56 protein-coding genes, 1 pseudogene and 1 riboswitch (2 of these 58 only partly in view) are annotated in these 56350 nt (G+C 67.7%); of the genes and pseudogenes, 26 read left to right on the top strand and 31 right to left on the bottom strand.

Annotation, left to right across the window (positions count from 1 at the left end):
• Together C8271_RS05240 and C8271_RS05245 are read right to left on the bottom strand one after the other, a co-directional pair.
• On the bottom strand, positions 1-411 hold the beginning of the coding sequence (locus tag C8271_RS05240; protein WP_106506419.1) for an ABC transporter ATP-binding protein. 1422 nt of this gene lie to the left of the window's left edge; only the first 411 of its 1833 coding nucleotides appear in the window; the start codon lies at positions 409-411; its stop codon lies off the left edge, out of view.
• Positions 408-2219 carry an ABC transporter transmembrane domain-containing protein gene (locus C8271_RS05245; RefSeq protein WP_245920916.1) on the bottom strand — a complete coding sequence of 604 codons (1812 nt, stop codon included), beginning with the start codon at positions 2217-2219 and terminating at the stop codon, positions 408-410. Before C8271_RS05245 ends, C8271_RS05240 begins: the two co-directional genes overlap by 4 nt.
• Positions 2220-2464: 245 nt before the next feature.
• Here C8271_RS05245 and C8271_RS05250 point away from each other — a divergent pair, with 245 nt between their 5' ends.
• From C8271_RS05250 to C8271_RS05265, 4 genes are all read left to right on the top strand, one after another.
• Positions 2465-3082: a mycothiol-dependent nitroreductase Rv2466c family protein gene (locus C8271_RS05250; RefSeq protein ID WP_106506420.1), complete on the top strand. Its 618-nt coding sequence runs from the start codon at positions 2465-2467 to the stop codon at positions 3080-3082.
• A 65-nt stretch (positions 3083-3147) separates the two neighbouring features.
• Positions 3148-3621 (top strand): ribose-5-phosphate isomerase, encoded by a 474-nt coding sequence (locus C8271_RS05255; protein ID WP_106506421.1) that lies wholly within the window; start codon positions 3148-3150, stop codon positions 3619-3621.
• Entirely contained in the window at positions 3621-4718 is a 1098-nt protein-coding gene (locus tag C8271_RS05260) for an Fpg/Nei family DNA glycosylase (RefSeq protein WP_106506422.1), read from the top strand. Before C8271_RS05255 ends, C8271_RS05260 begins: the two co-directional genes overlap by 1 nt.
• Before the next feature lie 96 nt (positions 4719-4814).
• On the top strand, positions 4815-5348 hold the full coding sequence (locus C8271_RS05265) for a GNAT family N-acetyltransferase (protein WP_245920918.1): 534 nt from the start codon (positions 4815-4817) through the stop codon (positions 5346-5348).
• A gap of 13 nt (positions 5349-5361) precedes the next feature.
• Here the strand turns inward: C8271_RS05265 and C8271_RS05270 are convergent, their stop codons facing one another.
• The 6 genes from C8271_RS05270 to C8271_RS05295 all read right to left on the bottom strand — a co-directional run bounded on the left by C8271_RS05270 (position 5362) and on the right by C8271_RS05295 (position 12487).
• Entirely contained in the window at positions 5362-5793 is a 432-nt protein-coding gene (locus tag C8271_RS05270; protein ID WP_106506423.1) for an ankyrin repeat domain-containing protein, read from the bottom strand.
• 26 nt (positions 5794-5819) lie between these two features.
• Positions 5820-8117: an ATP-binding cassette domain-containing protein gene (locus tag C8271_RS05275; RefSeq protein WP_245920919.1), complete on the bottom strand. Its 2298-nt coding sequence runs from the start codon at positions 8115-8117 to the stop codon at positions 5820-5822.
• A gap of 4 nt (positions 8118-8121) precedes the next feature.
• Entirely contained in the window at positions 8122-8739 is a 618-nt protein-coding gene (locus C8271_RS05280) for an ECF transporter S component (protein ID WP_106506425.1), read from the bottom strand.
• A 41-nt stretch (positions 8740-8780) separates the two neighbouring features.
• A riboswitch (TPP riboswitch) is annotated at positions 8781-8888 on the bottom strand.
• Positions 8889-9083: 195 nt separating this feature from the next.
• Positions 9084-9593, bottom strand: coding sequence for a hypothetical protein (locus C8271_RS05285; protein WP_245920921.1), 510 nt, complete (start codon positions 9591-9593; stop codon positions 9084-9086).
• Positions 9594-9655: 62 nt separating this feature from the next.
• Entirely contained in the window at positions 9656-11674 is a 2019-nt protein-coding gene (locus C8271_RS05290; RefSeq protein WP_106506427.1) for a M13 family metallopeptidase, read from the bottom strand.
• 27 nt (positions 11675-11701) lie between these two features.
• The gene (locus C8271_RS05295; protein WP_106506428.1) at positions 11702-12487 is read right to left on the bottom strand and encodes a hypothetical protein; all 786 of its coding nucleotides are present in this window, start codon (positions 12485-12487) and stop codon (positions 11702-11704) included.
• 177 nt (positions 12488-12664) lie between these two features.
• Between C8271_RS05295 and C8271_RS05300 the strand changes: the two genes are divergently transcribed.
• Entirely contained in the window at positions 12665-13702 is a 1038-nt protein-coding gene (locus tag C8271_RS05300; RefSeq protein ID WP_106506429.1) for an ADP-ribosylglycohydrolase family protein, read from the top strand.
• The gene (locus C8271_RS05305; protein ID WP_106506430.1) at positions 13702-14433 is read left to right on the top strand and encodes an endonuclease/exonuclease/phosphatase family protein; all 732 of its coding nucleotides are present in this window, start codon (positions 13702-13704) and stop codon (positions 14431-14433) included. The genes C8271_RS05300 and C8271_RS05305 overlap by 1 nt, the downstream gene beginning before the upstream one ends.
• 126 nt (positions 14434-14559) lie before the next feature.
• On the opposite strand, the gene C8271_RS05310 is transcribed toward C8271_RS05305, so the two are convergent.
• The gene (locus tag C8271_RS05310; RefSeq protein WP_106506431.1) at positions 14560-14877 is read right to left on the bottom strand and encodes a hypothetical protein; all 318 of its coding nucleotides are present in this window, start codon (positions 14875-14877) and stop codon (positions 14560-14562) included.
• 253 nt (positions 14878-15130) lie between these two features.
• Here C8271_RS05310 and C8271_RS05315 point away from each other — a divergent pair, with 253 nt between their 5' ends.
• Positions 15131-16075, top strand: coding sequence for an isoaspartyl peptidase/L-asparaginase family protein (locus C8271_RS05315; protein WP_106506432.1), 945 nt, complete (start codon positions 15131-15133; stop codon positions 16073-16075).
• Between the two features lie 3 nt (positions 16076-16078).
• Here the strand turns inward: C8271_RS05315 and C8271_RS05320 are convergent, their stop codons facing one another.
• From C8271_RS05320 to C8271_RS05355, 8 genes and pseudogenes are all read right to left on the bottom strand, one after another.
• Positions 16079-18094, bottom strand: coding sequence for a TRAP transporter permease (locus C8271_RS05320; protein ID WP_170957809.1), 2016 nt, complete (start codon positions 18092-18094; stop codon positions 16079-16081).
• A 1-nt stretch (position 18095) separates the two neighbouring features.
• Positions 18096-19085, bottom strand: coding sequence for a TAXI family TRAP transporter solute-binding subunit (locus C8271_RS05325; RefSeq protein WP_106506433.1), 990 nt, complete (start codon positions 19083-19085; stop codon positions 18096-18098).
• Between the two features lie 231 nt (positions 19086-19316).
• Entirely contained in the window at positions 19317-20216 is a 900-nt protein-coding gene (locus C8271_RS05330) for a TrmH family RNA methyltransferase (protein ID WP_106506434.1), read from the bottom strand.
• A 60-nt stretch (positions 20217-20276) separates the two neighbouring features.
• Positions 20277-20972 (bottom strand): TetR/AcrR family transcriptional regulator, encoded by a 696-nt coding sequence (locus C8271_RS05335; protein ID WP_106506435.1) that lies wholly within the window; start codon positions 20970-20972, stop codon positions 20277-20279.
• Positions 20969-21775 (bottom strand): ABC transporter permease, encoded by an 807-nt coding sequence (locus C8271_RS05340; RefSeq protein WP_106506436.1) that lies wholly within the window; start codon positions 21773-21775, stop codon positions 20969-20971. Before C8271_RS05340 ends, C8271_RS05335 begins: the two co-directional genes overlap by 4 nt.
• Complete coding sequence (locus tag C8271_RS05345) at positions 21772-22509, bottom strand: ABC transporter ATP-binding protein (RefSeq protein ID WP_106506437.1); 738 nt, start codon at positions 22507-22509, stop codon at positions 21772-21774. Before C8271_RS05345 ends, C8271_RS05340 begins: the two co-directional genes overlap by 4 nt.
• Before the next feature lie 81 nt (positions 22510-22590).
• Positions 22591-22890, bottom strand: a complete 300-nt coding sequence (locus C8271_RS05350) for a hypothetical protein (RefSeq protein ID WP_106506438.1) — start codon at positions 22888-22890, stop codon at positions 22591-22593.
• A 19-nt stretch (positions 22891-22909) separates the two neighbouring features.
• A pseudogene (locus C8271_RS05355) lies at positions 22910-23254 on the bottom strand (DUF2200 domain-containing protein).
• A 3-nt stretch (positions 23255-23257) separates the two neighbouring features.
• Here C8271_RS05355 and C8271_RS05360 point away from each other — a divergent pair.
• The gene (locus C8271_RS05360) at positions 23258-24025 is read left to right on the top strand and encodes a class I SAM-dependent methyltransferase (RefSeq protein ID WP_245920924.1); all 768 of its coding nucleotides are present in this window, start codon (positions 23258-23260) and stop codon (positions 24023-24025) included.
• Positions 24026-24086: 61 nt separating this feature from the next.
• On the opposite strand, the gene C8271_RS05365 is transcribed toward C8271_RS05360, so the two are convergent.
• The gene (locus tag C8271_RS05365; RefSeq protein ID WP_106506439.1) at positions 24087-25775 is read right to left on the bottom strand and encodes a DUF4091 domain-containing protein; all 1689 of its coding nucleotides are present in this window, start codon (positions 25773-25775) and stop codon (positions 24087-24089) included.
• Entirely contained in the window at positions 25772-26818 is a 1047-nt protein-coding gene (locus tag C8271_RS05370; protein WP_106506440.1) for a phosphotransferase enzyme family protein, read from the bottom strand. The genes C8271_RS05365 and C8271_RS05370 overlap by 4 nt, the downstream gene beginning before the upstream one ends.
• Positions 26819-27006: 188 nt before the next feature.
• On the opposite strand from C8271_RS05370, the gene C8271_RS05375 reads away from it, so the two are divergent.
• Together C8271_RS05375 and C8271_RS05380 are read left to right on the top strand one after the other, a co-directional pair.
• Positions 27007-27564 (top strand): hypothetical protein, encoded by a 558-nt coding sequence (locus C8271_RS05375; RefSeq protein ID WP_106506441.1) that lies wholly within the window; start codon positions 27007-27009, stop codon positions 27562-27564.
• 29 nt (positions 27565-27593) lie between these two features.
• A complete protein-coding gene (locus tag C8271_RS05380; RefSeq protein WP_245920925.1) occupies positions 27594-28268 on the top strand; it encodes a class I SAM-dependent methyltransferase in 675 nt (224 codons plus the stop codon).
• Here the strand turns inward: C8271_RS05380 and C8271_RS05385 are convergent.
• Entirely contained in the window at positions 28198-28869 is a 672-nt protein-coding gene (locus C8271_RS05385) for a class I SAM-dependent methyltransferase (RefSeq protein WP_106506442.1), read from the bottom strand. The genes C8271_RS05380 and C8271_RS05385 overlap by 71 nt on opposite strands.
• A gap of 117 nt (positions 28870-28986) precedes the next feature.
• Here C8271_RS05385 and C8271_RS05390 point away from each other — a divergent pair, with 117 nt between their 5' ends.
• Positions 28987-29550: a DMT family transporter gene (locus tag C8271_RS05390; protein ID WP_245920927.1), complete on the top strand. Its 564-nt coding sequence runs from the start codon at positions 28987-28989 to the stop codon at positions 29548-29550.
• Positions 29551-29559: 9 nt separating this feature from the next.
• Here C8271_RS05390 and C8271_RS05395 read toward each other — a convergent pair whose 3' ends face one another.
• Positions 29560-30042 (bottom strand): P-loop nucleotide/nucleoside kinase family protein, encoded by a 483-nt coding sequence (locus C8271_RS05395; protein WP_170957810.1) that lies wholly within the window; start codon positions 30040-30042, stop codon positions 29560-29562.
• Positions 30043-30185: 143 nt separating this feature from the next.
• On the opposite strand from C8271_RS05395, the gene C8271_RS05400 reads away from it, so the two are divergent.
• The 10 genes from C8271_RS05400 to C8271_RS05445 all read left to right on the top strand — a co-directional run bounded on the left by C8271_RS05400 (position 30186) and on the right by C8271_RS05445 (position 38812).
• Complete coding sequence (locus C8271_RS05400) at positions 30186-30824, top strand: OsmC family protein (protein WP_106506444.1); 639 nt, start codon at positions 30186-30188, stop codon at positions 30822-30824.
• Positions 30824-32473, top strand: coding sequence for a sodium:solute symporter family protein (locus C8271_RS05405; RefSeq protein WP_106506445.1), 1650 nt, complete (start codon positions 30824-30826; stop codon positions 32471-32473). Before C8271_RS05400 ends, C8271_RS05405 begins: the two co-directional genes overlap by 1 nt.
• 149 nt (positions 32474-32622) lie before the next feature.
• Positions 32623-32826 (top strand): hypothetical protein, encoded by a 204-nt coding sequence (locus tag C8271_RS05410; protein ID WP_106506446.1) that lies wholly within the window; start codon positions 32623-32625, stop codon positions 32824-32826.
• A 266-nt stretch (positions 32827-33092) separates the two neighbouring features.
• Positions 33093-33557 carry a hypothetical protein gene (locus tag C8271_RS05415; protein WP_106506447.1) on the top strand — a complete coding sequence of 155 codons (465 nt, stop codon included), beginning with the start codon at positions 33093-33095 and terminating at the stop codon, positions 33555-33557.
• Between the two features lie 16 nt (positions 33558-33573).
• The gene (locus C8271_RS05420; protein ID WP_138774529.1) at positions 33574-33921 is read left to right on the top strand and encodes a hypothetical protein; all 348 of its coding nucleotides are present in this window, start codon (positions 33574-33576) and stop codon (positions 33919-33921) included.
• On the top strand, positions 33918-34292 hold the full coding sequence (locus C8271_RS05425; protein ID WP_106506449.1) for a hypothetical protein: 375 nt from the start codon (positions 33918-33920) through the stop codon (positions 34290-34292). Before C8271_RS05420 ends, C8271_RS05425 begins: the two co-directional genes overlap by 4 nt.
• 238 nt (positions 34293-34530) lie before the next feature.
• A complete protein-coding gene (gene dnaK / locus C8271_RS05430; RefSeq protein WP_106506450.1) occupies positions 34531-36402 on the top strand; it encodes a molecular chaperone DnaK in 1872 nt (623 codons plus the stop codon).
• Positions 36402-37112, top strand: coding sequence for a nucleotide exchange factor GrpE (locus C8271_RS05435; protein WP_106506451.1), 711 nt, complete (start codon positions 36402-36404; stop codon positions 37110-37112). The genes dnaK and C8271_RS05435 overlap by 1 nt, the downstream gene beginning before the upstream one ends.
• A 98-nt stretch (positions 37113-37210) precedes the next feature.
• Entirely contained in the window at positions 37211-38242 is a 1032-nt protein-coding gene (locus C8271_RS05440) for a DnaJ C-terminal domain-containing protein (protein ID WP_106506452.1), read from the top strand.
• Between the two features lie 129 nt (positions 38243-38371).
• A complete protein-coding gene (locus C8271_RS05445; protein WP_106506453.1) occupies positions 38372-38812 on the top strand; it encodes a heat shock protein transcriptional repressor HspR in 441 nt (146 codons plus the stop codon).
• Here C8271_RS05445 and C8271_RS05450 read toward each other — a convergent pair.
• From C8271_RS05450 to C8271_RS05465, 4 genes are all read right to left on the bottom strand, one after another.
• Positions 38727-40001, bottom strand: coding sequence for a glycosyltransferase family 4 protein (locus tag C8271_RS05450; protein ID WP_106506454.1), 1275 nt, complete (start codon positions 39999-40001; stop codon positions 38727-38729). The genes C8271_RS05445 and C8271_RS05450 overlap by 86 nt on opposite strands.
• A 32-nt stretch (positions 40002-40033) precedes the next feature.
• Entirely contained in the window at positions 40034-40834 is an 801-nt protein-coding gene (locus C8271_RS05455; protein WP_245920930.1) for a TVP38/TMEM64 family protein, read from the bottom strand.
• Entirely contained in the window at positions 40831-42144 is a 1314-nt protein-coding gene (locus C8271_RS05460; RefSeq protein ID WP_245920932.1) for a glycosyltransferase, read from the bottom strand. Before C8271_RS05460 ends, C8271_RS05455 begins: the two co-directional genes overlap by 4 nt.
• A 190-nt stretch (positions 42145-42334) precedes the next feature.
• Entirely contained in the window at positions 42335-42811 is a 477-nt protein-coding gene (locus C8271_RS05465; RefSeq protein ID WP_106506455.1) for a YbhB/YbcL family Raf kinase inhibitor-like protein, read from the bottom strand.
• Between the two features lie 83 nt (positions 42812-42894).
• Here C8271_RS05465 and C8271_RS05470 point away from each other — a divergent pair, with 83 nt between their 5' ends.
• Both C8271_RS05470 and cuyB read left to right on the top strand, forming a co-directional pair.
• Positions 42895-44208 (top strand): carboxylate--amine ligase, encoded by a 1314-nt coding sequence (locus tag C8271_RS05470; RefSeq protein ID WP_106506456.1) that lies wholly within the window; start codon positions 42895-42897, stop codon positions 44206-44208.
• A complete protein-coding gene (cuyB, locus tag C8271_RS05475) occupies positions 44205-44963 on the top strand; it encodes a cysteate racemase (protein ID WP_245920934.1) in 759 nt (252 codons plus the stop codon). The genes C8271_RS05470 and cuyB overlap by 4 nt, the downstream gene beginning before the upstream one ends.
• 12 nt (positions 44964-44975) lie before the next feature.
• On the opposite strand, the gene C8271_RS05480 is transcribed toward cuyB, so the two are convergent.
• From C8271_RS05480 to C8271_RS05505, 6 genes are all read right to left on the bottom strand, one after another.
• The gene (locus tag C8271_RS05480) at positions 44976-46232 is read right to left on the bottom strand and encodes a carboxylate--amine ligase (RefSeq protein WP_106506457.1); all 1257 of its coding nucleotides are present in this window, start codon (positions 46230-46232) and stop codon (positions 44976-44978) included.
• 33 nt (positions 46233-46265) lie between these two features.
• Complete coding sequence (locus C8271_RS05485) at positions 46266-47969, bottom strand: glycoside hydrolase family 13 protein (protein ID WP_106506458.1); 1704 nt, start codon at positions 47967-47969, stop codon at positions 46266-46268.
• Between the two features lie 54 nt (positions 47970-48023).
• Positions 48024-50036, bottom strand: coding sequence for a glycoside hydrolase family 13 protein (locus C8271_RS05490; protein ID WP_245920936.1), 2013 nt, complete (start codon positions 50034-50036; stop codon positions 48024-48026).
• A 99-nt stretch (positions 50037-50135) separates the two neighbouring features.
• Positions 50136-50990: a sugar ABC transporter permease gene (locus C8271_RS05495; protein WP_425428204.1), complete on the bottom strand. Its 855-nt coding sequence runs from the start codon at positions 50988-50990 to the stop codon at positions 50136-50138.
• Between the two features lie 88 nt (positions 50991-51078).
• The gene (locus C8271_RS05500; RefSeq protein WP_106506460.1) at positions 51079-52659 is read right to left on the bottom strand and encodes an ABC transporter permease subunit; all 1581 of its coding nucleotides are present in this window, start codon (positions 52657-52659) and stop codon (positions 51079-51081) included.
• Positions 52660-52760: 101 nt separating this feature from the next.
• Complete coding sequence (locus C8271_RS05505) at positions 52761-54053, bottom strand: sugar ABC transporter substrate-binding protein (protein WP_106506461.1); 1293 nt, start codon at positions 54051-54053, stop codon at positions 52761-52763.
• Positions 54054-54167: 114 nt separating this feature from the next.
• On the opposite strand from C8271_RS05505, the gene C8271_RS05510 reads away from it, so the two are divergent.
• The 3 genes from C8271_RS05510 to C8271_RS05520 all read left to right on the top strand — a co-directional run.
• Positions 54168-55256, top strand: a complete 1089-nt coding sequence (locus C8271_RS05510) for a LacI family DNA-binding transcriptional regulator (RefSeq protein ID WP_106506462.1) — start codon at positions 54168-54170, stop codon at positions 55254-55256.
• 170 nt (positions 55257-55426) lie between these two features.
• A complete protein-coding gene (locus C8271_RS05515) occupies positions 55427-55990 on the top strand; it encodes a PadR family transcriptional regulator (RefSeq protein ID WP_106506463.1) in 564 nt (187 codons plus the stop codon).
• Positions 55987-56350, top strand: the 5' portion of a protein-coding gene (locus tag C8271_RS05520) for an ABC transporter ATP-binding protein (RefSeq protein WP_106506464.1). The gene runs 347 nt beyond the window's last position; the window shows 364 of its 711 coding nt (coding positions 1-364); its start codon is at positions 55987-55989; its stop codon lies beyond the right edge, outside the window. Before C8271_RS05515 ends, C8271_RS05520 begins: the two co-directional genes overlap by 4 nt.

A 56350-nucleotide genomic window follows, 5' to 3' on the forward strand; every position in this document is an offset into this window, starting at 1 on the left:
CAGGGCGCGGTCGATCACCTCTTCGCGCATCTGTGCGAGGATCCGCTGTCCGAGCGCGGAGACCAGTGACCAGCCGAGCGCGGCCAGCACAGCCTGGGCTGCACCGAGCCCCACGATCTTCCCGCCGAGCAGCCAGATCTCGGTGCTGCCCGCGCCGGAGTCAACGAGATCAACGGCTGCACCGATCAGGCGCGGCATGATCGCTCCAGCGATCGCCCCGGAGATCGTGACAGCCAGGGTGAGCGCGGTCATCGCCCAGAAGCGACGCAGGCGCCCGAGCACGAAGCGGATCGCCTCACCCAGGGTGGCGATCGGCAGCAGCTGGGCGTGCTCAGCGAGCTGCCGTTGCGCGGTCGCGTCCTCGTCCAGGATCTCCTCGAGGGAGCGATCCCAGTCCAGTTGCTGTGTCATCGCTGCACCATCTCCCGGTAGTCCGTGCGCTCCATCAGATCGGTGTGGGATCCGGACGCTTCCACAGCGCCGTCCTTCACGAACACCACGGCATCGGCGTGATGCAGCAGGGCGGGGGAACGGGTGAGGATGAGCGTTGCCCTGTCCTCCTGCCGCCTGGCCGCTGTGAGTGCCTCGGCGATGTGCTGCTCGGTGACGGCATCGACGGCCGTCGTCGGGTCCTGAAGCACGAGCACCGGGGCGTCGGCTGCGACAGCGCGTGCCAGAGCGATCCGTTGGCGCTGTCCGCCCGACAGGTTCGCGCCGCGATCCAGGATGCGGGTGTCATAGCCGTCGGCGAGGATGCCCAGCAGGTCCTGGGCGCCCGCCGCGTGCAGGGCTGCATCCGCCCAGCTGTCGTCCGAGCCGTCGGTGGGCACGTCATCGCTGACGCGGGTGGCGAGCTGATCGCGCAGCGTTCCGTCGAAGAGATCCACCACATGAGGCTCCACGAGCAGATCCGCGCGCAGCTGGGTTCGGTTCTCTGGTGAGATGGGGCGGTCTCCTAGGAGGGCGCCTGCGTCGGTGCGGCCGCTGACGGCGTCGATCACGGAGTCGGCGTCGCGCACATCAGCGCAGGCGAGGGCCACCACGGTGCCATCGGCCACGGTCACATCGAGCCCGTGCAGCGTGCCTGACTCCAGGCGCGGCAGGTGAAGGCCACCGGCTGCGGGCCGACGGGACGTGCGCGCGCCAGCGCCGTCGCCACGATCGTCGCGCTGCGTGGTCAGGTGGCGCACGGATAGGTCTGGCTCATCGATGGTGCGTCCCATATCCGCCAGCAGGTTCCGTACGCGACGCGCGGAGGTGGACATCGACGCCCACCACACGGGAGCGCCGGACAGGCCCTGCAGCATGCCCATCACGTTGCGGGCCACCCCCACCACCGCGATCAGCACACCGATCGACAGCGCGCCCTCGATCGTGCGCAGGCTCGCCAGCACCACCACGGCGGCGAGCATGATCGCGGTGACCATCGTGGTCAGCCCGGAGGACAGACCGGAGAAACGGGCGTTGACCAGGGCGGCGTTGAGCGCGATCCGGGAACGGCGGCGGTACATGGCACGGGCACGGGACTGCACGCCAAGGCCCTGCAGCACACGCAGTCCGTGTACGAGATCAGTGGCCGTGGCGGCAGCTTCTGCCGCCTCAGACTGTTGCTCGTCATAACGCCGTGACAGGGTCGGGGTGATCACGCGGATCACGAGCACCATCACCACGATGCCCAGCAGCATGGCGAGCCCCAGCCACGCATCCAGCACGGTCAGCCAGATTGTGGCGCCCAGCACCGCGATAATCGACGGCACCACCCACGGGAGCATGTCCAGCAGGTCGGAGGCCTTATCGGCATCGGACGTCGAGATCGACAGCACCTCACCAGCGGGGCGATCGATCGCGCGGGAGCGGGGATCCAGCACAGCGCCCGTGACGGCCACCCGCAGCCGGTGGCGCTCGAACAGCACACCCTGCTGCGAGGCGATGAATGTGCGGATCCAGATCCACATCAGCACCAGGCGCATGAGCACGAGACCGAGCACGCCCAGGACGGTGACGGTGAAGCTCCCCGGCACGATGCCGCGGTCGATGATCAGACCCAGAGCGACGGGTACGAGCATGTCGCCGCCCTCGGTGAGCACGGACAGTGGCAGCACCCAGGAGAGCATCCTGCGGTTGTTGCGCACCATGGAGCGCATGACGCCGGGGCGGGGTTCGGGCGCGGGTGCGTTCAGTTTCTCCGCGCGGCGGGGGAAGGGTGAGAACAGGGGCACCGCTCCATCCAATCGGTCAGTGACCGGGCACGGCAACGCATTTTTTAGGAGTTACGCGTCGCGCGCGTCACGTCGCGCAGGATGACGGTTTCCGGTGCCTGGCCGTGTGCGGCGTGGCGGGCTCGAGAGGTGCTGCATGCCGGGGCCGAAGCCGGCCCGTACGGCTCGGTGCGCATGCAGCCTGCGCCGTCGGCGCAACGGTGCCACAATGGAGCAGATGTCCCCGAGAGATCAGGAGTGACCTGGTGAGCGAGCGCACCGTCGAGCTGTTCGTCGACCCCACCTGTCCCTTCGCCTGGATAACCAGCCGCTGGCTGCTCCACGCAGCCGCCGTACGGGAGATCACCCCGCGCTTCTCTCTGATGTCGCTGGCTGTGTTGAACGAGGGCCGCGACCTGGATCCCGGCTACCGTGCGCACATCGACGATGCGTGGGGCTGTGCCCGTGTGGGGGTGCGCGTTGCCGAGGATCACGGTCCCGACGCCTTCTCTGACTGGTACACCGCCTGGGGCGAGCGCTACCACGTCGGCGAGAACCATGACCGCCGCGCAGTCGCCCACGAGGCTCTTGAGGCCGTCGGCCTGCCGCTCGAGCTCATGGAGCATTACGACCCCGTGCCCGCAGACGAGACCGATACCCAGCTGCGGGCCGCGCACGAACGCGCCATCTCCCTGGTGGGCGACGATGTGGGCACCCCGGTGATCTCCTTCGGCACCGGCACCGCATACTTCGGGCCTGTCATCTCCCCGGCACCCAAGGGCGAGGACGCCGGTCGACTCCTCGACGGCCTGCTGGCGATGTCCAGCGTGGAGGGCTTCTACGAGCTCAAGCGTTCCCGCACCGGCGGCATCGACTTCTCCTGATCACCCAGACCCCTCGTGGGCGACGCCAGCGTCGCCCACGACTGAGCGGAAAGAACGGCACACGCATGCGCATCCATATCGGCACGGACCACGCTGGCTTCGAGGTGAAGAATCGTCTTGTCGACGTCCTCACCGCCCAGGGCCATGAGGTCACCGACCACGGTGCCCACACCTTCGACGCGCACGACGACTACCCGCCGTTCTGCACGTCCGTGGGGGAAGCCGTGGTGACGCAGCCGGACTCGCTCGGCATCGTGATCGGCGGCTCCGGCAACGGCGAACAGATCGCGGTGAATAAGGTCCGCGGAGTGCGCGCGGCGCTCGTCTGGAATGAGGAGACCGCGTGTCTGGCTCGCGAGCACAACGATGCGAACGTGATCGCCATTGGCGCCCGGCAGCATTCCGAGGAGGAGCTGGAGACGCTGGTGACGGTGTTCCTCAGCACGCCGTTCAGCGGCGAGGTGCGCCATCAGCGGCGTATCGACCTGATCGCCGAGTACGAGAGCACCGGCACATACTCGGGTTCCGACGCCGACTGATGCCCGAGGGCCACACCGTTCACCGGCTGGCTCAGGCTTTCCGCAGCGGGTTCGCTGGCCAGCGCGTGCGCACCTCGAGTCCGCAGGGCCGTTTCACGGATGCGGCGCTGCTGGACGGCGAGGTGCTGCGCGCCGTTGAGGCCGCCGGCAAACACCTGCTGCTGGAGTTCGCTCCCGACGCTGACGTGCCGATCACATCGCCCCTTGTGCGATGGGTGCATGTGCACCTGGGGCTGTACGGTTCGTGGACCTTCGAGGGGGATCCCGGCTTCGCCCTCGGTCATGCGATCGGTGCGCCGCGCGTACGAGTCGGTGAGCGTGAGCAGGCGCAGACCGACGCTGACGCAGCCGGCAGCACGGGGTCTGAAAGGCGGGACACGGCCGACGGGGCGGTCACCGGGCGTGCTGCCTGGCGTGAGCGTGCACCACGCGACACGGTGCGGCTACGTATCCGCGGCGAGCACGGCATCGCGGACCTCACCGGGCCCACCGCCTGCGAGGTGCTGGACGCCAACGGCCGCCGTGCTCTGCTGGACCGGCTCGGCCCCGACCCTCTGCGTGAGGATGCTGACCCTGCGCGTTTCGTGGAGCGGGTGCGCCGCTCCCGCACCGCCATCGGCACCCTGCTCATGAACCAGCAGGTGATCGCCGGGGTGGGAAACATTTATCGAGCTGAGGCGCTGTTCCGTGCACGATTGGACCCGTGGGTGCCGGGCACCGACCTGAGCCGCGGCATGCTCGAGGGCATCTGGGAGGACCTCAGCGTGCTCATGGCGTACGGCGCCCGCACCGGGCGGATCGTGACCTGCCAGGTGGAACATCGCGACGTGGAGGCCCGCATCGTCGAGCGGTCCCGTGGCACTCGCCAGAACGGGGACGAGGACCCGAACGTCGTGCCGCGCGAGAAGTCGTTCTACGTGTACCACCGCCAGACCCTGCCCTGCCGGGTGTGCGGCACGACGGTGCGTAGCACCGATATGGCGGGCCGCACGGTGTTCTGGTGTCCGCGCTGCCAGACGGTGCGGTCACGTCGCGCTGGGTGGAGCCGCGAGAATCCGGCCGCCGACTGGGCGCTCCCGTCGGAGTCGAGCCCGTAGTACCGTGCGGGCAGCTGCAGCCGAGCCGCACGGGCTGCCTTGCGTTATCTCGATCGTCCCTGTGTCTCTCGTTCGTCCCCATGATCGGAGCCTCCTGTGCACGAGACGGTGATCCACCCCGAGACGTCCGCCCCGGACGCGGACACGGGCGCTGTGCTGCGGCGCGCACACCTGCGGGACATCGACCCGTGCACCGTGTATCTGCTGGCGAAGCTGCGTCAGGACGTGTTCACGCTCGAACAGGGCGCCACGGACCCTGACCTGGACGGCCGTGAGTTCGAGGACACCACCACACTGCTGTGGATCGAACGGCCCACCGACTTCGCGGCAAGTATTGGGCTTCAGTGCGAACCGGTGGCGCTGGTGCGTGTGATGCGCCAGGAAGACGGCTCCATGCGGATCGGACGCCTCGCGGTGCGCAAGGAGTACCGGCGCGACGGATACGGCGGCCGCATCATGCGCGCCGCCCTCGACGTCACCCATGAGGTCGCGCCCGAGCAGGACGTGAACATCGACGCCCAGGCCTACCTGGAGACGTGGTACGAGTCGATGGGGTACGAGACTGTGGGCGAGCTCTTTCTCGAAGCGGGTATCGAGCACGTGCCGATGCGGTTCCGTCACCCACGCTGACCGCAGCGCGGGCTCAGTCCACGGGGCCCGTCGGCTCCGGGAAACGGGCGGCGATCGCCTGGTGCTGGAAGAACACCGCCGACTCTCGCGCCGATGGCGTGCCCAGATCCGGGTCAGCCCCCGCGTCCAGCAGTTCCTCGACCACATCATTGAACCCCTTGAACACGGCACCCGCCAAGGGGGTTTGGCCGCGGTCATTCATGAGGTCCACGTCGGCGCCGCGTCGCGCGAGTTCCCGCACGAGCTGTGCGTGCCCGTGGTACGCGGCGAGCATGAGCATCGAGTTCCCGTCGGCGGAGCGCATATCCACCGGGGCACCCTGGTCCACCAGCGGCAGAAGACGGGCAGCGTCCCCGGTGCGGGCCATGTCCAGCATCGAATGGGCGAGCTCCACCACCGCGTCCTGAAGCTGATCAGCGGGTAGATCGACATCCTCGGCATCCATGCGTTCAGCCTACGGGGCAGGGCCGCTCACAGCACCAGCATCTGGGCGGTGAGCGGCCACACGAGCAGCAGCACGCCGATCAGGATGCCCACCACGTCGGCCGCCCGGAACGGGGCTGGCAGCGCCCAGGTGCGCTGATGGGCAGTGGCAAATCCGCGGGAGTCCAGGGCGAGCGCCTGCTGCTGAGCGCCGCGCAGACTCTGCACGAGCAGGGCAAGGGTGGCGGAGGCGAGCAGGCGCACCGAGCGCCCACTCCCCAGGCCGCGCAGCCGACGGGTCTGCACAATCACCTGCCATTGCTGGTCGAGCTGGCTGGCACGGACCAGTCCCGCCACCGACGCCACGACAGGTCGCGCTGGTGCGCGCAGCCGCTGCCCCAGGGCATCGCCAAGCGCTGTGGGGTCGAGAGCTCCCAGCGTGAGCACGCCGGGGGCGACGAACACCGTGATCCGTGAGGCTTCCTTGAGGCCCACGAGCCACGCGGCACCGGAGAGCGAGGCTTCAGCCCCCAGCAGCGCGGTGGTCCACGCGAGGCTCGCCGCGGATAGCAGCACGGGGGTGAGCCTCAGTAGAGCACCGCCAAGGCTGCGCACGGTCAGCGGTGCGAGCAGCAGTATCGGCACCAGGGCGAGCACACCGCCCTGCCAGGTCTGCACCGCGAAGGACCCGGCTGCGCCCAGAATCCCGATCAGGCACAGGGTGAGCGGATTCAGACGATCCGCGGGGATCACGGGGCGGTGCACCACTGGCACTACCTGGCGCCGGGGCTCCTGCGTGGGGGAGGGGAACCCGTTGCGCGGTGCTGAGAAAAGCGCGGGAGCCATGCCCTCGGATTCGGCATCGCCCAACGTGATGACATGGTTCGCCAGCGGTACAAGGCGCGGGTCGTGGGAGGCGACGACCACCGCCGTGCCCTGTGCCCGCGCCTGCTCCACCAGGGTGAGGACCGCGGCGCAGCGCTGCGCGTCCAGCCCGACCGTCGGCTCGTCGAGCACCAGCAGCCGCGGGGCAGAGGCCAGGGCCGCCCCGATCGCCAGGCGCCGCTGTTCACCGCCGGAGAGCGTGTAGGGGTTCGCGGCGGCAAGACCATCCAGCCCCGTCGCATGCAACAGCTCGTTGGCGCGCTGCTCATCGTCAGCCCACCGTGAGGCCAGCAGCTCCTCCCGGACTGTCGGCGCGACGAAGGAGTGCTCAGGATTCTGCGGCACGAACGCGAGCTGCGCAGGATCCGGGCGCTGAATCTCTCCGCTGAGCGGGGCATCGAGGCCGAGCAGTACACGCAGCAGACTCGTCTTCCCACTGCCGCTCGGTCCGGTGAGCACGTGCATCTGCCCGGGCTGGAGGGCGAGGCTGAGGCCCGTCAGGAGCACGCGCGCCTGAGGGTCGCGGCCACGGCGTCGCCGACGCCGGGTGCCGACGCTCAGATCGGTGGCCGTCAGCACGGGCGGCACGGCCGCGCCCGGGGACGCATCGCGGGGGCTGTCCGTGGGCGTCTGTGTCAGGCCAGTCTGCCCGGCGTGAGCGTCAGTCTGATCCGTCGGCTCCGACGGGTCCGCCGGGTGGTCCTGTTCGCTGGCTGCCGGTGGTGGGGCCGACGACGGCTGGGCGGTGAGCGAGGCGGGGCGTGGTAACGCATCCGGTGCGGCGTCCTGCAGGATGCGGCCCTGCTCACCCAGCACAATGACCCGATCCACGTGGTCCCACCAGGCGGCCGCATCATGATCAGCCACCACCATCGTGCGCGTGCGGGCTGCATCACGCACGGCTGCTCGCACCCGCTGCGCCGCGGCGGCATCGAGCATGCTGCATGGCTCATCCAGCAGCAACACTCCCGGATGTAGAGCGAGCGCACCGGCGAGGGCGATGCGCTGCTGCTGCCCGCCGCTGGCCTGCAGGGGGTCGCGGTCAGTGTCGAGATCGACGGCGGCATCGCGCAGCGCAGTGGCGACCCGGGCATGGATCTCAGCGCGATCCACCTGTGCGTTTTCCGGGCCGAAGGCGGTATCGCGCCCCACATTCGCGCCGACGAGCGCGTCGGCGGGATTCTGCAGCAACAGCGCCCGCTCACCTGGCCGGGACGGGGCCGGCATGCTGCCGGTGAGGTCTCCCGCCGTCGGGTCGAGCAGCCCAGCCAAGGCTTGCAGCAGGGTCGACTTGCCGCTTCCGCTCGCGCCGGTGAGCAGCACATGCTGCCCGGCGGGGATCTCCAGGCTCACGGCGTCCAGCGTCGGCTCCCGGCGCGAGAGAGGCCGCCACGTGAGTTCGCGCAGGCTCAGCGCCGTGGCCCAGCTGAGCGGAGCCACGGGGGAGCGATCGTCGCTCACCGGATCACACCCGGTTCCGCTCAGCCCTCTCACGCCCGGCGGGCAGGGCATCCAGCGCACCGGTTGCCGCGAGGGCACGTGTAGCAGCGTGACCCAGCACGCCGCACAGCACGGCACCGGACAGCAGGAAGAAGGCGAGCATCGCCAGGGAATACGGCCAGCTCATCTCCATGTAGTACGCGGCCTTCTCCCAGCCCCACTCCAGCAGCGCGGCGAGCACACCGCCGAGCATCGCCACCGGCAGGGTGAAGCGGCGGTAGCGGGTCAGCAGGAACGCGAGCTCCACGCCGCCGCCCTGCATGAGGCCGGAGATCGCGGTGCCCCAGCCCCACGGGCTGCCCAGCAGCATCGACAGCACGGCGGCGATCATCTCCGCGAGCAGCGCAGCGCCCGGACGGCGCACGATCAGTCCGGCCAGCACAGCGGGCAGGAACCAGATACCAGCCAGAATGCCCTCGGCCGGTTTGAAGGCGGCCGTCAGCGGGTCGATGAGGGTGTACAGCTGGCCGTAGCCCAGGAATGCGACACCGAAGGCAACGCCGATTCCGACGGTCACCAGCAGGTCGACGGTGCGGAACCCGGTGCGTGCTGCGTCGGTGTCATGGGTGGTGGTGGATGTCATCGTGCTCTCCTTCCAGAACTCGGAAGGGGCGCGCAGAACTCTGCGCGGGAATCCCGACTCCCTACGCCGGTATGAACCGGATCAGGTTCGAGGGTCAGCGCCGGTCGGCACACTCTCAGCACCCCGTTGGTGCTCCCCTGTCATGGATGACCGCACCAGTGTACGTGCACGTCGTGGCGATTTCGGTGATTCCGTGCACTGGTGATGTGTGATCTGGGCACGGCCCGGCGCCACGGCGCGTCATGAGCGGCTGGATGCGGTCGCGATGGCGGCTGCACAGCAGCGACCCGGCTGCTGCACAGCAACTCCACGGTTGCTGCGTGCCGGCGCGTCGCCGTGGTGCATCACCGTCGGGCGCGGATCGCCTGATCCACCGCGGCAGCAGTTGCCTGCGGATCCTCGGGCGAGAGCAGATAGTTCACGCCCTTCCGGCCGATGATCTCCACCATGGTGCCGGCCTTCGTGGCGAGTATCCGGTATCGCTCCTGCGGTTGATCCGAGGTGCGGATGCGGCCCGTGCCCACCGCCGTGAGGTCGTCCGCCTGCGGGGTGAACACCAATCCGCGTCGCCAGCCGACGCCGCCCACGGTGGTGCCCAACTGTGAGGCGGGCACCTCACGCAGCTGCACGGAGCGGAAGTCGTGCACGTCCCAGGTGCGCTGCGGCCAGAATCCGCCCAGCGACACCGTCACCCCGCGGTCATCCACCACGAAACGCGTCCACAGCCGCATCCACTGCCATAACGCCAGCAGAACGCACAAGGCCAGTACGGCCCACAGCAGCGGGCCAAGGCCGGGCAGCGCACGCATCCACATCAGCGCCACCAATGCGGCGCCGCTGAGCAACGTGATCACGATGCGGCTCCATCCGACCATCCCCGGCCTGGTGGTGCCGACGTAGAACGGCGGCGCGGGCCTCACCAGATTGAGACCCTGTCCTCGGGCGCGCGGTACATGCCGTCCCCGTCACGCACATCGAACGCCTGATGGAACTCCTCCAGGTGGCTCGCCGTGGTGTTGCAGCGGAACTCCTGGGGGGAATGCGGATCTGTGGCCAGACGACGGATGGCCTCCTCCGCGCGGTTCTTTCCGCGCCACACCGTGGCCCAGCCCAGGAACAGGCGCTGCATCGGGGTGAAGCCATCGAGCTCGGGGCCATCCGCGCCGCCGCTCATGCGGTACGCCTTCACCGCGATCGACAGTCCGCCCAGGTCACCGATGTTCTCGCCGACGGTGAGGGCACCGTTGACCCGGTGAGCATCGTCCAGGTCCCGCGGCGAGAGCTCGGAGAACTGCTCGATCAGCGTGCTGGTGCGCTGTTCGAAGGCACTGCGATCCTCATCGGTCCACCAGGACACGAGGTTGCCGGAACCGTCGTATTTCGACCCCTGGTCGTCGAAGCCGTGGCCGATCTCGTGGCCGATCACCGCGCCGATGCCACCGAAGTTCACGGCATCTTCAGCGTCGGCGTCGAAGAACGGCGGCTGCAGGATCGCAGCGGGGAAGACGATCTCGTTGCGGCCCGGGTTGTAATAGGCGTTGACGGTCTGCGGCGTCATATGCCACTCATGGTCGTCGATCGGGCCACCCACCTTCGCGAACTCGAAGGCGGCATCGAATCGACGTCCGGCCCGCACCGTCGCCACCAGATCACCCTCGACCACCTCGAGACCGTCGTAGGATCGCCACTGCTCGGGGTAGCCGATCTTCGCAGTGAAGCGCCCCAGCTTCTCCAGCGCGCGCTCACGGGTCTGCGGCGTCATCCAGGTCAGCTCGCTGATCGACGCGCGGTACGCCTCCTGCAGCGCCTGCACCAGCTGCGCCATGCGCTCCTTATGCTCCGGCGGGAAATGCCGCGCCACATACAGCTGCCCCACATCGAAACCCACGAGGGTCTCGACGAAGCCGACGCCGCGCTTCCACCGTTCACGCAGTTCTTCCGCGCCGGAGAGCACCTTCCCGGTGAAGGAGAAGTTCGCGTCAACGAAGGCCTGCGACAGATACGGCGCGTACGAGGAGACGACATGGACCGCAAGCCACGTGCGCAGCACGTCCACCGGTTCGTCGGCGAACAGGTCGGAGGCGGCGCGAACGAACTCCGGTTGACTCACGCATACCTGTTCGAACACAGCCGGATCCGCCCCCGTGCCCGCCACGAACGCGTCCCAGGGCAGACGCGGCGCAAGGTCGCGCCGCTGCGCATCGGTCATCGGATTGTTCGATGCCGCGCGGTCGCGCACCCGCACCACATCCACGTGGCAGGCCGCCAGACGGGTCTCAAAATCCATCACCGCGCGCGCCTGGTCAGCAGCGGAGCCGATCACGAGCCCGGTGCGGCCCGGCAGGGACGCGAGCTCAGCGAGCTCAGCCAGATGCCGCTCGTAGGCCTGCCGGATCGGCGCATAGCTGTCTTCGCGATAGTAGGACTCATCCGGCAGTCCCAGGCCGGACTGGTGGAGCTTGACCTGGTAGGCCGTGGAGTCGTTGTCGTCGGTCCACACGTAGGCGGCAAGCAGCCCGGTGCCGGACTCGGGCGAGGACATGACACGGGTGATGGCCTCGTGATCGTCGGCGCTGAGGATCTGCTCCAGCAAGGGCTCAAGCGGGGTCGAGCCAGCCTGCTCAATGCGCTCGGTGTCCATGAACATCGTGTACAGCGCACCGATGCGCCGCGCAGCGATCGCCTGCGCATCCGTGTCAGCGCCGGTGGCGTCCCCACCACGGGCGGCGCACTCCTCGACGATCTCGCGTACGCGCTGCTCCGACAGGTCACGCAGGCGATGGAACTCGCCGTCGCTCGAACGATCCGCCGGGATCTCGTGCTCAGCCAGCCAGCGGCCGTTGACGTGTCCGAACAGGTCATCCTGGATGCGGATCGAATCATCGACGGCGCTGAGGTCGAGTCCGGAGCGGGAACGGGCATCGGCGGTGGTCACAGTGATCTCCTTCGCACGGAAAGATGGTCAGGCGGTGGTCATGCCCAGGAGGGCGAGGGCGAGCGTGAGCGCTCCCAGAGCCAGTGGCGCATACGCCCAGGCGGAGCGCGAGCGTGTTGCGGGGGAGCGGCGCTGCAGCATGAGCGTGGCCATGGACGAGGCGAACGACAGCACGAACGTGCCGATCACCATCATCGGCGCCAGGCACACGAGCATCGTCGCACCGATTTGGAACAGCGCGGTGGCCAGAACGTCGATCAGACGCATCAGCACGGTGGAGCGGGCGGAGACGCGCTCTGTGAGAAGGGTCGCCACTGCCTCCTTCCCCCACAGTGATGGAGTGGCCAGGCGGCGCCGCGTGGAGATGGTCTGAACTGTGGCGACGATAAGCCACGCCAGAGCCGCTCCGAGCCCGACCCACAGGCCCAGTGGGCCGCGATCCTCAAGCGGCCACAGCACGTACGCGAGCAGCACGGCCCCGACTCGCAGCGCCTCTTCGATGCCGGAGCGGAAGGCGAGCAGGCCCGGGTTCACCACCAGGCGCACCCGCATCCGCGTCACCACCAGGCTTGTGATCAGTGTGAACAGCAGCTGGAAGCCGCCCACGGCTAGTCCCACCAGCAGCGGCAGTGGTGTGGTGGGGGCAGCAGCAAGTGATGCGAGCACCAATGCGAGGGCCAGGACGGGGATCAGCAGTGCCAGCAGCGATAGCCCGCGGATCAGTCCCTGGACGAGATCGGCGCCCGACGGCGCATGATCGTGCCCGGTGTGGTCGTGGTCGGCGCAGCAGGGCGCACCCTCGGTGGTGGTCATTCTTCTCCTCGGTCGAACCCCTCCAGGGTAGTCGCCACGTGGGCTGTGCCGATGGCCGCGCTGTGCGTCACGACGCTGTGCCGTGCATGGCGTCACGACGCTGAGCCGCCACTGCCTGGTTTGCCACACCCGAGAGCGCAAACCTTTCATCCGCCGGTGTGGAACGATAGGTCCGTGATGGATCAGGGCACGACCGGGCGCATTGCGGCGCTCACGGAGCGTCAGCGCGAGAGGGCGCTGGGTGCTGTGGTCGCTGCCGCCGCCGGTGATGCACTGGGCGCCCCGTATGAATTCCTGGCGCCGATCGCGGATTCCGATGACGTGGAGATGACCGGTGGAGGCGTACTCGACTGGGAGCCCGGAGAATGGACCGACGACACATCCTTGGCCATCGTCGTGCTGGAAGCGGCCGCCGCGCATCCTGACCATGATCTCTTGGCCGACAGTGCCCAGGACCAGATCGCCCGTGACTGGTACACGTGGTCGCTGGGCACCCCCGATATCGGTGCCCTGACCTCGACTGTCATGCGCAAAGCCGCAGCCCGGGCCCTCGAGAACGGGCACCAGGCCCCGCGCGCTGAGGACTTCCGTGCCGCGGCCCTCAGCGCCCATGAGGAGCTGCCACTCGTGGCCGGCAACGGTGCGCTGATGCGCACGTACGCGAGTGTGCTGCCCAGCCTGAGCCGCACCGACGCTGAAGCGGTCCGCACGATCGACACGATCTGTCGGCTCACTCATGTGCACCGGGACGCCACGGAGGCGAGCATCCTGTGGGGAATGGCGGTTCGGCACGCCATTCTCAGCGGCAAACTCGACGTGCGTGTTGGCCTCAAGCACCTCGATGCTGAACGGGCCGGGGCCTGGCTCACACGCATCGAAGAGGCTGAGTCGGCGCCGCCGACCACGTTCCGCCGCAACGGCTGGGTGGTGGGTGCTTTCCAGGCGGCCTGGTCCTCCATTGCCTTGCAGCTGCCGGTCCCCGAAGGGAAGTTCGCCCAGCGGGAGATGCTCTCTCGTGTGCTGGAGAACGCCGTACGCACCGGATACGACACGGACACGGTTGCCTGCGTGGCCGGGGCGCTGATCGGCGCGGCCTTGGGACCAAAGGCAGTGCCGCCCGAGTGGCGGCGTGCCCTCTTCGGCTGGCCAGGCTATGAACTGACTGAGCTTGTGGGGCTGGCCCGACGTGTGCTCGACCCCGCCCAGGAGGTGTGATGACTGCTCGAGATCCCCGCGCGCTGCGGGTGCTCGCCTGGAACCTATGGGAGCTGCGTGGTGATCTGCGCGCAGCGATCGACGCGATCCGTGACCTCGACCCGGACGTGCTGCTCATGCAGGAGGCTCCCCGCTTCGTGCTGCCGACGGTCCGTCTGCGCTGGTTCGCCTCGCAGGTGGGCATGGATGTGCTCGTGGGTGGCGCCGGTGGCCGGGGGCTTGCGATCCTCGCTGGCGAGCGGGCCGCGGCGCAGGTGATCCGCCGCGGCATGCATGCGGTGCGCCAGCAGATCACGGATATGAATTCCACGTATCCGCGAGGGGTGGCAGCGGTGCGACTATCGGTGCCGGGCGGTGGTGCGGTGGTTGTCTCCTCCATCCACTTCGCTCTGCAGGAGCCGAACCGGCTCGCCCATGCCCGGCACCTGGCGGAACTGGTGCGGGGCGCGGGGTGCCCTGTGATCGCCGGTGGCGACCTGAACGAAGAGGCCACGGGGGCGGCGCGCACACTGCTTGAGCCGCTGCTGCGCGATCCGGCACCGCAAAGTGAACTGACGTTCCCGGCGCGCCGTCCGCAGCGCCGCATCGACGCGGTGCTCGTAACGGACGGGATCCGTGTCCATGAGGCGCACGCCGTCACCAGCACCCGCACCGTTGCCGCCGACCGTCTGCGGGAAGCATCCGACCACCTGCCCACGCTTGTGGACGTGAGCGTGCCGCGCGCACATTGACCGGCGATCCACGCGTCCAGACTGAGTGTCGACCCGCCGCGCACAGCCTGAACGGCGGTCCCGCCGCGCACAGACTGAACCGGGATTCCGCCGGTGACATGGGCCTGCCGGTCGGGCCAGCACCGTTCAGGTGACCGGGCGGTGTCCCACCTCGTCCAGGGCGTGCATGGCGCGCCGCGACGCATCGAGGGGACCAGCCGCCTCACTCACGGCGGCACGTCCAGCGTGGGGATGCACCACCACCCACCGTGACCGGCCCGCGCGGCGCATGCGGCCGATCTCGATACCCCGCCCGCCAGGCAGGGGGATCAGCAGCGCGCCACTGGGGCCCTGCTCGATGCGGCCAGCCAGCTCGGGGCGAGCGCGCACCAGCGCCGTATGGATGGCGTCGCGCTGTCGGCGGGTCTGCTCGGATGCCTGCGCCTCGGTGATGCTCTGCGACATGTAGATGGCCTCTTCCCGATCATCGTCGTGCCTGGCGCCACGTCTTCCTGCGCCATTGTCGGGAGGCTAGGTGAGGGGTCCGACGAACGACACGCCCGGGGCTCCGGTGTGATCCGGCGTAGCCGAGGCGACATGGCGCAGGTTTCGCCAGAGTGTGAACAGCGCGGTCGCTCATCTGGGATCCTGGAGCACACCACCGCCCATCCTGCGCCCGAGGGGATCACCCGAGGCTGCGCCCAGATCAGGAGCCGATATGCAGCACGCTGAGGAGAACGTCGCCCCACCGCGAGAGACCACCTGCTGGACAGCGTCGGCGGCAGGCCCAGCACTTGTCATCCATGGCGGTGCCGGCGGGCGGATTCGAGAGTTTCAGAACCTGCCCGAGGGCACCTTCGAGCAGGCCTTGCGCGCCTCATATGAGGCGGGCGCAGACGTGCTCCGCGACGGTGGCAGCGCGCTCGATGCCGTGTGCGCGGCCGTCGCCGTGATGGAAGATGACCCGCTGTTCAATGCGGGACGCGGCGCGGCCCTGACCGCTGATGGTCGTGCCGAGCTCGATGCCTCGGTGATGGCAGGCGGGCTTGCGGGCGCGGTGGCGGGCAGCCGCCACGCGCGTCATCCCGTGTTCGCTGCCCGCGCCGTCATGGAACGCACAGGGCATGTCCTCATCGCGCAGCCCGCGGTGGAGACCCTGACGGACTGGGATCTGGAGACCGTTGAGCCCGACTGGTTCGTCACGCTCGAGCGCAGCGCTCAGCTCGAACGAGTCGTGGCTCGACGCGAGGCCACGAACCAGCACGGCACCGTCGGCGCCGTCGCGCGTGATGCGCAGGGTCGCCTCGCGGCAGCCACCTCGACGGGTGGCACATGCGGACAGTGGACCGGACGCATCGGCGACACCCCGGTGATCGGTGCCGGAACCTATGCGCGTGACGGCCTCGCTGCGGTCTCCTGCACCGGGCACGGCGAGGCATTCCTGCGGGGCGTGGTGGCCCATGATGTCGTCGCGCGTCTGCGCTACACCGACGCAGACCTGCGCGGTGCCGTGCTCGACACGATCGAGGAGTCACTCACTGCGCACGATGCCAGCGGCGGCATCATCGCCGTCGGCGCCGATGGCAGCCTTGTCGTCGCCTACAACTCCGCCATGATGCTCGCCGCGATGCCCGACGGCGCGGACCTGCGACTGATGGCCTGACTCTCAGACGCGCGCGGCGGAACCGTCCGCTGGGGCCTCAGTAGCGGCGCCGTCGCCCCCGTGGCGGCGGCGGATCACCTGGACCACGACCACCACTGCGGCGATCGCTATACCGATCAGCGACACCCACAACACGGGAACAACCATCATCACGCCGCTGACCATCAGCAGTACGACCTCCAGCACGGTGGTGCGTGTGACCAGGTAGCCGGCGAGCGCCGCCGCGATCGCTGTCATTCCGAGGATGAGCGTCACGAGGGCATGGAGAAGGTCCGTCACGGGGCCTTCGAGTAGTAGCGCCGGTTCGAGTACGAACACGAAGGGGATGAGGAACCCGGCGATCGCCAGGCGCAGCGCGGTCACACCGGTGCGCAGCGGATTCGAGTTCGCGATGCCGGAGCCGGCGTAGGCGGCCAGACACACTGGCGGGGTGATGTCGGCGAGAATCCCGAAGAAGAACACGAACATGTGCGCCGCAATGAGCGGCACCTCGAAGTTGTTGTACAGGATCGGCGCCGCCACCGTGGCCGTCACAACGTAGTTGGCGGTGGTGGGCAGGCCCATGCCCAGGATCAGGCACGAGATCATCGTGAGCAGCAGAACCAGCAGGAAGTTATCGCCCGCGAGAGACACCACCGCATCGCCCAGGCGGCCACCGAGCCCCGTCCGGGTGACGGTACCGGCCACGATGCCTGCGGTTGCGCAGGCGGCGACTACCGGCAACGCGGTGCGTGCGCCCTCCTCGAGCAGCTCCAGGATTCCGCGCGGGGAGAGTCGGGTGGACTTGCGCACGAAGCTAAGAACGAACGCCACGGCAATGCCCCACAGTGCCGCTCGTGCCGGCGAGAAACCGGTGAGCATCATGGAGACGATCACCACGAGCGGCAGGATCAGGTCGATGCGGGTGAGCAGCGAGCGCAGGCTCGGCAGCTGGGAGAGCGGGATGCCTTTGATGCCGGTGCGTTTAGCCTCGAAGTGGATCGACAGCATCGTGCCGCCGAAGTACAGCACCGCTGGGATGATCGCGATGATGATGATCTCGTTGTACGGGATGCCGGTGTACTCGGCCATGATGAAGGCTGCGGCACCCATGATGGGCGGCATGAGCTGACCACCGGTCGAGGCCGTCGCCTCCGTAGCCGCCGCGACGCGCGGCTTGAAACCGGACTTCTTCATCAGCGGAATCGTGAAGGATCCCGAGGCCACGGTGTTCGCCACCGACGAGCCGGAGATCATGCCCTGCAGGCCGCTCGCCACAACCGCTGCTTTTGCTGGCCCGCCGGTGAGCCAGCCCGCTGCCTTGAAGGCGAGGTCGTTGAAGTACATGCCGATGTTCGTCTTGACGAGCACGACAGCGAACAGCAGGAAGAGGAAGATGAAGGTCGAGGACACCTGGATCGGGGTGCCGAAAATGCCGGAGCGGGCCGTCAGGTATGTGCCCACGACGTAGTTCTTCCAGGTCAGTCCCGCACCGAAGATGGAGTAGGCGATCGCTGCGAGCGCAATGAGCACGATCGGCAGGCCCACGCAGCGGCGGGTTGCCTCCAGCACTAGCAGGATGCCGAGCGCCGCCATGATGTAGTCCATGGTGCTGTAGCCCATGATCCGCACCAGGTTGCTGGCCAGGTAGTCGTAGTTGAAGACGACGTACAGGTTCGTCGTCAGCGCGAGAGCGGAGAGCACGAGGTCGTACCACGGCACACCTCGTCGAGTCGGGTCGATCCGCTTCGAGGCCGGGTACAGAAGAAAGATGATGGAGATGGCGCCCGCCAGGTGGACGGCACCCTGGATCAGCGTGGTCCTCGCGCCGAAAATGCCCGTGTACAGATGGAACACGGTCAGGGCGATGGACAGCCCGGCGATCACCCAGCCGATCTTGCCCGGGTTGGTGCGGAACCTGCTGGCAGTGTCGTGCTCTCGGAGAACGTCGTCGGCCTTCGCATCCATCACGCCGGCCTCGGGAATGCTCCCGAGGCCGGCGGTGGAGGAGGCTGCGCTCTCTCGCGCGGCGTCATTCATGTCAGATGAGACCCTGTTCCTTGTAGTACTTCTCTGCTCCGGGGTGGAACGGAACGTCACCCTGCCCGAAGAGGGCGTAGTCGTGACTGATCAGCTCGCCCTGCGGCAGCGTGATCTTGTCGGTGTTCTCGAAGGTCGCCTTCGTGATCGCGTACCCGGTCTCTTCGTCGATCTGGTCGAGCGAGGCGATCAGGGCGGCCGCGACAGACAGCGTGATCACCGGCTCAGTGAGGAAGTCGTAAGCATCCTGCGGGATCTCGTACGCATCGAAGAGCGTCTTGCCGGCGATCTCATCAGCCTTGGCCTTGTCCAGGCCCACCAGCGTCACGTCATTGGTTGCCGCGATATCGCCCAGGGACCCGGTGGGCGTGCCCACCACGAAGATGGAGGCGTCGATGTTGCCGTCGCGCAGGAGGTCCAGGGAGCTGCCGAACTCCTGCTCGAAGGGCTCGTAGTCACCGCTTTCGATGCCGTAGCCGCTCAGGATCGCATCGGAGACAGCGCGGGTGCCGGAGCCGACGTCACCGACGGCGATCTTCTTGCCCTTGAGGTCATCGACGGTCTCGATGCCCTTGCCGGCGAGCGTGACGATGTGTGCGGCCTCCGGGTAGAGCGCGGCGACCCACCCGATCTTGTCGACCTTGGCGCCCTCGAACTCGCCCTCGCCGGCAACAGCCTGCGATGCGGTGTCTGACTGCGAGATGCCCAGCTGCCAGTTCCCCTGCTGGATCTGACCGATGTTGTCCACGGAGGCGCCGGAGTCGGTGTAGGTGACCTTGAGCCCCTCGACGTTCTCCTCGTAGATGGCGGCGAGCTCACCACCGAGCGGGTAGTAGGTGCCGCCGGTGCCGCCGGTGCCGAAGGTCAGGTCCTTGGTCGGGGTGCCGGCAGCTCCGCCATCACCGCCGGCGCCGTCACGGCTGCAGGCGGACAGTGCCGCGATAGCGGCCAGCGGGCTGAGAGCGACAATGCTGCGTCGTGCGATTCGCATGAGGATCCTCCTCGTCGTTGTGGAGCGCACTCGCCGTCGACGGGGAGGGGGAGCCGGGTGGCGTGGCGCTCCACTGCATCGTGAGGCGTCCCCAGGTCGAGTGGCGTCCGGCATCGGACCTCCTCACTGTAAGAGCTCCCACCGGCTTGTCGAGCTTTTCGCCGCATCACGGACTCCTCTGAGACACGATTGCAACCTTCTGTCCGGCGCATCACACCGGGCATCCGGCTTTCAGGCGTCCCGACGCTGCCTGAGCGCTTCATAGAGGACCACGGTCCCGGCAGCGGCCGCATTCAGCGACGAGGCGGACCCGCCCATGGGGATCGACGCGATCAGGTCACAGGCGTCGCGCCATCGCGCGCTCATCCCGCGGGTCTCATTGCCGATCACCACCACGGCCGGGTTGCGCAGCGGAGCATCCGGGAGCAGCACGTCGCCGTGCTCGTCGGTGCCGATCACCCGCAGCGCCGGGGCGGCGCCGTGCTGTGGTCGCGCCCAGTCGAGCACCGCGTCAGGTCCATCGACCTGCACAATCGGGACGGAGAACACGGAGCCTGTGCTGGCCCGCACCGCGGCCGGATCCCATGGGTCGGCGCTGTGCCCGCTGATCACGAGGGCTGCGGCCCCGAGCGCATCAGCGGAGCGGGCGAGCGAGCCGAGGTTGCCGGGGGAGGAGGGGCGGTCGAAGACGAGCACGGGCCCGGCCTCGCGCGAGAGGTTCACGAGGTTGTGCCGAGGGATCTCCACGATGGCCAGCAGTTCGGGCGGTCCGTCCGTGCGTTCGCCGAGTTCGGCCATGAGCTCGGGGGCGACCTGCACGACGGGCGCGGGCGGTGCGCTCACCAGGTCGCGGGCCCAGGTGGACAGGTGCTCTCGCTCGTCCACGAGCAGGGTGCGCACCCGGTGTCCGTGCTGGATCGCCAGCGTGATCGGACGCACGCCCTGCACGAGCATCTCGCCAGCGCGGTGACGTTTCGTGCGGTTGGTGAGCAGCGTCTGCCAGTGCTGGAACGTCGCGTTGCGGCGCTGCACACGGGCGGGCGGCACCGAGCTTGGCGTCGCGCTGCGTGCGTGCGAGCGGCTGGTGCGTGACCCGTTCGTCGGCGCGGGGCGGGGGCGGGATCGTGGCATGGCCGGACGATACCGCGCGGCAGTCAGGCGCCGGCGCACTCACATGGCGCTCGCAGTCGATCACTCCGCCTCCGCTGCTGTTCTGGCCAGCTCGCCCAGGGCAGTCGCGTCGGCGCCGTCGAGAAAGAGCGGCCCGGTGAGATACCGCTGCACGGCTGGGCCGACGAACTGGACGACGTCATCGGTCGACAGACTTGCGAGCGGCTCGAGTCGCAGGAGATGACGGGTGATCAGCAGGCCAGCCATCTGGCTGCTCACGAGCGAGGCGCGCAGTTCGCGTTCTGGTTCTGGTGCATCGAGCTCGGCTGCGATCCGAGGTAACAGCGCACGCGTCACAAAGCGATTCACGACCTCGCTGTGGCTGCCCAGGCTACGGCGAACCGCAGCGAACAATGCGGGCCCGGCGGGTGACGTCCACACGGCTTCGGCGGCCCGCACCATCGCGCACCCCCACTCAGAGGGACCGTCCGCCGTGATCGTGCGGGCGATCTGATCGGGGCGGATGGTCTGCTCGAGCACGGTGCTGAACAGATCCTCCTTCGTGCCGAAATAGTGATGCACCAGCGCGGGATCGACGTCGGCAGCTCGAGCGATGGCGCGGACGCTCACCTGATCCACGGATCGCTGCGCGAACAGGTCGGCCGCTGTTCTGAGAATCCGTTCGCGGGTGCGCTCAGCCTTGCCCTTGCGCTCAGCTGTTGCCTGTGGCTCTGCTGGGCTGCGGCGCTCGGACTGGCTGCGGCGTGCGGGCGTCATCGGGTGCGGCGCCGCATGGATGCCGCGGCGAGGATCAGAGCTGCCAGGGTAATGGCGGTCAGGCCAGCGAGGTGCCACCACGAGTCGGTCGAGAGCTCGGGCTCCTCAACCACATCAGTGACCACGGCGACTGCCCAGGTCATAGGCAGCCAGTTCGCGATGTGCTCAAGCAGCGCTGGCATGGCCGTCGTTGGGACCAGTAGCCCGCACAGGAAGATCTGCGGGCCGACGAAAAGGGGCATGAACTGCACGGCCTGGAACTCGGTTCGCGCGAAGGCGCTCGCGAGCAGTCCGAAGGCCACGCCGAACACTGCGTCGAGCACGGCAGTGAGCAGCAGCACCCAGACGGGGCCCGCCAGTGGCACGTCCATCGGCCCGAGCACGAGGGCGCCCAGGATGAGCGCCTGAAGACTCGCGAGAACGCCGAACACCATGGCGTAGGAGCCGATGAGGTTGGTCTTCGACAGCGGTGTGGTGAGGATCCGCTCGAGGGTGCCGCTTGTGCGCTCGCGCAGCATGACCACACTGGTCACAATGAACATCAGCATCATCGGCAGCACGGCGAGCATCGTCGGACCGATGCGGTCGAAGGCGGGTGAGTGCCCGGGCGGCGTCGGAGCGTCAACGAACACGTAGTAGAGCAGAATCAGCAGAAGTGCGGGCACGACCAGCACGAGTGCGACCGTGCGCGGATCACCTCGAAGCTGCGCGGCGATTCGCAGAACCGTGGTGAACGGGTAGAGGCGATGGTGCCTCCGCCGGGCGCCCCGATGCGTGCGGCTCTGAGTGGTCGCGGTACTCATGCGGCCTCCTCTTGCGCGGAGATCAGGGCCATGAAGGCCTCCTCGGGATTCGGGGTGCGAGTGCGCTCCTGCAGCTCCCTGATCGGTGCATGGGCAAGGAGCTGGCCCTCGCGCATGAGCAGCACCGAGTCGCAGCGTGTGGCCTCATCCATGACGTGGCTGGAGATAAGCAACGTGGTGCCCGCCTGGGCGAGGGTGTGGAACGTGGTCCACAGCGATTCGCGCGTCAGAGGGTCCAGGCCCACTGTTGGTTCGTCGAGGACCAGAAGCTCCGGCTCGCCCACTAAAGCGCAGGCCAGCGACGCGCGGGAGGCCTGCCCGCCAGAGAGGTGATCCACCCGCTGGTCGGCATAGCCGGACAACTCCACCAGCTCGATGACGTGCTGGGCATGTGCGGGGCCACAACCCAGCAGCTTCGCCATGTGCGTCACGTTCGCGCGCACAGAGATATCGGGGTAGATGCTGAGCGACTGGCTCGTGTAGGCGACGCGGCGGCGCAGCTCGTGCGAGCCGGCGGGGAGCCCGAGTACGTCGACGGTACCGCCGCTGATCATCTGAGAGCCGACGATCGTGCGGATGAGGGTGGTCTTCCCGCAGCCGGAAGGGCCGAGCAGGCCTGTGATCGTCCCGCGTTCCACGGTCACATCCAGGGCATGCAGCACCTCGGTGCGCCCACGTCGTACTCGCAGGGCGGAGGCGACCACCGCGGGTTCATCAGTTGATGAATTCGTCATGTGATGAACAGTAGAGTGTGAGTGGTGTGAGAGCAAGGTCGACGGATCGCATGGCGGTGAATGCCACGCCATGGCAAGCTCTCAGCGTCCGCGGGCCCGTCGAATGAGGACCGCGCGCCGGACCGCCGCATCGATGAGGGCTACGGCCAACACCATCGGGATTGTCCACGCGTACGCCAGGGCGCCGGTCGCATCCAGGATGATGGCGAGCACGAGGAGAGCCACGGTGTCGATGAAGGCTGCGCTGCCCGCCCTGAGGTGGGCGACCTGCTCGAGTGAGCGACCGGAGAAGCGCCGCAGGTCGCGTCTGGTCATGAGTCTGTTGACCAAGGCCAGGATGCCCAGGAGCAGCATCGGGCCGACGATGAGCAGGGATTTCATCCCGCCAGCCTATGCGGCGTCAGCCCCGCAGGATCTCCTCCATCGCCTTTCCCTTGGCGAGCTCGTCCACAAGCTTGTCGAGATACCGGATCTGCTGCATGAGTGGATCCTTGATCTCCTACACTGTCACGCCACAGATGCTGCCGGTGATGAGGGAGGCGTTCGGATTCACGGTCGCGTCAGCGAAGAAATCTGTGAAGGTGATGCGGTCCTCGAGGTGGGTGTCGATCTCGGCGTCGGTATAGCCGGTGAGCCAGCGCGTCACCTCATACAGCTCCTCGACCGTGCGGCCCTTCCGCTCGACCTTGTTCACATAGTGCGGCCAGACCTCGGCGACGGGCATAGCGACAATGCGGTGGCTCATGGCGTGACCGTATCGCTTGTGTCCCCGCGGGCCGCCCAGTGGCCGTACTCGTCCTTCGAGCGAGATCACGGCGTGTGGATACTGGAGAGCATGGGCTTCCGACGGATCGCACAGGAGTGCTGGGGAGGTCGCGCCTCCGCCGCCATGCACGCGCTCAACGCACGCCATCCCTGGGACCACAACGCCGCGTTCCACCCGTGGATCCTCACCCGGCTGCCGCAGAGCCGTCGGCTCGCCGTCGACGTTGGCTGCGGGCGCGGTGACTTACTCGCCGCCCTTGCCCCGTTCTTCGAGCATGTGCACGGCACAGATCAGGACCGGGCGATGCGCGCGGTCTCTCATGCACGGTGCGCGGGCCTTGCGAACGTCAGCATCGACGACGCTGATCTCGACGGACTTCCGGACGGGGCGGATCTGATCACGATGGTTGCTGTGCTCCACCACCTGGACATCGAGCCAGCGCTTGCAACGATCCGAGAACGTCTCGCGCCGGGCGGGCGATTCCTGTGCGTGGGGCTCGCCCCGCCTTCCTCCGTCGCGGACCATGCATGGGACGTGGCCTCGATGCTCACCAATCCGCTGATCGGATTCGTCCGTCACCCTTGGCCCGCGGTGGAGTCAGCACCGCAGCCGCCGATTCCCGTTGCGCAACCCACCGTGGAGCTCGCTGAGCTGGGCCGTCTCTGTGACCAGGCCATGCCCGGGGCTCGGATCCGTCGGCATCTGGGCTTCCGCCACACCGTGGAGTGGACAGCCCCGCACAGCGGCTGACTAGACGATGTGCGCTGTGCGCGGCGGTCGCTGCTCCTCCAGGCCTCGGGTCCGATAGTCCTCAGGCGAGGATCTCCTCAGCCACCTCATGTGCGAGGCGGCGCACCTCGTCGGCCTCGATCACCGGCAGGTCATAGCCCACGGCCCAGTCGCGACGCAGGATCGCGTCGGCCCGTTCCTCGCCGATCGTCTCGCGCAGCAGCGCGGCGGCGCGTACATCGACCATGGCCTCGGCGAAGACCTCCGAGCGGATCGACCGCACAGGGACCCCGCCCACGCCGGGGTACACCATGAACGGGTCGCCGCCGTAGAAAGCACCGGCGGAGCAGGTGTCCAGGAACGGGTTGATCGGATGCAGGGACAGCTGCGCGTTGTAGAAATTGAAGCCCCAGTGCAGAAAACCACCCGCGCGGTTGACCGCCAGCTGCGTGCCCAGTGCCCGGTTGCGCACCGAGGGCTGCGCGATGAATCGGTTGGAGACGCCGCGGGTCTGCCCCATGCAGTAGTACACCCACAGGTCCTTCACGCCACCGGCCAGGAACGGGGCGGCATGGTCGACGGCGGCCACTGGCACCTTCACCAGGCCCTTGTCGTAGAAGGAGTAGGAGCTGAGGGCGTCCACCACGGTCACGTCGGCCAGCAGATCGGCGACCACCGCATGCGCCGCGCCGTAGGTGGGGAGATTGTCTTCATTGGGCTCATCGGAGATGTGGAAGATGACCTTGTCCCGGCCCCACGTCTCATCGAGATGGGTGATGAGGAACGGCAACAGCTGCTCGAGCAGGGCACGGTAGGACGGGTCGTCGGCGGGAACATCCCAGCCGAAACGCTGCTCGGGTCCGTTGGGTGTTTGGACCCAGATCGACGGGGTGGCGCGGGCTCCCCACTGCGTGAACAGATGCGGTACCTCTAGATGGGTGATGCCCACGCGACGAGCGACCTCGAGCCAGCGGTCCAGATGCTCGGTCTCGAAACGGTAGGTGCCCTCGCCGTCGTCGATGATCCGCAGCAGCTGGGTGGGGGTGCGCTCGGTGTTCTCCTCCGTATCCAGGGGCGGTGTCCACACCGGGGTGAGAACCGAGTTCACGGACATGTCCGCCGCGGCGCGCAGGAACGCCTCGATCACCTCCCAGTAGCGCTCAGAGAACGGCTCGAGGCTGTACTGGTGCAGAAGTCCATCCACGTGGAACCAGTGTGTGTTCACCAGCGGCAGTTCCCCGAGCGTCGACCCCACGACCAGCAGCGGCGCGCTCACCGTGAGCTCGGCTCCGTCCTCCATCCGAACGGAGATCTGGGCGCTTGTGCGGGCGGTGGACGCATCCGGCGCAGCCTCCAGGGTGATCCACAGCGCGTGCCACGAGCCCGTCGTGAGATCGGGGCGGCCCTCGATAGGGCGCAGCAGATCGGGGTACAGCCCGGGGGCAAGCCGCAGGTACTCGTTCGGGTCCGCATCGGCCGGGGCAGGCAGGGAGACCGGCACGAGATCCACCTGCTGCACCAGTGCGCTCACTCCGTCGGGGCACTGCACGCTGACCTCTGGCCGGGCCACGGTCTGCCCCGCCTCCGCAGCTGTCGCCAAAAGGGCGACCTGCACCGCGGTACGCGACCCGGCGTAGACCACCGCGGGAATGTCAGCGGTGAACTCGCGGGGCTCGGCGTCGGGAAACACCTTCTCCAGCGAGTCGCACAGCACCATCCGCACGTGCTCGCTTCGGGCCTGCGTGGTGGCGGTCTGCGCCTGGGGGCTCATGGTGTCTCCTCGGTCGGGTCGAAAGGATCGGCGTTGAGGGCCGACGGGGCAGTGGGGTGCTCTGCCCCCAGCATCAGGTCGGCATGCTCGAGCGCTGACGCGGACCAGCCATGAACGTCCTGGCCACGGGGGATCATCGCGAGCGAATACCAGAGCACGAGCACATCCCACCAGTTCCGCTCGGTGGGTCGCAGTGCGCGCACCGACTCGTAGCCTGCGACGAATTCTGCGCGCACCTGGGCGCTGACGGGCGCCCAGTCGTGGAAGCGGGTGCCCAGCAGCACGGAGGAGCGGGCGAGCTCGTCGATACGTGGCGCGATGCGTGCCTCCTCGAAATCCAGCAGCGCGGAGATCTGTCCGTCATGCCACAGGATGTTTGAGGCCCGCACATCGCCGTGCAGAAGCTGAACGGGCAGGGGATGCTCGCGCACCAGATCGAGACCGTCGGCGAGCGCTCGGCGTGCTCGATCCGGCACGTGTGCCGGTTGCGCCCGCAGCCAGCCGTCCATGGTTTCGGCGAGCATGTGCTCCTGGTGCGGGGTGCCCGGCACGGCCCGCGGATACGTGGCAAGTGTTGCGTGCAGGCGGGCGAGCATCGCGCCCGCAGCGCGTACCTGCGTCGGATCGGAGACGTCCAGCAGATCGCCGGGAATGACACGCTGCAGCCCCAGGGAGAACCCGTCGCGTTCCACTTGCAGTCTGCGATCACGCGCCGGGATCGGGGCAGAGACCGGCAGGCCGCGCGGTGCGAGCCACGCCGTCAACTCGGCCAGCCCATCGAGGCGGGCGAAACGTTGCCGCGCAGCCGACCACTTCGCGATCATCGCGCCGTTTTGAGTGCGGACCCAGGCCAGGGCGTTCAGGTCGCTGATCACGATCGCCTCGCACGTTTCGACGTGCAGATCCCAGTGATCGCGCAACAGTGCGGTGACCCATGCGGCAGCCGTGGTGGAGTTCTCGAATCCGAAGCGCTGGGTGAGGGAGGCGGCTGCGTCGACGTCCTCCCACAGCATCGATACGTGCGGTGCGGTGCGATCAGCCATGCCTTTATCCCACCACACCGAAGGCCTCTTCGGTGGCACGCTGGTCGTCGTCCTCCGCTCTCAGAGGCGGATCGAGGGCTCCCCAGCGGCGGGTCTGGCGAAGCCGCGAGGTACGTGGCGAGCAGCGATCGAGACGGTGAGCTCTCCAGCATGCAGACGGACACATGTCGTCCTGGCATGCTGGAGGCATGGACATGCTCACCCGCGCCCCGGGCACCCTGGCTCTCGCCGGACGGGGACTGCGTGCCTTCACAGCTCGGCATGTCCTGGTCGCGGTGGTCGTGAGCATCGCGGTCGCCCTTCTGATCGGCACGGTGACCGTGCTGATTCCGAACTCGGTGTTCGGTCGGGACATTCCGCCGGTGGCCTGGAACTATCCGATCTGGATCCTGACCTCGATCCTCACCGGGCTGCTGGTGGCGACCTACGTGCGGGTGCCGGGTACGGGAGAGAAGCCCGACGAAGCGGCGGCTCCGGCCGACGGGGCCCCGTTCCAGGCAGACACAGAACAGGCGCCGGGGGAACGGTCCAGCGCTCTCGGCATGATCGGCACGGTGCTGGCCTGGTTCGCCGTCGGTTGCCCGGTGTGCAACAAGATCGCTCTGCTCGCCCTGGGTTACTCCGGAGCGATCACCTGGTTCGCTCCGATGCAGCCGGTGCTCGCGGCTCTCGCCGTCGCGCTGTGCACCCTCGCGCTGGTGCAGCGCCTCAAAGGCATGGTCGTGTGCGAGGTGCCGGCCCGCTGACGGGCTGCAGGCGAAGGTGGGGCAGCGGCATGGATATCCGACGGATCGCACGGGAACGCTGGGGAGGCCGTGTCGCTGCGGCGATGCACACGGTGAACGCGCGTCACCCGTGGGATCACAACGCTGCGTTCCACCCCTGGATCCTCACGCGCCTCCCACGGCGACGTCGGCTCGCCGTCGACGCTGGCTGTGGTCGTGGTGACCTGCTCGCCGCCCTTGCGCCGTTCTTCGAGCGCGTGTACGGCACCGATCTCGACTCGACGATGCGCGAGACCTCCCGCACACGCTGTGCAGGACTTGCGAACGTCAGCATCGACGACGCCGACCTCGACGGTCTGCCTGACGGCGCGGACCTGATCACGATGATCGCCGTGCTGCATCACCTGGACATCGCGCAGGCGCTCGCTGTGGTCCGGGAGCATCTCGCGCCGGGCGGGCGATTCTTGTGCGTGGGTCTCGCCCCGCCGGCCTCCGCGGCCGACCACGCCTGGGACCTCGCCTCGATGATCACCAATCCGCTGATCGGCATCGTGCGCCACCCCTGGCCCGCCGTCGAGGCCACGCCGCAGCCGGAGCTGCCCGTCGCACAGCCGACCGTGAGCATCGCCGAGATCGGGCGGATCTGCGACAGCGTCATGCCCGGCGCGGTGATCCGTCGGCATCTGGGGTTCCGTCACACGCTGGAGTGGACGAGACCGGACTGACATCAGAGGGTCGATGCGCGCTGATCTCCCCATGACGGCGCGAGCCCGGGTCCTGGCGCTCAGCACAGTCGTCGATGACGAACCCGGCCTGCTCCAGCAGGGCACAGATCTCACCGGGCCGCCAGTACCACGCCGTCGTCACCGCGTGCTCGAACGGCGTGGTGCGATCCCCGGCGAAGAACCCCAGCAGAAGGCGCCCGGCCGGGACGAGCGCATCATGCAGAGCTGAGATCTGGGCCGGAAGCTGCGTCGGCGGCACGTGGATCAGGGAGTACCAGGCGAGAACACCGGTCGCCTCCCCGGCGGAGAGACCCGTCATCGTGCCGTGCCGGAAGACGACACCGGGATGCGCAGCACGCGCGGTCTCGATGAAGGCCGGGACCGGATCGACGCCCTCGACCTCGACACCGAGCGAGTGCAGCCAGGCTGTCCAGTGCCCCGGCCCACAGCCCGCGTCGATCACGCGGCCGGGACACGCCAGCGCCCAGGCGGCGATCGTGGCGCGGTCCTGGACGGCGGTCGCCTCGATGCGGCCGAGCGCAGCTGTGTACTCGGCGGCGCGAGCGGCATAGGCGGCGATCGTCGGCTCAGGAACGGTCATGGCGCCGACGGTAGTGCACGTGTTCGGCGCACGGCGTGGAGAGCACGCGGGCGGGGAGCGGTCGATGACAGACGGACAGGAGCACGGCGCCTGCGATCGACGGGCCACACTGTGCACATGACCCCTCCCATCGCGTCGCGCACGCATCCCACCGTGCTGCCGTGGGCGGCGGCCGCGGGGACGATGCTGCTGTGGGCGTCCTCCTTCGTGGTGATCCGTGGGGCGGCCGACGTGTTCGCGCCCGGGTCGATGGCCCTGCTGAGGATGGCGGCGGCGAGCTGCGTGCTGGTGGTCTGGGGAGTCGTGGTGCGCCCGGTCTGGCCGCGGACGCCGCGCGCCTGGGCGCTGATCGCATGCTGGGGCGTCGCCTGGTTCGCGCTGTACACGATCACGCTCAACGCCGCCGAGCACCACGTGGATGCGGCGACCGCCTCGATCATCTACCTGGGTGTGTTCCCGACGGCCATCGCCTTCACGTTCTGGGGGTTCGCGATCCGCCATCTGCCCGCCGGACCGCTCAGCAGCTCGTCCCTGATCGTCCCGGCGATCGTGGTGGTGATGGCCTGGCTGATCCTGGGGGAGACACCGCCCCCTCTCGCCGCGCTCGGCAGTGTGCTGTGCCTGACCGACGCGGGCCAGGCGATCTTCCGCCCACGGCGGAGGGCGTCCGCCGCTGCGTGATGGACGGCTTCAGTGCCGGATGATCTCGAGCCCCTCGTCGGCTGACGGTGGCTGCAACAGGGAGGCGAGATGCTCGTTGCCCTCACGGGTGATCCGATGAGCGAAGGTCGCGCCAGCTGCCTCACGAGCTGCGGCGCGTGACGTCGCCTCCTCGATGCCTGTCGTGAGGACGTGCAGCACGACGTCGGCCCCAGCATCCTGCGCACGCTCCCGCACCCAGGCACGCCGCTCGACCGACCAGGAGTTCCAGTCCAGCACGGCGTCGGCGCCCGTGGCGAGCACCTGCGCGGCGGGCGACCAGATCAGGTCGCGCACCACCGCGGCGTGCTCGCCGTAGGCGGGATCCTCGATCGACAGCTCGGGGTGCAGCCGCAGCATCCACTCATCCAGCGTGAACCGCACCCCGGCGCCGTTCGCGCACAGCTCCCTGGCGAGAGTCGACTTCCCGGACCCTGCGAGGCCGTAGAGGAGGTGGACGGTGCCGATGCTCATGCGGTCAGCGTAGGTGACGCGATGAGAACGCACGTGACGCCCGAGCGCGTCGACGACAGGGCCCGCGAACGGCGCCGTCATCTGCCTGCTACACAACGACACACAGTGCTCGGATCCGGCAGCGGCGCCCCTAGCGTCGCCGCATGAACACATCGCACCTTTTGCCGCATCCGCGCTATCGCGACCTGCCCGATCCGTCGTCCTCCAAGACGCTGCGCGCCTCCGGGCTCGGCACCGGGGCCCAGCAGAGCAGCATCAGTGTTCGCGGCTTCCGTTTCCTGGCCGACGAGCCCGTCGCGCTCGGCGGCCGCGACCTGGGCCCCACGCCGATGGAGTACGTGGCCGGTGGCGTCCTCAGCTGCATCACCGTGGTGATCGACCAGCTCGCGGACCGGCAGGGGCTCGTGATCGACGAGGTGCAGACCTACGCGCTGGCCCGCCAGGACACCCGCGGACTCGCCGGCACCGCCGATGTCCAGCCCTACTTCCACCGCTTCCACCTGCAGATCGCGCTCGCCACCGCCGAGCAGGACGAGAGGCGCTTGCACGCCTTCGCTGTCGAGGCCGAACGCATCTGCCCCGCGATCAACCTGCTGCGCGACGCCCGCACCGGGCTCGAGGTGCACTGGGCGATCGCCGACTCCCTTCCGGAACGGGCCGCGGAATCCCTCGCGAACACCGCCTGGGGCTATCACACCGACGGTGCGCAGCCGCCGGCGCCGCGCCTGACCATTCCCGAGCGCACCGCATCCGGCGCGGAGATCCGCGCGGAGGTGGCGTGATGACCGCCGTCGGCATCTGGACGCTGACCCTCGCCGGAGCATTCACCCTGTGGCTCGTCATCGGCGGACGCCTCGCCGCCCGCGGCGGCATCTCCGGCTACTTCACCAGCGATCGCACCTTCAGCCCGTGGACCGTCGCCTTCTGCATCACCGGGTTATTCTCCGGTTCGTCGTACATCGCGATCATCGAGCTCAGCTACCGCACCGGGATCTCCGCGATCTGGTACGGCGTCGCCGAGACCACCCAGATCATCCTCATCGCGCTGCTGCTGGTGAAGTCGCTGCGTCGTAAGCTCGTCGTCACGGTCACCGGCATCATCGGCGAACGCTTCGGTCCCGTAGCCCAAGCTGTCGGCGCGATCATCACCGGGCTCACCTTCCCCATGTACTCGCTGGGCACCACCATCGCCTTCGCGAGCGCGCTCACCGTGATCACCGATCTGTCGATGATCACCTCGATCGCGATCACCGCCGTAGTGCTGCTGGCCTTCCTGATCGGCGGCGGAATGAGGGCGGTCGCTTTCAGCCAGACCATGAACGTGGTCGCCATCGCGGCGATGTTCGCGGTGGCGCTGTGGGCGCTGCTCGCTGACCCGGGCCCGGCCGCGCTGCTGCGGATCCCCGCCGCACACCCCGAGCTCGTGGACCCTGCCGGTGCCGGCATCTCCCTGATCGTCGCCTGGTTCGGCACCTTCATCATCAATGTGCCCCTCGCGCAGGCCGCCTTCCAGATGTCGTTGTCGGCCCGCACCCCGGAGGACGGCCAGAAGGGTCTGTTCCGCGCCGCGACGATCGGCGCACCACTGATCATCGTCGGCACCGTGCTCGGCACCGTCGCCTCGGTGCTTGTTCCGAGCACCGCGCCGCCGCTGACCGCGATCGCGCAGTACATCACCGGTGCTCTGCCCGCCTGGGCCGCCGCCGTGTTCTTCCTGGGGCTGTGGGCCTGTGCGCTCGGCTGGGCGGGACCCTGCCAGTTCTCCGGCGCGACCTCGCTGGGCCGAGACCTGTGGAGCGTGATCCGTCCCCGCGCCACTCAGGAGGAGCTGGTGCTCGCCACCCGTGTGTTCCTGGTGTTCCTCACCGGCCTGCTGGTGCTCTTCGGTCTGATCCGGGCGGAGAACGCCGCCTGGTGGAACATCACCGCCTGGACGCTGCGCAACGGCGCCACCTTCGCGCCGGTTCTCGCTGCGTTCTTCTGGCCCGTCGCCACCCGCTCCGGTGCCCTCGCCGCACTGCTGACCGGCTTCGGCGCCGGTCTCGGCTGGCACGCTCTGTCTGGTTTCTCCGCCACAGACTTCACCCTCGGTACCCATCCGGTGTGGGTCGGCATGATCGCGAATCTCACGGCCCTCGTGGTGGTGAGCCTGGCGACGAGTCGCTGGCAGGTCACCACCGATCTGGTCCGACGCCGCGAGACCAGCGGGTGGCTGCTCGGCGCCGTGGCGCTCATCGCCCTGCTGCTGACCACCCGTGAGTGGCTGGCCGGTCACGGCCTCATCGGGCTCGGGCTGTTCCTCGTGGCGCTCGCGCTCTTCGTCGCCGTGCTGCGCGGGACCGTGCTGCAAGCGCCGGTCACACAGGGGAGTGCCGACGATGTGCCGCAATCGCAGACCGACCGATCGGCGCCACTGCTGGTGCGGGGCTGAGGTCCCGTGCCCGGGCGGCGCCACAGGACAGGCCCACCGCGCCCGATCAGGCCGTCGACCTGAGGTACTGCAGCACGGCGGCGACGCGCCGGCGGTGGAAGCCTCGTTATCCTCTCCCCGCAGTAGCGTGGCCAGGCCTTGCGGTCAGCGTGCTCGCCCTGGTCATCGGTAGCGCGGTCGCAGCGGTTGCGCTCGCCCCGCTGTCTGTGGCACTGCTCGGCAGGCCGTGGCCCGCCGGCTCCCCTCTGGTGGTCGGAGCGCTCGCCGTGGGGGTGCCGGTGCTCGTCGGCGGCTCCCTGCTCGGGTTACTGGTCGCGATCGCCAGGAGATCGACGGCGACTCGGGACAGCTGACGGCCTGTGCTGCGATCCGTGGTCGCGGGCTAAGGACGCGTCGGCGAGGCGCCGTAGGGGTGCTCTCGAGCACTTCAGCCTCATCCGAGTCCTCCTGGTAGCGGTCGATCCCGTGCATTGACGCGCGTTGCCCTGTGGTCGAGATGTGGAGACTTGGGATGCGCCCTGTAGAACCTGCGAGGATCCTCCCCTCGAGGTGACCCCTGCGGCCTACTGTCGAGGATCATCGGGCGGACCACGCAGCCCGTTGCGTACGAGGAGGCGGCATGACCGAACGTCGAGCCCTGATCGCGGTCGTCATCGGGAGCAGCCTGGTAGCGCTCACCGTCATCGTCGCGATCGTCGTCTCCATCGTGGTGTCAACCTCGCACCCGCTGAAGCCGCTGGAGAACAGGGTCGGGCGCGAGCTGCCGGTCGATGCTGCCGTCGAGGAGATCGCACGGTCCGACGGCGGGTTCCAGGGCGACGGCGTCTCGATCTACCGGGTGGGTTCCGACGCGCCGACCGAGGGCACGCTCCTGGACCTGCGAGGGAGTGAGGAGCCCGTCCGGGGAGAGCTCGCCCAGCACCTCGAGGACCTCACGCGCATCGCAGCGGAGCGTGCCGCTCTCGACGGTGTACGGCTGACAGCCTGCGGCACCCTCGTCGCGCCGACGGAGACGGACAGGTATGAGGCGATCCTCTGCCGCACTGACAAGGATGCGACCTGGCTGATCTATGAGGCGCGCTGAGGGTTCGCGCCGACGGATGCACGGAGCACGAGAGGTTCACGTCGCCCGGGTCGAGGCCGTCGGTCACCTCCGGGTCGTAGTCGATGTAGCCGCAGAAGTGGTCGTCCAGCCAGATCCCGAAGGGACGCTTGGGCAGGCCGCCAACGATCCGCCGCAGCCGGTCCTCGAAGTACGCCCGCGTGTGCTCGACGTCGGCGTACCCGCAGGTCAGCCAGGTGACGATGAGTTCGTCCTCGCCGGCACTGTGCGCCGCGGCGTCCTCGAGGCGGAAGGACCTGATCTCGACTCCCATGCCTCTGATCGTGGGCGCGGTGGGCGTGCATCGGCCGACGGAGAGGGGCTCGCATTCCGCCCCGCTGCGTGACAGCATCCGATCGTGAACAGCTTCGAGAACGCGGCTGGAGCGAGCGCAGAGCGACGCCACGACGTGTCGGCCTGCGGCGCGCGTCAGCCGAGTGTGGGGGAGCGGCCACCGCAGCCCGCGCCGATGCCCGGCTCTTCGTGATCGAGACCCGCCTGCCGAACGAGCAGGAGCATCGGCGCCGCGTCGAGGCGCGCACAGCGGACTTCCCCGGACACCGGATGCCGACCTGGGACGAGGTCCAGTCCGACGGCTGGATCCCCGGGGACGAGGAACGCGACGGACCGCGGATCCTCATCGACACGACGGATGCGGAGGTTGCTGCCGCACAGGCGCTCGCGGGCATCAGAGCGCACCACCAACACACTTTGTGACCCCCGCCACTCGCAGGGCGCCCTGGAATAGCCGACCCCTCCCGGGAGTTGAGTCGGGTGTACTCAAGTTTGAGCGCCTCGGTTTGACACCGATCCGACCGAGTCCTCTACTTGAGTCCGTACAACTCAAGTCTTGCCGCCGGCCCCGGCGGCCGGCGGAGTCGCCCGGTGGGTCCGACCCACCCCGCGACGATGCATGAACCAGATGCGGAGATCCTCCGCAGAAAGGCAGGCACCTATGTCCCGTGTCGTCGGAATCGACCTCGGAACCACCAACTCCTGCGTCGCCGTCCTCGAAGGTGGCAAGCCCACCGTGATCGCCAACGCCGAGGGCGCCCGCACCACCCCGTCGGTGGTCGCGTTCTCCAAGCAGGGCGAGGTGCTCGTCGGTGAGGTCGCCAAGCGGCAGGCCGCCACCAACGTTGACCGCACCATCTCCTCCGTGAAGCGCCACATGGGCACCGACTGGACCCAGGAGATCGACGATAAGAAGTACACCCCGCAGGAGATCTCCGCCCGCACCCTGGGCAAGCTCAAGCGCGACGCCGAGTCCTACCTGGGCGAGACCGTGACCGACGCGGTGATCACCGTGCCGGCGTACTTCTCCGACTCGGAGCGCCAGGCCACGAAGGACGCCGGCCAGATCGCCGGTCTCAACGTGCTGCGCATCATCAACGAGCCCACCGCTGCGGCTCTCGCCTACGGTCTGGAGAAGGGCAAGGACGATGAGCAGATCCTCGTCTTCGACCTCGGCGGCGGCACCTTCGACGTTTCCCTGCTCGAAGTGAGCAAGGACGATGAAGGCTCCACCATTCAGGTGCAGGCCACTGCAGGCGATAACCGCCTGGGCGGCGATGACTGGGATCAGAAGATCGTTGACTGGCTCGTCCAGCAGGTGAAGAACAAGGAAGGCGCGGACGTCTCCAAGGACAAGATCGCGCTGCACCGTCTGCGCGAGGCCGCCGAGCAGGCCAAGCGGGAGCTCAGCTCCTCCACCTCGACCTCCATCACTCTGCAGTACCTGTCGATGACGGAGAACGGCCCCGTCCACCTGGACGAGAAGCTGACCCGCGCCCAGTTCGAGGACATGACCTCGGATCTGTTGGATCGCTGCAAGGCTCCGTTCCACCAGGTCATCAAGGACGCCGGTATTTCGGTGTCCGAGATCGACCACGTGGTTCTCGTCGGTGGCTCCACCCGTATGCCGGCCGTGACCGAGCTCGTCAAGGAGCTCACGGGCGGTAAGGAGCCCAACAAGGGCGTGAACCCCGATGAGGTCGTCGCCGTGGGCGCGGCTCTGCAGGGCGCTGTCCTGAAGGGCGAGCGCAAGGACGTTCTGCTCATGGACGTCACCCCGCTGTCCTTGGGCATCGAGACCAAGGGCGGTGTGATGACCAAGCTCATCGAGCGCAACGCCGCGATCCCCACGAAGACCTCTGAGGTGTTCTCCACGGCGGACGACAACCAGCCGTCGGTGGCGATCCAGGTGTTCCAGGGCGAGCGCCAGTTCACTCGCGACAACAAGCTGCTCGGTACCTTCGAGCTGACCGGCATCGCCCCGGCGCCCCGCGGCATGCCCCAGATCGAGGTCACCTTTGACATCGACTCCAACGGCATCGTGCACGTGACCGCGAAGGACCGCGGCACCGGCAACGAGCAGTCCATCCAGATCACCGGCGGATCCGCCCTCTCCGAGGAGGACATCGACCGCATGATCAAGGACGCCGAGGCTCACGCTGCCGAGGACGAGGAGCGCCGCAAGAACGCCGACGCCCGCAACACCCTCGAGCAGCTCGTCTACCAGGGCGAGAAGCTGCTCAAGGACAACGCCGACAAGATCTCTGACGGCGACAAGACCACGGCTGAGGACGCCATCAAGGAAGCCAAGGAGACCCTGGCGAACGAGGATGCTGCCACCGCAGACCTCGAAGCCAAGCGGGACTCCCTGAACGAGGCTCTGCAGGCCGTGGGTACCGCGATCTACTCGCAGGCCCAGGCTGAGGGCGCCGACGGTGCCGCGCCGGCAGGTGACGGCTCCGAGGACGCTTCCGCCCAGGATGAGGACGTGGTCGACGCCGAGATCGTGGACGAGGACGAGGAGAACAAGTGATGACCGAGGACCAGAGCACTCCCGAGGACGCGCAGCGCCCGCAGGGCGAGCCGCGGTTCTCCTTCACCGACAAACGGAAGGTGGACCCGGTGGACGGCAGTGTCCGTGCGACCGGGTCCACCCCGGCCCCGGACTCGGACACGGCCGACGCAGCAGAGGTGACGCCTGAAGCAGGCGCCGCAGCGACCGCCCACGACGGTTCCACCGATCCGGTGGACGCTGAGGCCGCTGCGCTCTACGAGCAGGCACGCCAGGATGATGCCGAGCCGGGTGAGGCCCGCGTGGCCGAACTCGAGCAGCAGGTCGCTGACCTCACCGAGCAGCTGAAGCGCGAGCAGGCGGAGTACGTCAACTCCCGTCGTCGCATCGAGGCTGCCGCTGAGGTGGCGAAGGAAGCCGCTGTGGGTCGCGTGCTCAGCTCGCTGATCAGCGTGCTGGACGATGTGGAGCTGGGCCGCCAGCACGGCGACATCGTCGAAGGCACCACGGTGCACACGCTCACCCAGAAGCTCGAGGGTGCCTTGCGCGCCCACGGCATGGAGCGCTACGGCGCTGTGGGCGATGCGTTCGACCCGACGCTGCACGAGGCCCTCATGCACGAGGAGGCCGAGGTCGAGCAGCCCGAGATCAGCGTGGTCATGCAGCCGGGCTACCGGATGCACGACAAGGTGCTGCGCCCCGCCCGCGTGGGCACGCGCGGCCCGGCCTGATTCCGGCTCGCTGGCCACTGCAGGTCCCGTCCGCCGCAGCGGGCGGGACCTGCCCCTGAACACAGACACATCCGACGCTCCCGAAAGGAGACGCACACATGTCCCAGCAGGAATGGCTGAATCAGGACTTCTACAAGATCCTCGGCGTCTCGAGCGATGCGAGCGCGGAGGAGATCAAGAAGGCCTACCGCAAGAAGGCCCGCAAGCTCCACCCTGACCGCAACCCCGGTGACAAGGCCGCGGAGGAGGAGCTGAAGCAGGTCAGCGAGGCCTACGGCGTGCTGAACAACGCCGAGCAGCGCAAACAGTACGACGCGATTCGCGCCATGGGAGCTGGTGGTGCGCGCTTCGCAGCCGGAGCTGGCGGTGCCGGGGGGGCCGGCTTCGAAGACATCTTCGGCTCGATGTTCGGCGGCCAGGGCGGCAACGTGCGTTTTGGCGCGGGCGGCGGTCCCCAGGGAGCGGGCGGTCCTGACCTCGAGGACCTGCTGGCCATGTTCGGTGGCGGTGGTGGCGGATTCGCGGGCGGTCGCAGCGCCGGTTTCGGCGGCGGCTTCCCTGGCGCCGGGCACAGTCCCCATGCCGGTGGCGAGAACATCTCCGCCCGTACACGACTGTCCTTCCGTGACGCTGCGCTCGGCACTGAAGTGCGGCTCACCGTGGAGGGCCGCACGTTCACCACGCGTATCCCCGCCGGTGTGCACGACGGGCAGCGCATCCGGTTGCGCGGTAAGGGGCGCCCCGGCAACGGTGGCTCTCCCGCCGGTGACCTGATGCTCACCGTCGAAGTCGCTGACCATCCCGTGTGGTCGATGGATGGTGCGAACCTGCGGATCACACTGCCTGTGTCCTTTGATGAAGCGGTGCTCGGCGCCACTGTCGAGGTGCCGCTCCTTGATGGGGGCAGTGTGAAGGTGAAGGTGCCCGCCGGCAGCCGGTCCGGCTCGACTCTGCGGGTGCGCGGCAGGGGGCTTGTGACCGCGAAGAAGACCGGCGACCTGCTGGTCACTCTCGATATCGCCGTCCCTTCGCACGTCAGTGGCAAGGCGAAGAAGGCAGTGCACGACCTGCGCGAGGCACTCGCGGACGAAGACCCCCGTGCGGGTCTCGCGGACGCAGCCGCGCAGTGACGCCCGGGCCTCGCGCCAGCGGTGGCGAGGCGGCGTAGGGAAGTAACACACAGCAAGAGCGCAGCGCAGCGACGCAAAGCGGTGGCACGCAGCAAGAACGCAGCGCAGTGACGCAGGGAGGAGCAGCGCATGAGCCCGCATCAACGCATTGACGAGCACGCGCATGTGTTCGCGATCTCCGTGGCCGCCGAACTTGCGGGCATGCACCCGCAGACCCTGCGCCAGTACGACCGCATCGGACTGGTGGTTCCGGTGCGTACACGAGGCCGCGGCCGACGCTATAGCGCCCGTGACGTTGCGAAGCTGCGCATCGTGCAGCGGCTGTCCCAGGACGAGGGCATTAACCTTGCCGGGATCCGGCGGATCCTGGAGCTCGAAGACGAACTCGATGCTGTACGTGCTCAGCTCGATGCGGTTCAGAGCGAGCTGGAGCGCGTGACGGCCGAGCGTCGACGCGTGTTTGCGGCCGACCGGGATGGGCGGATCAGCGCCCTGCGTCGCGGCGAGCGGCCGCGGCGCGAGCCCGGAGCGCTCGTGCTGTGGCGGCCGCCTTGGCGCCACCAGCCCTGATCGCGCAGCCCAGAGCCCCTTGCGTACGGCCCAGCCGGTTCTGGAAGGACAGTCCGCGCCCGGCGTCGGCGCGGTGCGAGGGCGTCCCGTCCGTAGCAGGCTCATGCGGGGACGTCGGCGCAAGACCGAGGCTCGCGTAGATCTGGCCGAGCCGCTCCGCGACGCGACTGAGGTCCAGCTCCTCCGCAGCTGCACGCCCGGCGGCCGTCACATCGGGCAGGTGACCCGCATGCAGGTCCGTGAGCCGCCGCGCCACAGCGCCGGGGAAGTCACCGCCGTCCGGCACCTGATGGGTCACCACCCCGTCGGGCAGCCACTCACGGTAGATCGGGATGTCTCGCAGCACCGCCGGCGCGCCGCAGGCAAGCGCTTCGAGCAGCACGATGCCTTCGGTCTCCTCCTTCGTGAGGAAGCAGAAGGCGTCGGCGCCGCAGTACGCCTCCCGCAGCACCTCTTGGCTCACGTAGCCGGGGAATCGGCAGTTTGCCGGGGCTTCCCGCAGTGCGCGACGCACAGGCTCGGTCAGCATCGCCGGGTCGGTGCGGCCGTACCAGACGAATGTCGTCTCTGGCATGCGTTGGGCCAGTTCGACCCAGTCCACGATGCCCTTGCGCACCATCTGCAGACCGACGCTCACCACGACATGAGCATCATCCGACAGTCCCAGCTGTTCGCGCAGGCGGCCACGGGCCGACGGGTCGGGTCGGAAGAACGCCGTGTCCACACCGTTGGACAGCACATGGATCTGCCGCGTGATGCCGTAGATCGGCCGGGAGATGATCGACCGCGCATACTCGCTGGGCGTTACCACCGCGTCGCCGAGCCGGTACAGGTGCGCGATCCAGCGGCGGAACAGCGGTGCAGCGGCATTGGCACCGGTGAATGAGTCGCGGAAATCCTCCTCGGTCGAGTGCGCCCACACCAGCACCGGTCGCCCGCGCAGCCGAGCCCAGCGGGCCAGCAGGGGAGAGTCCGGGAACGGCGTGTTCACGTGGATCACGTCGAAGGTGCCGAAGGGGTTGGTCACCACCTCGTGGCCGAGTGCCCGGACAGCGTCGGCCTGGTGGCGCATTGCTGCACCGATGCCGGAGGTGCGAGCCAGGCTGCCCATCCCGCTGGGCAGAAGCACGCGCAACGGGGTGTGCGCGGCAGGCTGAGCAGGCAATGGGGTGGCAGGGGAATCAGTCATCAGGCGTCAGCGTTCGTGTCACGGGATCTCGGTCACCAGGGCAGGACTCTCATGATCAGGGCGCTCACACCCAGCCCGTAGGCGACCAGCGCCCATGGCTTGCACAGCAGGATCACCAGCGCATACGTGCGCCACGTCATCCGTGTGGTGCCCGCCAGATAGCACAGCAAGTCATCCGGGGCGACCGGCAGAGCGATCGCGACAGCGAAGGCCCGCGTGAAGTTCGGTGAGCGGGTCCAGCCCAGGTATTTGTCCACGAGGCGAGGGCTGAAGAGACGTTCGATCAGCGCCATCCCCACGTGCCGTGCGATCGCGAAATTCAGGAAAGACCCGGTGCACACAGCGATGTAGTTGTAGAGCGTGCCCTCGAGGGGACCGAACAGCACGGGACCGGCCACCACCAGCAGGCCGCCCGGGATCACGGGGAACACCACCGCGGCGGTCGAGACCAGCAGGAACATGATCGCGCCCCAGGCGCCGAGCGAATCCATGTAGGCCTGCAGGTTCTCCAGTGAACGCAGCACGCCCGTCTGCATGCCCCAGACCACCAGCAGAATGCTCGCCAGCAACCCGAGCAGCGGAGACAGACGGGCGGCCACACGCAGCGGGTCGCGGCGCGTGGCTGCGGGCTCATCCACCGTGCGGTCCTTCGCCGTCGCGTCGGCGGGCGATGAGACGTGCTCATCAGCTGCCGGGGTTGCTCGCGGATCGATGCGCATCCGACGCAGGTGCTGCGGGCGGTCCTCCGGCAGCCGCTGGGACAGCAGATGCTCTGTGCGCGGCGTGGAGCTGCCCCGCGTTGAGCGACGTGCCACGAAATCCGCGCTGGTCATGCCGCTACCTGCTCACGGCGGGGGCTCAGCAGCTGCCCTCGGCGCGGACGCGTGGAGAGGTACACCCCGAGCACGCCCTCGCCGAAGGCGCGAGAGCCACAGGTGGCTTCGGCATGCTCCACGGCACGCACGCGGAAAGCGTCGCGATCCTGACCGTTGTCCAGCAGCTCGGCGAGCCGAGCCGAGAACTCCTCAGACGTCTCGATCTGATAGCCGGTCTGCCCGTCGATCACCACCTGAGCGATCGACGGATCGCGATGGCACAGCAACGGGAGACCGCTGGCGAGAGCCTCGATGAAGGTGAGTCCCTGCGTCTCGGAGCGGGAGGCACTGACGAATACGTCACCGATGCGGTACCAGCGGTTCACGTCCTGCGGGGCCACGCACCCGGTGAAGCGCACCTGCTCCCGGATCCCGTAGCGGTCCACGGCCGCTTCGAGCTCAGCTCGGTAGGGGCCATCGCCCACGATCACCAGCACGCAGTCCGTGCGCCTGGAGCGTGCCACGTGCTCGATGACCTCCTCGAGGTTCTTCTCTTTCGCCAGGCGGCACACAGACAGCAGGACCTTCTGCTCGGGCCGGACGTTGATCGAGGCACGCAGGGCAGCGGCATCGGCAGTTTCCTGCTCGGTCATCGCCGGACGGAATCGGCTGAGGTCCAGGCCCGTCGGCACCACATGGATCGGTCGACGCACGCGGTAGCGAGTCAGCAGTGTGCGCACCTTCGCGGTGGGCACGATCACGGCGTCGGTGCGGTCCAGCACATGTCGGGACAGCGAGGCGATGACCTTACGGCCCACCGTGCGGCTCGGCGAGTAGTAGTGGGTGTAGTCCTCGTAGATCGTGTGGTACGTGTGCACCAGGGGGATGCCCAGGCTACGTGCGATGCGGCGGGCCCACACGTACGTGGAGAACTCGCACTGGGAATGCACCACGTCGGGATGCCAGCGCAGGATCTCCTGCAGAACAGCGCGGTTGGTGGGCATGCCGATGCGGGCGCTGTCGTAGACGACTCCGGCGGAGACCGAACCGATTCGATAGACCCCTGGCTCGCGGCTCGTGCGCAGGCAAGGGGAGAGGGTCAGAACGCGAACATCGCAGCCCAGCAGCTCGAGCTCCCGGCGCAGGGTCAGCACTGAGGCGACCACACCATTGACCACCGGCTCCCACCAGTCCGTTGTGAGCAGGACACGCAGCGGCCGACCGCCGGGCCCGGCCGTCCGCGCGGCGGTCACGAGGTCCTCACGGCTGCGGCGACGGCCCCAGCTGAACCGAGGTCGGGAGGTGAGGTGTGAGCCGTTCTGCATCATGCCCTCAGACTCCTCCGCTCGCCGGCGCGCGGCATCGGACCTTCGGCCACGACGGATCAGACCCTGGTCTGAGTCCGCCGAAACCGTCTCGCCGGCGCGCGTTCCTGTCATGGCACCGAGCGTACGGTCGGATGGCGCCTCCCGCGCCGGGGCGCGCCCGATGCGTTGCGGAGAGTTTCTCTCTTGCGGGTCAGTTCTTCACCTGATACTCAGCGGTGAGCGATGCAGAACCGAGCTGCTGCGTGAAGATCGCGAACCGTGTGCCGACATGCGGGGCTGCCGGGTCGGCTCCGAGGGTCTCGATGGGCAGGGCATGCACGGTGAAGATGTAGCGGTGCGGGGGACCGGCCGGCGGATTGGGGCCGTCGTAGCCGCTACGCCCAAAGTCGTTGACCGCCTGACGGATCGTCGAGTCCTCGCGGGGTACGCCGACGGGCAGGGAGGTTGCTGGGGCAGGGATATCCCACGCCACCCAGTGCCAGAAGCCGGAACCCGTCGGGGCGTCCGGGTCGTAACAGGTCACGGCGAAGCTCTTGGTGCCCTCCGGCGCTCCGGACCAGGTGAGGTCCGGGGAGGTGCTCTGCCCATCGAGCTCCGGGGCGAGCTGCGGCTGCGCGATCACGGAGCCGTCGGGCGTGGCGGACGAGGTCACGGTGAATGTGCTCATGCACTCCACAGTAGAGGCGGCATAGGGGAGACACCACAGCCCGACCCCACTGCGGCAAGCTGCCCGATGCCTAGACTTGCACCATGTCGAGTTCAGCCCGGACACCTCAGTCCACCGCTGCAGCCAGCGCGTTCACTCCAGTGATCGTGGGCGGCGACATCGGTGCATACTCCTTAGCGCGAGCCTTTCACGAGGCATATGGCCTGCGCAGCACTGTCATCTCGAGGCTGCAGGGATGGCATGTGGATCGTTCCGCGATCATCGACAACGTCAGCTGCCGCGACCCCTTCGACCCACAGGCTCTCGGTGAGACCCTCACCGCCGTCGCCGCCGAGGCTGGCACCGCAAAGCTGCTCCTGCTCGGCTCGGCCGACGCCGCCGTGAAGTCGATCATCCGAGTGCGTGACGAGCTGCAGCTGCTGGGCGAGCAGTGGGTCGTTCCCTATGTGGACCTCGCGACCTTCCGCGCAGGCACGGAGAAGCAGAACTTCACCGAGCTGTGCCAGCGTCTGGACATCGCGCACCCTCTGACCCGCGTGTTCGACCTCGCCGACGATCTGCCGGCCGATGTTGACGGCCTCGATGTCCCCTTCACCTACCCGGTGATCGCCAAGCCTGCCGAAGTCTCCGAATGGAAGAAGGCGGACTTCGCGGGCAAACAAAAGGTGCACACCGTAAACAGCGCGCAGGACCTGCTGGAGCTGCTGCGCCGGATCCACGGGGCCGGCTATCGCGAGTCGATCATCGTGCAGGACCGCATCCCCGGTGACGACCAGAACATGCGGATCCTGACCTGCTACTGCGACGCCGACTCTGTGGTGCGGTTCTCCTCCTTCGGCCGCACCCTCTTGGAGGAGCACAGTCCCGGCGCCATCGGCAATCCGGCCGCGATCATCACCTCCGTGGATCGTGAGGTCACAGCCCAGGCACAGCGCTTGTGCAAGGAGCTCGGCTGGACCGGCTACGCGAATTTCGATCTCAAATACGACTCGCGCGACGGCGCCACCAAATTCTTCGAGCTGAACCCTCGCTTGGGCCGCTCCAACTACTACGTCACCGCAGGCGGCCACAACCCGGTCACCTGGTACGTCGACGAGCACCTCGGCGCGGGGCTGCCCACCGAGGGGCCTGGCTCCGGTGAAGGGGCCGACGGAATCGTGCAGGATCAGCCCGAGACGCTCTACACCGTGGTCCCGGTTGCGCTCGTGAAGCACTACACGACTCTGCCCGACGCGAAGGCGCAGCTGAAGCGCGTGCTTGACGCCAAACGGGTGAAGAACCCACTGATCTACCGTGGCGTGGAGAGGAACCCCCGGCGCTGGGCAATGATCGCGGTCGCCATGGTCAACTATGTGCGCAAGTTCCGCCGCTACTACCGTCCGGGTGAGACCGAGTGAGTGAACAGCTGTCGGCCAGCTGGACGCAGCCAGTCGTCGGAGTGCTGGGCGGTCTGGGGCCTGCGGCAACCGCCGTGTTCATCGATCTGCTCGTGCGCGCGACCCGCGCTGAGACGGATCAGGACCACATCGATGCGATCATCACCCAACACTCCAGCACCCCCGACCGCACGGCGGCAATCCTCGATCCACACGCACCGGACCCGGGCGTGGTGCTTGCTGCGGATGCGCGTCTACTCCAGCGGATGGGCGTGCGGGTCCTCGTCATGCCCTGCAACACCGCCCACCACTATGTGCGGGAAGTCGAGAATGTGCTCGATGAGAACGTGCGCTTTGTGTCGATCCTCGACGAGACCGTGCAGGCTGCTGCCCGTATGGTGAAGCCGACCGGGCGGCCCGTCGCCGTGTTCGCCACGGAGGGCAATATGCATGCGGGCGTATATCGTGACGCTCTTGCGGAAGAGGGGCTTGACACGTGGGCGCCACCGCGCGCGCTTCAGAACCGTATCAACACGCTGATCTACGACCAGGTGAAGGCCGGCGCCCCAGTGGACCGCGGCCAGTTCGAGCAGTGCATCGCCGAGGCAATTGATGCAGGGGCGGGTGTCGTCGTACTGGGCTGCACGGAGCTCTCCGTCATTCACGACCAGCATGGCTTTCGCGGCGATACTCGCATAGTGGACTCCCTGACAGAGCTCGCGCTTGCGACGGTGCGTGCCGCAGGTAAGGAACTGTCGCCCGCATTCAGCGGTTGAAGCCTGTGTAACTCAGAACCCAGATGATGTGGGTCTCGGGTAGTACCGCAGGAACTTGCGGATGTGATTGATCCCGACGGCTCGCGCGTACCTCCGCATCCACCTGCCATCGGGACCGTAGATCCACGGGTTGGCCACACCCCGCCGCGCAGCGGCGCGCACCCGGCGCCTCAGCTCGCCGTCGCGTACGTACCGCAGAAGGAACCACACGGGCACCAGTGAATACAGGACCTCGCCCACATCGGTGACCGGTTCAAGGGCGCGGTGCTCGATCACATCGGCCACCGGGAACCGGGCAATGTTCGCACCTGCGGCCGAGACGTAGAAGTTGTTGCGGCCGATCCGTGGGTTCACCTCGAAGAACACCCAGCGTCCTGTACGTGGATCGAGCTTGATGTCCAGGTTCGCGAAGCCGCGGTAACCGGTGGCCTCCAGCAACGTCCGAGCCTGGGCGAGCGCATCATCCAGGGCAACGGTGATCATGGCCGCTGGCCGGCCGAGTGCATCGGGTGTGTGCTCACCCAGCAACACGCGGGCGCTGCACAGCAGCGTCACACGGGAATGGGTGTCGACATACGCGGTGATCGAGCCTTCTGTGGTGTCATCGCCCGGTACCAGCTCTTGGACCACGAGCCGGCCGCGAAAACCTGCCTGGGCGATCGCGGAGAGCAGCTGCCGAAGCTCCTCGTCGTCGTGGACGAACCACACCTTCTTTTTCTCGGGGAATCGCACGTGTGCCATGTCCGCGGTCCGTGCGGCCTTCACCACAAGCGGGAAAGGAATCCGCGACTTTGGTGGTGTCCAGTTCTCGGGCAGCGGCGCCGTGAAGTCGATAATCTCGGTGCGGGGAGTATCTATTCCGTGCTCAGTGCATAGGCGGGAGAACTCCGCCTTATCCGAGAGCTGATCGAGCAGGCCTGCTGACAGGATCGGCATGACGAAGAGTGGCTCGAGCCGACTGCGGTGGTCACTGAGCATCTGGATGACCGAGTCCGCGTTGGCCAGCAGCAACTGCGGGCGAATAGTGGCCCGGTCACGACCAATCATCTCGAGGCGACGGATCATGTCCTCGTCAGTAGCGCTCCGCCCGAGCTCGATCACCTCAGCGGTCACCGAACGACGCATCGGCTCGATAGCCACCTTGGTCACGACTGTGGCGACCACTCCGTATTCTTCGTGGAACGCACGGGCCACGGCGTGCACGCCGAGGCCCGTGCCCACCAGAACAAGATCGAAATCAGGGGATGCCGCGGGCACAGACTCAGACATGCGCGACATCCTAGTTGGGGGAGCCGACGTGGCTCAGGACTCCGCACCGTCTGCGGCCAGCCATACCGCAGCATCGCCGGGCACGCAGCCCGCCTCGATCGGCGCCGACCCGAGCAGCACAGTAGCCTCGTGATCCACGGGCAGCGTCGCGAGCGTCACGGGGTCCGGCGTCGTGTTCACAACGATGGTCACTGGCCCGTGATGCACGATGAGCACGCCGTCGGGTGCATCGTCGGAGAAGGAGACGCTGTCGCTTGCGCCGTGTGCGCCGAGCTTCAGGGCACGCCGCAGACGAAGCGCCTCGCGGTACATCTCCAGCGTCGACCCCTCGACGCCGGCCTGCTGATCCGCGGCGAGCAGACCGAAGGAACCCGGCTGCGGCAGCCAGCTCGCACCTGTCGGGGAGAACCCGTAGCCGGGAGCGTCGGCCCGCCAGGGCAGCGGCACGCGGCAGCCGTCACGGCCGGGGACGCCGCCGCGCTTGTGCGCCGGGTCCTCGCGCAGCTCATCGGGGATATCCGCCACCTCAGGCAGCCCCAGCTCCTCGCCCTGATACAGATACGCCGAGCCGGGCAGAGCCAGCATCAGCAGCGTCGCGGCGCGTGCACGGCGCAGTCCGAGCTCCGCGTCGGGCGTCTCCTCGCGCGACAGCCCCTCGCCGAAGCGATGGTCCGGAGGGAACCCGTACCGGGTGGCGTGGCGGATCACATCGTGATTCGACAGCACCCACGTCGTCGGGGCACCCACCTGGTCTGCCAGACGCAGCGGCTCGACGATCGCGCGCCGCATCGCCGCCGTGTCCCAGCGAGCCTGGAGGAACCCAAAGTTGAACACCTGGTGCATCTCATCGGGTGCGACGTACTTCGGGATCGAACGCTCCGGAATCCAGGCTTCGCCCACCATCATGCGCTCGCCGGGGTACTCGTCCAGGATCTTCCGCCATTCGCGGTAGATCTCGTGCACGCCGTCGTTGTCGAAGTACACCGGCACTTCGCCCTCGGGCACCACGGCCATGCCGTCGGACCCCACGGGTGAGTCCGGCAGCCCCTCGGGCTTGGCCATGCCGTGGGCGACGTCCACGCGGAAGCCGTCCACGCCGCGGTCCAGCCAGAACCGCAGGATGTCCGCATGCAGCGCATGAACGGCGGGGTTGTCCCAGTTCCAGTCCGGCTGGGTGGTGTCGAACAGGTGCAGGTACCACTGGCCGGGGCGACCGTCGGCCTCGGTCACGCGGGTCCAGGCGTCGCCGTGGAAGATCGAATGCCAGTTGTTCGGGGGCAGCTCACCATTCTCACCGCGTCCCTCACGGAAGATGTACAGGTCACGCTCAGGTGAGCCCGGGCCAGCGGCGAGGGCGCGCTGGAACAGCTCATGCTCGCTGGAGGAGTGGTTCGGTACGACGTCGACGATCACCTTCAGACCAAGGGAGTGTGCGACCTCGATCAGGCGATCGGCGTCCTCGAGGGTGCCGAAACGGGGATCGACGTCCGTGTGGTCGGCTACGTCGTAGCCGCCGTCGTTCTGCGGTGAGGTGTAGAAGGGTGATAGCCAGATCGCGTCGACACCGAGCGAGGCCACATGTTCGAGCCGATCGGTGATGCCGCGCAGATCACCCATGCCGTCACCGTCGGCGTCGGCGAAGGAGCGCGGATAGATCTGATAGACCACCGCATCGCGCCACCACTCGGTGCGGCCCTCGGAAGCAGGCACGGTCGTCGAGGTGTTGATGCTGGTCATGATGTCCTTTCAGCTACTTGGTCGGATGCGGTCCGGATGTGGGTGCCGCGCAGTTCAGTGGTGTCGATCGCCAGGCGCAGGGGTGCTAGCCAGCGCGGCAACAGCGTTACGGGCTGGCAGGGCCAGCAGTGCGGCGCCGGGGGTGTCTGCCTGCAGAGTCAGCTCTCCATCCTCGCTGCTCCATTGCACATCGCCCAGCGCATGCAGCAGCGTGGTGGCATCGCCTGTGGGAAGAAGGCGCAGGTCGATCGTGATCGGTTCATGCGCTGCGCGGGCCAGGTGCACGAGCACGTTGCCGTCTGGGTGGGTGCGCAGCAGGGTCATGGACTCCTGGCCCATGTGCAGCCACTGCAGTCCGCCTCGGCGTAGCGCCTCGTGAGTGTGTCGTAGAGCCATGAGATCACGCACAGCGGTGAGGATCACCGGGTCGATATCGCGCTCGAGAGCGGTCTGCGCAGGGCGGTCCCTCCACTCATCGAGCGCCGCGATGGCCTCCCAGGGCATCGGCGTGCGGGCGTGCTCGCCATTGCGCCCCTGCAGCCCGAGCTCATCGCCGGCGAACAGCGTGGGAACACCCGGCAGCGCCGCCTGCGCCGCAAGGGCCACCAGGTGGCGCTCCCGGTTGCCCACGACCGTGCGAATACGCGGGGTGTCGTGACTGGAGAGCTGATTCTGCGAGTGCAGGCGCGAGGGCCACGGCATGTGCGCGTTGTAGTCGCGTAGCGTGCGTGCCGCCGCCCAGCCGGGGATACGTGGAGTGGTCATCGGCAGACCCAGCCAGTTCACGGGGGAGTCCTGCTCGCTGAGCCAGGCCCACAGCGGCCGGGTGAAACCGGCGTAGTTCATCGTGCCGTGCCAGCCATCGCCCTGCAGGTCACCGGTGGCGTCGTGGCCGTGCTCGGCCAGCAACCAGGTGCCGCGCCCGGTGCGCGTAGCGATATCCCGCATCGTCTGCCGGATCGTGGTGGCCACCTCGAGGTTGTGGTCTTCAGCGCCGTTGCGGCCAGTCATGTGAGCCACGTCGATGCGCCACCCGTCGGCCAGGAAGGGGTCGGACAGATACCGGCCGACGATCGAGCCTGGCCCCGCGAGCAGTCGCTCGCGCAGCAGCCGCGAGGAATGCTCCAGGCTCGGCAGCGAAGGGATGCCTAGCCAGCAGCGATAGGCGTCGGGATGGGAGGAGAACGAATAGAACTCGGCCTCCGGAGCGTTGCTGTCGGCCTGCGCACGCTGGAACCACTCGTGGGTCACGCCCGTGTGATTGGTGGTGAGGTCCAGCATGAGCCGCATCCCGCGCGCATGCAGTGCCTCGGACAGGCGCACCAGAGCGTCGTCGCCGCCCAACAGCGGATCCACATGGTCGAAGGTAGAGGCGTCGTAACGGTGCACCGACCCGCCCGGGAAGATCGGCGTGAGGTACACCGTGTTCGCGCCGAGCGATGCGATGTGATCCAGATGCTCGATCACACCGTCGAGGTCGCCGCCGTAGAGCTGGGTGCCGTTGAGCGTGCCGCCCTCCGCTGCAGGCTCGTTCCAGGCCATCGGGTGCGCCCAGTCGGGCACATGATTACCGGTGGGACGGCCCGCTGCATCGACCTCGGCACGCGCGGAACGGGCGAAGCGGTCCGGGAAGATCTGGTAGACCACGGCATCGTCCACCCAGTCAGGTGCGGGCTCGTGCACCACCAGGCGGAAGTCTGTGGCGTCGGAGACATCCCAGGGCTGGATCCCAGCGGCTGTCAGCCAGGCGTAGGAGGGCACGGATTCGCCGTCGGAGATCAGGCAGAAGCGATACGGCATGACCGGGTTGGTCATGCGGATGCTCGTGCGCCACCAGGCGCCGCGCTCCTCGTGCCGATCGAGCGAGAGAACAGAGGTGCTCATCTCCGCATTGACGAGGGTGCGCAGCGCGATCGTGCGCAGCGGCCACGACTCGGGGACCCAGACCCGCAGCTCGACCTCATCGCCGAGTTCCCGGGGCTGCTGCGGCACGAAGAGCGGCCCGCTGTCATGCATGACCTGCTGCGCAAGAGGCACACCAGATGGCTCGGACGGGGCGGTGAACACGCAGTCTCCTGGAGGATCAACGAGAGGAACAGATGGATTGCGGCCGGCATGAGAACCGGCGAGCCAAGGAATCGGCCCGCCGGTTCTCGCAGGAATCGCTCAGCCCTTGACGGCGCCCGCGGTGGAGCCGCCGACGATGTACCGCTGCAGGAACTGGTACAGGATGATCACCGGGACCATGATCATCATGGAGCCGGCGGCGAACACGCCCAGGTTGTTGGAGCGGTTCTCCGAGAGCAGCCCGTACAGGCCCACCGCGAGAGTCTTGTTCTCATCAGCGGTCAGGAAGATCGAGCCGAGCAGGAACTCACTGAGTACGCCGACGAGTGAGAGCAGCAGGGTGGTGGCCAGGATCGGCACCAGCGCCGGCAGCAGGATCTTCGTGAACACCTGCCAGTGGTTGCAGCCGTCGATGATGGCGGCCTCATCGAGCTCCTTCGGCACCGTGTCGAAGAAGCCCTTGATCAGCCACACCTGCCCGAGTGAGCCGCCCAGCAGAACGATGAGGTAGCCCGGGATCGAGTTCAGACCCAGCAGCGGCACCGCGTCGCCGAGGTCGGAGATCATCGAGTAGATCGCGATCATTGACAGGATCGACGGGAACATCATCACCAGCAGCAGCGACAGCAGGCCGATGCGTCGGCCGGCGAACCGGAAGCGGCTGAAGGCGTAGGCGGCCAGTACCGACAGGAACACCTGCACGAACGCCACGGTGACGCAGACGATCACGGTGTTGAGGTACCAGCGGGTGAACGCGCCGTGCTCGCCGCGCAGCAGCGACGTGTAGTGCTCCAGGCTGAACTGTGTGGGGATCAGGCCGGTTGCAGCCACCGTGCCCAATGGGTTCACGGACGCGGAGAACACGAACAGGATCGGGAACACCGCGAAGATCACCGCGATGATGCCGACGATGTGACGCCAGCCGATCTCGGCGAACCAGCGCCCGAAGCTCATTCGACGGGCTGGAGCCGGGGTCCTTGACGTGGTGGAAGCGCTCGCCGCAGGGGTAGGGGACGTGGATGCAGTCATGTCGGGAGCCTCCTCAGTTCACGTCTTCGAGGACCTTGGTGAACCGGAACTGGAACGCGGCCAGCACACCGGTCAGGACGAACAGCGCCACCGAAACAGCCGAGGCGAACCCGAAGTCCGCGCCGGAGCCACCGAAGGCGATGCGGTAGATCATCGAGATCAGGATGTCTGTGGAGCCGCGGGTGTACTCACCGGGCGGGAACGGACCGCCCTGCGTGAGCAGCTCGATCGCATTGAAGTTGTTGAAGTTGAAGGCGAAGGACGCCACGAGCAGCGGTGCAACAGCGACGAGCAGCAGCGGCATGACCACGCGCACCGTGGTTTGGAATCGGGTGGCGCCGTCGATGCGTGCGGCTTCGGTGATGTCGTGCGGGATCGCCTGCAGCGCGCCCGTGGAGACGATGAACATGTAGGGGAAGCCCATCCACAGGTTCGTCAGCAGCACAGCGACTTTGGCCAAAATCGGATCGCCAAACCAGTTCAGGCTCAGGCCCAGTGTTTCGTTGATGAGACCGAAGTCGCGGTTGTAGAAGTTGGACCACACCAGCAGCGCGATAAAGCCAGGCACCGCGTACGGCATCAGCAGGATCGACCGGTAAATGCGGCGGCCCTTGAGGCGCTCGTCATTCAGGATGAGTGCGAGCGCGAAGCCGACGATGAAGGTCGACAGCACGGAGCCTGCCGCGAAGATGAGCGTCCAGAGGAAGGCACCCAGGAACTGCTTGGCGATATTGGCGTTGGTGAACAGCCGCTCGTAGTTCTTCCAGCCCACGCCCTGCAGCCAGGATTGGGAGAAGGCTGGCTTGCCGTCAGCGTTGACGAAGTACTCGGTGTCTCCGACCTTTCCCACGGTGTAGGTCTCGCCGGAGGCCGTGTCTGTGATGGTGTCGGTCTTCTCGTCGTACTGCAGGCGGGTCGTGCCGACGAATGCCTGGGCAACGCCCTGCGGTCGCACCGCAGACGTTTCGTCGACGGGCACGGCCATTTTCGTGAGCTCGTTGTAGACGGCGTTGACCTGGCGGGCATCGAGGATCTCGCCCTGGGATACCTCGGTGACGCGACCGTCGGTGACGGTGACGTCGCCAGCGGGCACCTCCTCCAGCGGCTGTTCCTCGCTGCCGACGTACACCGTGTTCGTCTCCGGGTCGACCAAGTACAGAGTGAACGGTCCCTCGGTGGGGCTGCCGGTGGTGGCCACCGTCATCGTGTAGACGGGGGAATCCGCGGTCTGCTGCACGGAGTTGGAGACGATCGAGTTGATCGCCTGCTCCTTCGTGCCGCGGGTGCCGTCGCCATAGTTCGTGAAGGAGTAGCCGACGGTCAGGATGATCGGCGCGATCAGGAAGACCACCAGGAAGAACGTGCCGGGGAAGAGGTACTTTCCGGGCACCAGGCGCTTGGTGGAGTACAGGATGAAGATCGCCAGAGCCGAGAGCAGCAGCACGGTCAGCCACAGCCACGATTTCTGTGCGACGAGGATCGGCGTGAAGAAGATGGTGATCGCGAGCACGACGCCCAGGAACAGTACCCGCCCGATCACAGAGGTGATGGTGGTGCTGCGGTGGGCGTGTCCCGGCGACTTCGTGGACGTCATCAGTGACGAGCCTTTCAGGAGACCGGAGGACCGAGGAGGAGGCTGAAGGGGAGCAGGGCGGAGGCGCGGCGATCACTGGTGATCACCGCGCCTCCGTCACATCACTTGATCTGCGAGGCGATCTCGTCGCCAGCGGACTTCATCGTGGAGGCCGGGTCGGCGCCGCCGATGATATTGGCCTGGGCCTGGCCGAGCGGGCCCCAAATGGCGGCCATCTCGGGGATCGACGGCATCGGGTCCGCCTGCTCCGCGAACTCAGCGATCTTCACAATGTTCGGGTACTCGCCCGAGAGCTTCTTCTGCAGCTCCAGGTTGACCGGCGGGAGCTGGTTCTTCTCGAACATCTTCTCGGCGATGTCAGCCTTGGAGGCGACATCAGCCACGAACTGCTGGGCAAAGCCCGCGTTCTTACCCGAAGACGCCACGTAGAAGGCGTTGACGCCAGCGAACGGCTTGGCGGGATCCATGCCGTCGAAGCCGGGCACGGCGGTCATCTCGAAGTCGATGCCGGAGTCGATGATGTCCGACAGCGCCCACGGCCCGGACACGAGGTACGCGGCCTTCTTATCGGTGAACAGGGCGATGGCGTTCTCGCCGGTGACGGAGGTTGACAGCACGCCATCCTTGCCCAGGGCGCCGATCTTCTCGGCTGCGGCGATGGAGCCTTCCTTGCCGACGCCCAGGTCGGACGGGTCCTGGTTGCCCTCGGCGTCGGTGCCGAACAGGTAGCCGCCACCGGAGGTGTACAGGGGCTGCATGTGGTAGGCGTCGCCCTGCTCACCGACGGGCAGGGACAGCAGCACCTCAGCGCCGCCAGCCTTCGCAGCGTCGACCAGCTCTTCGATGGTCGCCGGGGCGGGGACGTCGGTGAGCTCCTTGTTAGCGAACAGCGCGATGGTCTCAACTGCATAGGGCACGCCGTACGTCTGTCCATCGAAGGTCACGGCGGTCTTCGCGACGGGCGCGAGCGTCGTATCAGCGTCGGCCGGGAGCTGCACGGGGGAGATCGAGCCGTTCTGGACCAGGTTGCCGATCCAGTCGTGTGCGCCGAGAACGATGTCCGGACCGTTACCGGCCTGGTTGGCGGTCACGAAGCTGGACTGCAGGTCATTGGCGACGGTCTGGACAGCGACGGTGAGGCCCTGGGCGTCGGCCCACTCCTTGGCGGGGCCCTCAAGAGCCTGCGCCTTCTTCTCGTCGGCCCAGATCACCAGGTCAGCATCGGCGCGAGCCGGGGCGCCCTCGGCGCCGCCTGCGTCCGATGCACCGCCTGCGTCCGAGCCGTTGCCCGCACCATTGTCACTGCCCGAGCTGTCGCCGCCGCACGCGGCGAGGAATGCGGCGCCCGCAGCGGCGCCACCGAGGGCGAGGAAGCTCTTGCGACGGATCAACACGTCTTCTCCTTTGAATCGTGGTCGTTCGACCGGAACAGGAAGTTCATCCTGATGAGACCGACTGTAGATCCTGCGTACCGAGTGTGCAAGAATGCGCAAGAAGTTTCATTCGTCATGTCGGTCCCGACGCTTCTGCGGGCCGACTCCCCGGAAGGATGGCTCGTGAAGGCGCGACTCATCGACATCGCCCAGCTCGCAGGCGTCAGCGAGGCCACTGTCTCCCGTGTCCTCAATGGACGCCCCGGCGTCAATGACGCGACGCGCCAGCTGGTCATCAATGCCGCCCGGCAGCTCGGCAGGGACGTTCGGCCCTCGCTCACCGAGAGTGGCCCCCTCGTGGGAGTGCTCGTCCCTGACCTTGATAATCAGGTCTTCGCCAGCTGGGTCGAGCGCCTGGAAGCTGAGCTGTTCGAGCGTGGAGCCTCGGCGCTTGTGGCGCTGCGCGCCCGCACGGTGGAGCGTGAGCGGGAGATCTTTCAGCGCTTTCTCTGCAGTGGCGTGAGCGGCATCATTGTCGTGTCTGGACACCATGCCCAGCACCTCGGACCGATTGATCATTATCGGGAGATTTCGAGTGCAGGGGTTCCGCTCGTGCTCATCAACGGTGTGCGTGAGGACCTCTCTGCAAGTTTTCTCTCGACTGACGACGGGCATGCCATGACGCTCGTGCTCACCCATCTCGAGGACCTGGGGCACGTGCGGATCGGGCTGGCCGTGGGGGATGAGCACACCTGGCCGGTTCGCGAGAAAGTGCGGGTGTTCGAGTCCCAGGCAGAGCAGCATGGCCGCACTGCGCGTCCCGTGGTCTTCACGGACTTCTCCTACGCCGGTGGCTATCAGGCGGCGCGAGACCTTGTGGCGCGCGGCGCCACCGCTGTTGTCTGCGGCTCTGACGTGATGGCGGCCGGAGCTCTCGAGGGTGTGCGATCCCTCGGACTTGAGGTGCCCTCAGATGTGTCGATCGTCGGCTACGACGACGTCGGCTGGGCGTCGTTGACAGCGCCGCCGCTGACCACGGTGCGGCAGGCGATCGGGTCGATGGCGCGTGCAGCGGTGGTCGCCGCGCTCGGCGGCGGAGAACGCTCACGCAGGCCAGCCCGTTCCGAAGTGGTTGTGCGTCCGCAGCTCATCGTTCGCGGCAGTACGGCCGGTGCGCCAGAGGAGCCGCAGGCGGCCCCGGCAGCATTGCGCCGGATTTCGTGAGCTGAGTCGGGCCCGGGCGCGCGCTCGTAGGGGACCAGTTCACCGCGCTTGCCCGGCGGACCTAGGTCAGCCCCGGGCGCGTGCTCGTCGGGGGTGCGCCGAGAGTCCTCTGATGCGCCGTGGCCGCGCAGCTATACGCGAGAGGTATACAGCGTGTGTATAGTGCCGCCATGAGTACTGCACACGCCCTGCTGGGCCTGCTGGATCGATCCCCTGCCTACGGGTATTCCCTGAAGCAGGACTACGACACGCTGCTGGCGCCCGAACGCCCGCTGGCCTTCGGACAGGTTTACGCTTCCCTGGCGCGCTTCGAACGCCAGGGATGGGCGGAGATCCTCAGTGTGGAGACCGGCTCAGGGCCGGAGCGCAAGCTGTACGGCATCACCGAGGACGGTGTCACAGAGCTGGAGACCTGGATCTACAGCCCGCAGGCCACCGGGGCATTCTCGGCATCGACTCTCTTCTCGCGCGTGTCGCTCGCTCTGCTGTCTGGTCGGGACGCGCAGGAGGTGCTGACGGCGCAGCGCCAGAGCCACATGGTGCGCATGCGTGAGCTGACCGCGCGCCGTCGCGACGCCGCCCCTGGACTCATGCTGCAGCTGGACTACGAACTCACGCACCTGGATGCAGATCTGCGGTGGATCGAGGAAGCCGGGGCGCGACTGGACGCACTGCGTGAGCACTGGAACACCGCCCCCGAGAGCTCCACAGAGCACGACGAGGAGCACTCATGACGACCGCAGCACGACACGATGCGACCGCGACCCCAGGCTCTGGTCGCCCTGCAGTCGTTGACCTTCGCGACGTTCATCTCTCCTACCGGTCCGACCCGGCGTTGCGCGGAGTCTCCCTGCGGATCGCCGATGGGGAGAGCGTCGCCATCATGGGGCCCTCAGGCTGTGGAAAGTCGACGCTGCTGCACGTGCTCGCCGGTGTGCTGGTTCCCGACCGCGGGGACGTGCGTGTGCTGGGTGAGGACCTCACGGCCCTGTCCGACAAGGAACGGGCACGCCTGCGACTCTCGCGCATGGGCATGGTTTTCCAGTTCGGTGACCTCATCAGTGAGCTCACGTTGCGCGAGAACCTTGCGCTCC

This window comes from Brachybacterium timonense (assembly GCF_900258505.1).
Taxonomy (GTDB): Bacteria; Actinomycetota; Actinomycetes; order Actinomycetales; family Dermabacteraceae; genus Brachybacterium; species Brachybacterium timonense.

Coding starts and splice junctions, on each gene's coding strand:
- C8271_RS05255 (WP_106506421.1), top strand. CDS start 3,148: ATGCGCATCCATATCGGCACGGACCACGCTGGCTTCGAGGTGAAGAAT.
- C8271_RS05260 (WP_106506422.1), top strand. CDS start 3,621: ATGCCCGAGGGCCACACCGTTCACCGGCTGGCTCAGGCTTTCCGCAGC.
- C8271_RS05270 (WP_106506423.1), bottom strand. CDS start 5,793: ATGGATGCCGAGGATGTCGATCTACCCGCTGATCAGCTTCAGGACGCG.
- C8271_RS05280 (WP_106506425.1), bottom strand. CDS start 8,739: ATGACATCCACCACCACCCATGACACCGACGCAGCACGCACCGGGTTC.
- C8271_RS05295 (WP_106506428.1), bottom strand. CDS start 12,487: ATGACCACCACCGAGGGTGCGCCCTGCTGCGCCGACCACGACCACACC.
- C8271_RS05300 (WP_106506429.1), top strand. CDS start 12,665: ATGGATCAGGGCACGACCGGGCGCATTGCGGCGCTCACGGAGCGTCAG.
- C8271_RS05305 (WP_106506430.1), top strand. CDS start 13,702: ATGACTGCTCGAGATCCCCGCGCGCTGCGGGTGCTCGCCTGGAACCTA.
- C8271_RS05310 (WP_106506431.1), bottom strand. CDS start 14,877: ATGTCGCAGAGCATCACCGAGGCGCAGGCATCCGAGCAGACCCGCCGA.
- C8271_RS05315 (WP_106506432.1), top strand. CDS start 15,131: ATGCAGCACGCTGAGGAGAACGTCGCCCCACCGCGAGAGACCACCTGC.
- C8271_RS05320 (WP_170957809.1), bottom strand. CDS start 18,094: ATGAATGACGCCGCGCGAGAGAGCGCAGCCTCCTCCACCGCCGGCCTC.
- C8271_RS05325 (WP_106506433.1), bottom strand. CDS start 19,085: ATGCGAATCGCACGACGCAGCATTGTCGCTCTCAGCCCGCTGGCCGCT.
- C8271_RS05330 (WP_106506434.1), bottom strand. CDS start 20,216: ATGCCACGATCCCGCCCCCGCCCCGCGCCGACGAACGGGTCACGCACC.
- C8271_RS05335 (WP_106506435.1), bottom strand. CDS start 20,972: ATGACGCCCGCACGCCGCAGCCAGTCCGAGCGCCGCAGCCCAGCAGAG.
- C8271_RS05340 (WP_106506436.1), bottom strand. CDS start 21,775: ATGAGTACCGCGACCACTCAGAGCCGCACGCATCGGGGCGCCCGGCGG.
- C8271_RS05345 (WP_106506437.1), bottom strand. CDS start 22,509: ATGACGAATTCATCAACTGATGAACCCGCGGTGGTCGCCTCCGCCCTG.
- C8271_RS05350 (WP_106506438.1), bottom strand. CDS start 22,890: ATGAAATCCCTGCTCATCGTCGGCCCGATGCTGCTCCTGGGCATCCTG.
- C8271_RS05365 (WP_106506439.1), bottom strand. CDS start 25,775: ATGAGCCCCCAGGCGCAGACCGCCACCACGCAGGCCCGAAGCGAGCAC.
- C8271_RS05370 (WP_106506440.1), bottom strand. CDS start 26,818: ATGGCTGATCGCACCGCACCGCACGTATCGATGCTGTGGGAGGACGTC.
- C8271_RS05375 (WP_106506441.1), top strand. CDS start 27,007: ATGGACATGCTCACCCGCGCCCCGGGCACCCTGGCTCTCGCCGGACGG.
- C8271_RS05380 (WP_245920925.1), top strand. CDS start 27,594: ATGGATATCCGACGGATCGCACGGGAACGCTGGGGAGGCCGTGTCGCT.
- C8271_RS05385 (WP_106506442.1), bottom strand. CDS start 28,869: ATGACCGTTCCTGAGCCGACGATCGCCGCCTATGCCGCTCGCGCCGCC.
- C8271_RS05390 (WP_245920927.1), top strand. CDS start 28,987: ATGACCCCTCCCATCGCGTCGCGCACGCATCCCACCGTGCTGCCGTGG.
- C8271_RS05395 (WP_170957810.1), bottom strand. CDS start 30,042: ATGAGCATCGGCACCGTCCACCTCCTCTACGGCCTCGCAGGGTCCGGG.
- C8271_RS05400 (WP_106506444.1), top strand. CDS start 30,186: ATGAACACATCGCACCTTTTGCCGCATCCGCGCTATCGCGACCTGCCC.
- C8271_RS05405 (WP_106506445.1), top strand. CDS start 30,824: ATGACCGCCGTCGGCATCTGGACGCTGACCCTCGCCGGAGCATTCACC.
- C8271_RS05415 (WP_106506447.1), top strand. CDS start 33,093: ATGACCGAACGTCGAGCCCTGATCGCGGTCGTCATCGGGAGCAGCCTG.
- C8271_RS05420 (WP_138774529.1), top strand. CDS start 33,574: ATGCACGGAGCACGAGAGGTTCACGTCGCCCGGGTCGAGGCCGTCGGT.
- dnaK (WP_106506450.1), top strand. CDS start 34,531: ATGTCCCGTGTCGTCGGAATCGACCTCGGAACCACCAACTCCTGCGTC.
- C8271_RS05435 (WP_106506451.1), top strand. CDS start 36,402: ATGACCGAGGACCAGAGCACTCCCGAGGACGCGCAGCGCCCGCAGGGC.
- C8271_RS05440 (WP_106506452.1), top strand. CDS start 37,211: ATGTCCCAGCAGGAATGGCTGAATCAGGACTTCTACAAGATCCTCGGC.
- C8271_RS05445 (WP_106506453.1), top strand. CDS start 38,372: ATGAGCCCGCATCAACGCATTGACGAGCACGCGCATGTGTTCGCGATC.
- C8271_RS05450 (WP_106506454.1), bottom strand. CDS start 40,001: ATGACTGATTCCCCTGCCACCCCATTGCCTGCTCAGCCTGCCGCGCAC.
- C8271_RS05455 (WP_245920930.1), bottom strand. CDS start 40,834: ATGACCAGCGCGGATTTCGTGGCACGTCGCTCAACGCGGGGCAGCTCC.
- C8271_RS05460 (WP_245920932.1), bottom strand. CDS start 42,144: ATGATGCAGAACGGCTCACACCTCACCTCCCGACCTCGGTTCAGCTGG.
- C8271_RS05465 (WP_106506455.1), bottom strand. CDS start 42,811: ATGAGCACATTCACCGTGACCTCGTCCGCCACGCCCGACGGCTCCGTG.
- C8271_RS05470 (WP_106506456.1), top strand. CDS start 42,895: ATGTCGAGTTCAGCCCGGACACCTCAGTCCACCGCTGCAGCCAGCGCG.
- C8271_RS05480 (WP_106506457.1), bottom strand. CDS start 46,232: ATGTCTGAGTCTGTGCCCGCGGCATCCCCTGATTTCGATCTTGTTCTG.
- C8271_RS05485 (WP_106506458.1), bottom strand. CDS start 47,969: ATGACCAGCATCAACACCTCGACGACCGTGCCTGCTTCCGAGGGCCGC.
- C8271_RS05495 (WP_425428204.1), bottom strand. CDS start 50,990: ATGAGCTTCGGGCGCTGGTTCGCCGAGATCGGCTGGCGTCACATCGTC.
- C8271_RS05500 (WP_106506460.1), bottom strand. CDS start 52,659: ATGACGTCCACGAAGTCGCCGGGACACGCCCACCGCAGCACCACCATC.
- C8271_RS05510 (WP_106506462.1), top strand. CDS start 54,168: ATGTCGGTCCCGACGCTTCTGCGGGCCGACTCCCCGGAAGGATGGCTC.
- C8271_RS05515 (WP_106506463.1), top strand. CDS start 55,427: ATGAGTACTGCACACGCCCTGCTGGGCCTGCTGGATCGATCCCCTGCC.